The sequence below is a fragment of the Nocardiopsis potens DSM 45234 genome, assembly GCF_000341105.1.
In the GTDB taxonomy this organism is placed as follows: Bacteria; Actinomycetota; Actinomycetes; order Streptosporangiales; family Streptosporangiaceae; genus Nocardiopsis_A; species Nocardiopsis_A potens.
In genome coordinates this window covers 1-57,671 of the sequence record NZ_ANBB01000063.1, presented here as the reverse complement: position 1 = coordinate 57,671, position 57,671 = coordinate 1, and the positions used below count along the sequence as shown (strand labels likewise).

At 72.1% G+C, this 57,671-nt stretch carries 41 protein-coding genes, 1 tRNA gene and 1 riboswitch (1 of these 43 running past the window's edge); of the genes, 28 read left to right on the top strand and 14 right to left on the bottom strand.

Annotation, left to right across the window (positions count from 1 at the left end):
* A protein-coding gene (locus D459_RS32705) for a hypothetical protein (protein WP_017595746.1) crosses the window boundary here: on the bottom strand, window positions 1-691 show its 5' portion. Its footprint begins 737 nt before the window's first position; only the first 691 of its 1,428 coding nucleotides appear in the window; the start codon lies at window positions 689-691; the stop codon falls past the left edge of the window.
* 212 nt (window positions 692-903) lie between these two features.
* The gene (locus tag D459_RS0125010) at window positions 904-1,497 is read right to left on the bottom strand and encodes a hypothetical protein (RefSeq protein WP_017595745.1); all 594 of its coding nucleotides are present in this window, start codon (window positions 1,495-1,497) and stop codon (window positions 904-906) included.
* Between the two features lie 490 nt (window positions 1,498-1,987).
* Here D459_RS0125010 and D459_RS0125000 point away from each other — a divergent pair, with 490 nt between their 5' ends.
* The gene (locus D459_RS0125000) at window positions 1,988-2,938 is read left to right on the top strand and encodes an MBL fold metallo-hydrolase (protein WP_017595743.1); all 951 of its coding nucleotides are present in this window, start codon (window positions 1,988-1,990) and stop codon (window positions 2,936-2,938) included.
* 191 nt (window positions 2,939-3,129) lie between these two features.
* Here the strand turns inward: D459_RS0125000 and D459_RS0124995 are convergent, their stop codons facing one another.
* On the bottom strand, window positions 3,130-4,203 hold the full coding sequence (locus D459_RS0124995; protein WP_017595742.1) for a ribonucleotide-diphosphate reductase subunit beta: 1,074 nt from the start codon (window positions 4,201-4,203) through the stop codon (window positions 3,130-3,132).
* Between the two features lie 105 nt (window positions 4,204-4,308).
* Window positions 4,309-6,846, bottom strand: coding sequence for a ribonucleoside-diphosphate reductase subunit alpha (locus D459_RS0124990; protein WP_017595741.1), 2,538 nt, complete (start codon window positions 6,844-6,846; stop codon window positions 4,309-4,311).
* A 139-nt stretch (window positions 6,847-6,985) separates the two neighbouring features.
* A riboswitch (cobalamin riboswitch) is annotated at window positions 6,986-7,247 on the bottom strand.
* A 108-nt stretch (window positions 7,248-7,355) separates the two neighbouring features.
* On the opposite strand from D459_RS0124990, the gene D459_RS0124985 reads away from it, so the two are divergent.
* Entirely contained in the window at window positions 7,356-7,991 is a 636-nt protein-coding gene (locus tag D459_RS0124985) for an HAD family hydrolase (protein ID WP_017595740.1), read from the top strand.
* Between the two features lie 79 nt (window positions 7,992-8,070).
* On the opposite strand, the gene D459_RS0124980 is transcribed toward D459_RS0124985, so the two are convergent.
* The 3 genes from D459_RS0124980 to D459_RS37425 form a co-directional block, all read right to left on the bottom strand.
* Window positions 8,071-8,622 (bottom strand): hypothetical protein, encoded by a 552-nt coding sequence (locus D459_RS0124980; RefSeq protein WP_026120742.1) that lies wholly within the window; start codon window positions 8,620-8,622, stop codon window positions 8,071-8,073.
* A 30-nt stretch (window positions 8,623-8,652) separates the two neighbouring features.
* Entirely contained in the window at window positions 8,653-10,305 is a 1,653-nt protein-coding gene (locus D459_RS0124975) for an NYN domain-containing protein (protein WP_017595738.1), read from the bottom strand.
* A 266-nt stretch (window positions 10,306-10,571) separates the two neighbouring features.
* Window positions 10,572-12,056 carry a sigma-70 family RNA polymerase sigma factor gene (locus tag D459_RS37425; protein ID WP_051065536.1) on the bottom strand — a complete coding sequence of 495 codons (1,485 nt, stop codon included), beginning with the start codon at window positions 12,054-12,056 and terminating at the stop codon, window positions 10,572-10,574.
* A gap of 235 nt (window positions 12,057-12,291) precedes the next feature.
* On the opposite strand from D459_RS37425, the gene D459_RS0124965 reads away from it, so the two are divergent.
* On the top strand, window positions 12,292-13,032 hold the full coding sequence (locus D459_RS0124965) for a hypothetical protein (RefSeq protein ID WP_017595737.1): 741 nt from the start codon (window positions 12,292-12,294) through the stop codon (window positions 13,030-13,032).
* A gap of 369 nt (window positions 13,033-13,401) precedes the next feature.
* Here D459_RS0124965 and D459_RS0124960 read toward each other — a convergent pair whose 3' ends face one another.
* Window positions 13,402-13,764, bottom strand: a complete 363-nt coding sequence (locus D459_RS0124960; protein WP_017595736.1) for a MerR family transcriptional regulator — start codon at window positions 13,762-13,764, stop codon at window positions 13,402-13,404.
* 52 nt (window positions 13,765-13,816) lie between these two features.
* Between D459_RS0124960 and D459_RS0124955 the strand changes: the two genes are divergently transcribed.
* Window positions 13,817-14,926: an alkene reductase gene (locus tag D459_RS0124955; protein ID WP_017595735.1), complete on the top strand. Its 1,110-nt coding sequence runs from the start codon at window positions 13,817-13,819 to the stop codon at window positions 14,924-14,926.
* Window positions 14,927-15,244: 318 nt separating this feature from the next.
* On the opposite strand, the gene D459_RS0124950 is transcribed toward D459_RS0124955, so the two are convergent.
* Both D459_RS0124950 and cutA read right to left on the bottom strand, forming a co-directional pair.
* On the bottom strand, window positions 15,245-15,856 hold the full coding sequence (locus tag D459_RS0124950) for a hypothetical protein (RefSeq protein WP_017595734.1): 612 nt from the start codon (window positions 15,854-15,856) through the stop codon (window positions 15,245-15,247).
* Entirely contained in the window at window positions 15,853-16,203 is a 351-nt protein-coding gene (gene cutA / locus D459_RS0124945; RefSeq protein WP_017595733.1) for a divalent-cation tolerance protein CutA, read from the bottom strand. The genes D459_RS0124950 and cutA overlap by 4 nt, the downstream gene beginning before the upstream one ends.
* 55 nt (window positions 16,204-16,258) lie before the next feature.
* Between cutA and pyrE the strand changes: the two genes are divergently transcribed.
* A complete protein-coding gene (gene pyrE / locus D459_RS0124940) occupies window positions 16,259-16,792 on the top strand; it encodes an orotate phosphoribosyltransferase (RefSeq protein WP_026120741.1) in 534 nt (177 codons plus the stop codon).
* Window positions 16,793-17,088: 296 nt separating this feature from the next.
* Here pyrE and D459_RS0124935 read toward each other — a convergent pair whose 3' ends face one another.
* Window positions 17,089-17,484, bottom strand: coding sequence for a hypothetical protein (locus D459_RS0124935; RefSeq protein ID WP_017595731.1), 396 nt, complete (start codon window positions 17,482-17,484; stop codon window positions 17,089-17,091).
* Between the two features lie 401 nt (window positions 17,485-17,885).
* Between D459_RS0124935 and fbaA the strand changes: the two genes are divergently transcribed.
* The 8 genes from fbaA to D459_RS0124895 all read left to right on the top strand — a co-directional run bounded on the left by fbaA (window position 17,886) and on the right by D459_RS0124895 (window position 27,953).
* Window positions 17,886-18,908 (top strand): class II fructose-bisphosphate aldolase, encoded by a 1,023-nt coding sequence (gene fbaA, locus D459_RS0124930; protein WP_017595730.1) that lies wholly within the window; start codon window positions 17,886-17,888, stop codon window positions 18,906-18,908.
* Between the two features lie 193 nt (window positions 18,909-19,101).
* Window positions 19,102-19,515, top strand: a complete 414-nt coding sequence (locus D459_RS0124925) for a DUF3151 domain-containing protein (protein WP_017595729.1) — start codon at window positions 19,102-19,104, stop codon at window positions 19,513-19,515.
* Window positions 19,516-19,732: 217 nt separating this feature from the next.
* On the top strand, window positions 19,733-21,016 hold the full coding sequence (locus D459_RS0124920) for an adenylosuccinate synthase (RefSeq protein WP_017595728.1): 1,284 nt from the start codon (window positions 19,733-19,735) through the stop codon (window positions 21,014-21,016).
* A gap of 65 nt (window positions 21,017-21,081) precedes the next feature.
* Entirely contained in the window at window positions 21,082-22,338 is a 1,257-nt protein-coding gene (gene purD / locus D459_RS0124915) for a phosphoribosylamine--glycine ligase (protein WP_017595727.1), read from the top strand.
* A 185-nt stretch (window positions 22,339-22,523) separates the two neighbouring features.
* Window positions 22,524-23,831 (top strand): adenylosuccinate lyase, encoded by a 1,308-nt coding sequence (purB, locus tag D459_RS0124910; RefSeq protein ID WP_017595726.1) that lies wholly within the window; start codon window positions 22,524-22,526, stop codon window positions 23,829-23,831.
* The gene (locus D459_RS0124905; RefSeq protein ID WP_017595725.1) at window positions 23,828-24,736 is read left to right on the top strand and encodes a phosphoribosylaminoimidazolesuccinocarboxamide synthase; all 909 of its coding nucleotides are present in this window, start codon (window positions 23,828-23,830) and stop codon (window positions 24,734-24,736) included. The genes purB and D459_RS0124905 overlap by 4 nt, the downstream gene beginning before the upstream one ends.
* Window positions 24,737-25,127: 391 nt before the next feature.
* Window positions 25,128-26,426 carry a UDP-N-acetylglucosamine 1-carboxyvinyltransferase gene (murA, locus tag D459_RS0124900; protein ID WP_017595724.1) on the top strand — a complete coding sequence of 433 codons (1,299 nt, stop codon included), beginning with the start codon at window positions 25,128-25,130 and terminating at the stop codon, window positions 26,424-26,426.
* Window positions 26,427-26,702: 276 nt separating this feature from the next.
* Window positions 26,703-27,953 (top strand): hypothetical protein, encoded by a 1,251-nt coding sequence (locus D459_RS0124895; protein WP_051065537.1) that lies wholly within the window; start codon window positions 26,703-26,705, stop codon window positions 27,951-27,953.
* A gap of 67 nt (window positions 27,954-28,020) precedes the next feature.
* On the opposite strand, the gene hisC is transcribed toward D459_RS0124895, so the two are convergent.
* A complete protein-coding gene (gene hisC / locus D459_RS0124890) occupies window positions 28,021-29,106 on the bottom strand; it encodes a histidinol-phosphate transaminase (RefSeq protein ID WP_040711004.1) in 1,086 nt (361 codons plus the stop codon).
* 109 nt (window positions 29,107-29,215) lie between these two features.
* Here hisC and D459_RS0124885 point away from each other — a divergent pair, with 109 nt between their 5' ends.
* Both D459_RS0124885 and D459_RS0124880 read left to right on the top strand, forming a co-directional pair.
* Window positions 29,216-29,956 (top strand): hypothetical protein, encoded by a 741-nt coding sequence (locus tag D459_RS0124885; protein ID WP_017595721.1) that lies wholly within the window; start codon window positions 29,216-29,218, stop codon window positions 29,954-29,956.
* A 544-nt stretch (window positions 29,957-30,500) separates the two neighbouring features.
* Window positions 30,501-31,760: an ATP-binding protein gene (locus D459_RS0124880; protein ID WP_017595720.1), complete on the top strand. Its 1,260-nt coding sequence runs from the start codon at window positions 30,501-30,503 to the stop codon at window positions 31,758-31,760.
* A 389-nt stretch (window positions 31,761-32,149) separates the two neighbouring features.
* On the opposite strand, the gene D459_RS0124875 is transcribed toward D459_RS0124880, so the two are convergent.
* Both D459_RS0124875 and D459_RS0124870 read right to left on the bottom strand, forming a co-directional pair.
* The gene (locus D459_RS0124875) at window positions 32,150-33,136 is read right to left on the bottom strand and encodes a MauE/DoxX family redox-associated membrane protein (protein ID WP_017595719.1); all 987 of its coding nucleotides are present in this window, start codon (window positions 33,134-33,136) and stop codon (window positions 32,150-32,152) included.
* 4 nt (window positions 33,137-33,140) lie between these two features.
* On the bottom strand, window positions 33,141-34,094 hold the full coding sequence (locus D459_RS0124870; RefSeq protein ID WP_026120738.1) for a hypothetical protein: 954 nt from the start codon (window positions 34,092-34,094) through the stop codon (window positions 33,141-33,143).
* A 341-nt stretch (window positions 34,095-34,435) separates the two neighbouring features.
* Between D459_RS0124870 and D459_RS0124865 the strand changes: the two genes are divergently transcribed.
* The 13 genes from D459_RS0124865 to D459_RS0124805 all read left to right on the top strand — a co-directional run.
* The gene (locus D459_RS0124865; RefSeq protein WP_017595717.1) at window positions 34,436-34,954 is read left to right on the top strand and encodes a SigE family RNA polymerase sigma factor; all 519 of its coding nucleotides are present in this window, start codon (window positions 34,436-34,438) and stop codon (window positions 34,952-34,954) included.
* A gap of 59 nt (window positions 34,955-35,013) precedes the next feature.
* Window positions 35,014-35,100: transfer RNA gene (locus D459_RS0124860), tRNA-Ser, on the top strand.
* Window positions 35,101-35,436: 336 nt separating this feature from the next.
* Window positions 35,437-35,904, top strand: coding sequence for a helix-turn-helix domain-containing protein (locus D459_RS0124855; RefSeq protein WP_017595716.1), 468 nt, complete (start codon window positions 35,437-35,439; stop codon window positions 35,902-35,904).
* Window positions 35,905-35,916: 12 nt separating this feature from the next.
* Window positions 35,917-36,468 carry a PIN domain-containing protein gene (locus D459_RS0124850; RefSeq protein WP_017595715.1) on the top strand — a complete coding sequence of 184 codons (552 nt, stop codon included), beginning with the start codon at window positions 35,917-35,919 and terminating at the stop codon, window positions 36,466-36,468.
* A gap of 185 nt (window positions 36,469-36,653) precedes the next feature.
* Window positions 36,654-40,124, top strand: a complete 3,471-nt coding sequence (locus D459_RS0124845; RefSeq protein WP_017595714.1) for a helicase-related protein — start codon at window positions 36,654-36,656, stop codon at window positions 40,122-40,124.
* A 76-nt stretch (window positions 40,125-40,200) separates the two neighbouring features.
* Window positions 40,201-43,038 carry a DUF1156 domain-containing protein gene (locus D459_RS34725; protein ID WP_206540802.1) on the top strand — a complete coding sequence of 946 codons (2,838 nt, stop codon included), beginning with the start codon at window positions 40,201-40,203 and terminating at the stop codon, window positions 43,036-43,038.
* Window positions 43,038-46,448 (top strand): Swt1 family HEPN domain-containing protein, encoded by a 3,411-nt coding sequence (locus tag D459_RS0124835; RefSeq protein WP_017595710.1) that lies wholly within the window; start codon window positions 43,038-43,040, stop codon window positions 46,446-46,448. Before D459_RS34725 ends, D459_RS0124835 begins: the two co-directional genes overlap by 1 nt.
* Window positions 46,449-46,744: 296 nt before the next feature.
* The gene (locus D459_RS0124830) at window positions 46,745-48,352 is read left to right on the top strand and encodes a TIGR02677 family protein (RefSeq protein WP_017595709.1); all 1,608 of its coding nucleotides are present in this window, start codon (window positions 46,745-46,747) and stop codon (window positions 48,350-48,352) included.
* Window positions 48,349-49,623, top strand: a complete 1,275-nt coding sequence (locus D459_RS0124825) for a TIGR02678 family protein (protein WP_017595708.1) — start codon at window positions 48,349-48,351, stop codon at window positions 49,621-49,623. Before D459_RS0124830 ends, D459_RS0124825 begins: the two co-directional genes overlap by 4 nt.
* Window positions 49,620-53,816, top strand: a complete 4,197-nt coding sequence (locus D459_RS0124820; RefSeq protein ID WP_017595707.1) for a TIGR02680 family protein — start codon at window positions 49,620-49,622, stop codon at window positions 53,814-53,816. Before D459_RS0124825 ends, D459_RS0124820 begins: the two co-directional genes overlap by 4 nt.
* Complete coding sequence (locus D459_RS0124815) at window positions 53,807-55,117, top strand: TIGR02679 family protein (protein ID WP_017595706.1); 1,311 nt, start codon at window positions 53,807-53,809, stop codon at window positions 55,115-55,117. Before D459_RS0124820 ends, D459_RS0124815 begins: the two co-directional genes overlap by 10 nt.
* A gap of 276 nt (window positions 55,118-55,393) precedes the next feature.
* Window positions 55,394-56,920: a peptide MFS transporter gene (locus tag D459_RS0124810; protein WP_017595705.1), complete on the top strand. Its 1,527-nt coding sequence runs from the start codon at window positions 55,394-55,396 to the stop codon at window positions 56,918-56,920.
* A 456-nt stretch (window positions 56,921-57,376) separates the two neighbouring features.
* Window positions 57,377-57,671, top strand: a 295-nt coding sequence (locus D459_RS0124805) for an AfsR/SARP family transcriptional regulator (RefSeq protein WP_040711012.1), incomplete at its 3' end; no start/stop codon positions are given.

Below are 57,671 nucleotides of genomic sequence, written 5' to 3'. Positions count from 1 at the left end.
AGGCCCGGTCCAGCTCGATCGGGTCGAGACGCCGGAGCAGGGCGGCCGCTTCCTCCCGCTCCCGGTGCGCCTGCACCCGGTCCTGGAGGTCCGCGGCGGGGCCGTCGAGGTAGGCGTCGTGGAACTCGGTGCGCAGGGTGGCCGCCACGACCGCCCCGGCCCGGGTGAGCAGGGCGAGGGTGGTCTCGGTGAGACCGCCGCGACCGCGGCCCAGGAACCGGTCGGCGTCGTCCGGCCACACCACCGCCCCGGCCGCGGCGAACTCTTCGGAGGCCCCGATGCACTCGGCCAAGGCGCCCAGGTCGGTGCCGGGAGGCGGGGCGAGCAGCCACCGCTGCCCGGCCACCGCGGTCAGGGCGCGGTGCAGGGCGCGGGACTTGCCGGCTGTGGAGTCGCCCACCACCAGCACCGCGCCCCCGCTCCGGGCCGCGGCGCGCACCGCGTCCTCCAGCACGCCGTCGAGGTCGCGGGGGACATAGGGCGGCAGCCGGGCCCCGTCGGCACCGGGGCGGGCCGGGTGCACCCCCGGCTTCCGGGGGTCGGCCCCGGCCACCGGCACCGCGCCGGCCGGGGCGGCCTCCAGGGCCCGCTCCGGGGCCGGGCCAGGGGCGTTGTAGACGTTGTAGACGTCGCGGGCGGAGCCGACCTGGGCAACGTTGCCGACGGTGGTGTGCTCGACGCTGCTGCTCACCTTCGAGGAACCGGGGCAGGGGGTTCGGAGGCGTGGGGGGCATGGCTCCGATTGTGCCGGAACACGGAAAAGCGGCGCCCTCCTCCGCGGACGGAGGGCGCCGCTGGTTCAGGAGCGGGTGCGGGGGGAGCCCGAGGCGGAAGCGGGTCGAACAGGACCGCGTTCCCGCCCCGGACGTGCCGGTGGCGTCCGCCGTGCGGCGGTCCGCCCGTCTAGATGGTCGGGGCCTGGGCCTTCATCGCGTCCTCGTAGGAGCCGCAGGCCGCGATCGCGCGGTCGATGCGCTCCTCGGGAGTGCCCGCCCCCTCCGCGGCGCAGGCCAGGACGAGGTTGCCGCTCGCGTAGGTGACGAACGCCAGGGAGTCCTCGGGCGACCCCATGTTCTCGTCGTCGAGGGCCCGGGAGTGGTCGCCGACGGAGACCTCGTGCTCCACATAGTTGTTGCCGTCTTCCTGCTCCTCGTAGTGGACCAGGTCGGCCCGCCCCTCCATGGCGCCGTCCTGTTCGGCGTAGGACGGCGTGAGGAGCAGCACCAGGAGCTCGACCTCGCCGGTCTCGTCCTCCCCCTCGCACTCGACGAAGGTGTCGACGTTGGCGTTCACGTCCCTGTCGGCGTAGAGCGCGGGGACCGAGCGCGCCTCGCGGCCCTCCAGCCCGAGGTCGCTTTCGACGTCACTGCAGTTGACCAGCTCCGAGTAGTAGGGCGACCCGCCGCCCAGGACCAGCACGAGCGTCAGGATGAGGACGAGCGCCCCGGCGCCCGCCGAGCCCAGGATGATGAACAGCTTCTTGTTGCCCGCACCCATGCCGGGTGCCGGCGGCGGGCCCTGCGGCGGCGGACCCCCGCGGCCGCCGCCCTGGTGGGGTGCGCCGTGCGGGCCCTGCTGCCCCGGCGGGTGCGGGGGGCGGGCTCCACCAGAGGCGCCCGGGGCGCCCGGGGGCGGCCCCTGGTGCGGGGGGCGGGCTCCCGGTCCGCCGGGGGGCGGACCCTGCTGCGGTCCGAACCCGGGACCCTGTGACGGTGGGGGATAGTCCGACACTCTTGTGACTCCAGTAGTGATCAGTGATGAAACGCCGACGATTCTGTCAGACCCCGCCGGCCCCGGTTTCTCATCGCTCGCTCTGGGACCGATTTCGGCCACGGCGGTAAGCGGTCCGGGCGCGCCCCAGGGGCCCCGGGGGTCCCGATTCTCCCCGTGATCCGATCGAACATCCCGCCCCCGCCCCGCATCGCACCCGTCGGGCCCACCGACCGACACGGCCCCGTCACCCGCCCGGCACGAACAGGAGCCCTCCTTGCCCACCGGCCCCATCACCCGCCGCTCCCTGGGCCGCCTCGCGCTCGGCACCCTCACCGCCGCCGCCCTGTCCGCCGCGGCCGCGCCCGCCCGCGCCGACGCCGCCCCCGGAACCCCCTACTACGACCGCGCCCGCCGCCTCGCCGGCGACGACCCCGTCCTCACCGCCATCGCCAGGGCCCTCCACCCCGACACCGAAATCCCCGGCGAGGTCCCCGCGCCCCCGCCCACCCGCATCCTCGACGACCTCGCCGTCCTCAGCGTCGGCTTCGTCCACGCCATGGCCCTGACCACGGACGAGGGCATCGTCCTCTTCGACGCCCTGCGCAGCCCGCACGACGCCCGCACCGTCATCGAACCCGGGCTCCGCGAAGTCGGCGCCGACCCCGCCGACATCCGCTACATCGTCGTCACCCACGGCCACTACGACCACTTCGGCGGCGCCCGGTACCTCGCCGACCGCCATGGCGCCCGCGTCCTGATGTCCCCCACCGACTGGGACCTCGTCGAAGCCGACGGACACGAGCACGCCCCCCGCCGCGACATGGAGATCACCGACGGCCACCGCCTCGACCTGGGCCCGACCGCCGTCACCCTCCACCACACCCCCGGCCACACCCCCGGCACCGTCTCGGCCCTCTTCGACACCCGCCACCGCGGCCGCCCCCGCACCGCCATGCTCTGGGGCGGCACCAACCCGCCCGCCGCCCCCGCCGAACTGCGCACCTACCGCGACTCCATCGCCGCCTTCCGCCGCCGCATGCACCGCGCCGGCGCCGACGTCGAGCTGTCCAACCACCCCAACGACCACGGCCTCCAGCGCATCGACGAGCTGCGCGCCGACCCCCAGGGCCCGAACCCCTTCGTCATCGGCCCCCACCGCACCGACCGCTTCATGCGCGTCATGGACCTGATGATCCGCGGCCGCCTCGCCGACGCCCGGGCCTGACCCGCCCCGGCGGGCGCCCGGCCGCCGAAGCCGCGCCGGGGAGGCCGCCGCACATGCGAACGGCGCCCTGCCGAGGGCAGGGCGCCGGTGCGGAGGAGTCCGGGGGAACTCCGGGAGCATCTCCCGAAACGGCCTCGAAACGGCCCCCACTCCCCTCCGCCGACGGGGGGTGGGGGCCGTGTCCATGCGGGTCAGTCCCAGTCCAGGCCGCCGCCGGTCTGGTACTCGATGACCCGGGTCTCGAAGAAGTTCTTCTCCTTGTTCAGGTCCATCATCTCCGACATCCACGGGAAGGGGTTCTCCGTGTTGCCGAAGATCGGGGCCAGGCCGATCTGCTCGGCGCGGCGGTCGGTGATGAAGTGCATGTACTGCTCGCACAGCTCGGCGTTGAGGCCGAGGATGCCGCGCGGCATGGTCTCGCGGCCGTAGGCGATCTCCAGTTCGCATGCCTCGGTGAGCATGGTGCGCACCTCCTCCTGGAACTCCGGGGTCCACAGGTGGGGGTTCTCCAGCTTGATCTGGTTGATCACGTCGATGCCGAAGTTCAGGTGGATCGACTCGTCGCGCAGGATGTACTGGTACTGCTCGGCGATGCCGACCATCTTGTTCCGCCGGCCCAGTGAGAGGATCTGCGCGAAGCCGGTGTAGAACCACATGCCCTCGAAGATCACGTAGAACGCGACCAGGTCGCGGAGGAAGGCCTGGTCCGCCTCGGGGGTGCCGGTGGCGAAGTCCGGGTTCTCCAGGTTCTGCGTGTACTTCAGCGCCCAGGCGTCCTTCTCCGTGATGGAGGGGATCTCCCGGTACATGTTGAACAGCTCGCCCTCGTCCAGGCCGAGGCTCTCGCAGATGTACTGGAAGGTGTGCGTGTGCACGGCCTCCTCGAAGGCCTGGCGGAGCAGGTACTGGCGGCACTCGGGGTTGGTCAGCTGCCGGTAGACCGCGAGCACGATGTTGTTGGCGACGAGGGACTCCGCGGTGGCGAAGAAGCCCAGGTTCCGCTTGAGCATCAGCCGCTCGTCCTCGGTGAGGCCGTCGGCCGACTTCCACAGGGCGATGTCGGCCTGCATGGACACCTCGGTGGGCATCCAGTGGTTGTTGCAGCCCGCCAGGTACTTGTCCCAGGCCCAGTTGTACTTGAGCGGCAGCAGCTGGTTCACGTCCGCGCGGGCGTTGATCATCGCCTTGTCGCCGACGCTGACGCGCGCGGCGTCGCGGGCGATCTCGCCGAGTCCGGTGCTGTCCGTCTCCGGGGCCGTCGTCATGAGTGTGACCGTCGTCTTTCCAAGTCGGTGGTGGTGCGCCAGGGGCCGGGCGGGGCGGGCGGCGCTTCCCGGGGGATCGCGCCGCCCCCGCCCCGCGGGGCCGCGCTACTGGCAGGCTTCGCAGTCCGGGTCGTCGATCGAGCAGAGCGCGCCGGCGTCCGGGTCGATCTCCGGGGCGGTGGAGGCGGGCGCCTCGGCGGAGGGCCGGGCGGCCGGGGACGGCGCCGGGGAGGGAGCCGGAGCCGGGGCCGCCGCCGGGGCCGGGGACGGGGTGGCGGAGACCGCGTTGAGCCGGCCGTCGGTGCCCTTCAGGGTCGACTTCTCCACGTGCGTCGCGCTCTGCGCGCGCAGGTAGTAGGTGGTCTTGAGGCCCTTGCGCCAGGCCCGCCGGTACAGGTTGTCCAGCTTCTTGCCGCTCGGCGCCGCCATGTACAGGTTGAGCGACTGCGCCTGGTCGATCCACTTCTGCCGGCGCGCCGCGGCGTCCACCAGCCAGGTCGGGTCGAGCTCGAACGCGGTGGCGTAGAGCTCCTTCAGGTCGTCGGGCACCCGGGCGATCGGGCCGAGGCTGCCGTCGTGCACCTTGAGCTGGGTGACCATGTCCGCGTCCCACAGGCCGCGCGCCTTGAGGTCGCGGACCAGGTAGGGGTTGACCACGGTGAAGTCGCCGGACATGTTCGACTTGACGAACAGGTTCCGGTAGATCGGCTCGATCGACTGGCTCACCCCGGTGATGTTGGCGATGGTCGCGGTCGGCGCGATCGCCATCACGTTGGAGTTGCGCATCCCCTGGGTGCGCACCTTCTCCCGGAGCGAGTCCCAGTCCAGCCGGGAGGAGTAGTTGGCGTCCAGGTCGCCGTCGCGGGCCTCGGCCACGGTGCGCAGCGAGTCCAGCGGGAGCACGCCCTTGCTCCACAGCGAGCCCTCGAAGGAGGCGTAGGAGCCGCGCTCGGCGGCCAGCTCGGAGGAGGCCGCGATGGCGTGGTAGGAGATCAGCTCCATCGACTCGTCGGCGAACTCCACCGCCCGCTGCGAGCCCATCGGCAGGCGCAGCTCGAAGAGCGCGTCCTGGAAGCCCATCAGGCCCAGGCCGACCGGGCGGTGCCGCATGTTGGCCCGCTCCGCCTCGGGGATGGTGTAGAAGTTCACGTCGATGACGTTGTCCAGCATCCGGACGGCGGTGCGCACGGTGCGCTCCAGCCGCTCGGTGTCCAGCCGGCCGCCCTCGACGTGCCGGGCCAGGTTGACCGAGCCGAGGTTGCAGACCGCCACCTCGTCGCCGGCCTTGGTGTTCAGGGTGATCTCGGTGCACAGGTTGGACGAGTGCACCACGCCGGCGTGCTGCTGCGGGGAGCGCAGGTTGCACGGGTCCTTGAAGGTGATCCACGGGTGGCCGGTCTCGAACAGCATGGTCAGCATGCGCCGCCACAGCTCGACCGCGCGGACCTTGCGGAACACCTTGATCTCGCCGGCCTCGGCGGCCCGCTCGTAGGCCTCGTACCGCTCGGCGAACGCCTTGCCGTACAGGTCGTGCAGGTCCGGCACCTCGTCCGGGGAGAACAGCGTCCACTGCCCGTCGGCCTCGACCCGCCGCATGAACAGGTCCGGCACCCAGTTGGCGGTGTTCATGTCGTGCGTGCGGCGGCGCTCGTCGCCGGTGTTCTTCCGCAGGTCGAGGAATTCCTCGATGTCGATGTGCCAGGTCTCCAGGTAGGCGCAGACCGCGCCCTTGCGCTTGCCGCCCTGGTTGACCGCGACCGCGGTGTCGTTGGCGATCTTGAGGAACGGGACCACGCCCTGGCTCTGGCCGTTGGTGCCGCGGATCCGGGCGCCGATGCCGCGGATCGGGGTCCAGTCGTTGCCCAGGCCGCCGGAGTACTTGGAGAGCAGGGCGTTGTCGGAGATGCCCTTGAAGATCGACTGCAGGTCGTCGTCGACCGTGGTCAGGAAGCAGGACGACAGCTGGGAGTGGCGGGTGCCGGAGTTGAACAGGGTCGGCGTGGAGGCCATGAAGTCGAACGAGGAGAGCAGCTCGTAGAACTCCACCGCGCGGGCGTCCCGATCGTCCTCGTTGAGCGCCAGGCCCATCGCGACCCGCATGAAGAACGCCTGCGGCAGCTCGTAGCGGGTGCCCTCGCTGTGCAGGAAGTAGCGGTCGTAGAGGGTCTGCAGGCCGAGGAAGGTGAACTGCAGGTCGCGCTCGGGGCGGAGCGCGGCCCCCAGCCGGGCCAGGTCGAACTTCTCCAGCCGCGGGTCGAGCTGCTCCAGCCGCACGCCGCGGGCGACGTAGCCGGCGAAGTAGTCCGCGTAGCGGAGCGCCATCTCGCCCTCGCTCGCGGAGTCCGCCGCCTCGGAGATGAAGGTCAGCGCCTCCCGGCGGAGCGCGCCCAGCAGCAGCCGGGCGGCCAGCGGGGAGTAGTCGGGGTCCTCCTCGACGTGGCTGCGCGCCGCCATGATCAGCGCGAGCTCCAGCTCCTCGTCGGTGATGCCCGGGTAGAGGCCCTTGCGCGCCTCCGCGATGACCGCCTCGGGGCTGACCCCGGCCAGTCCGGTGCTCGCCTCGCGGACCACGTCGCCGATCCGCTCCGCCGGGTCCGGGGTGTTCGCCTCCGGAACCGCGACGGGCTCGGTGTCGAGGGTCATCTGCTCGCTCCAACCAGGTAGTCGTCGACCGGTTGGGGTGTCGAAGGCCGGAGCGCGCGAACCAGGGGAGCGCCCACGACCGTCGAGCCCCCCTATGCCCACGGCGGCCCGCCCACGAGGCCCCGTTGTCCGTGCGCGCCGTGCGCGCACGCCGGTGGCAGGTCTTCGGACTCGCGGGCGACGTCCGGCTGAGCGCCGTCCGGCCTACTCGCCGCCGCTTCCCGGGGGCCTGAACCCCCAGTGCCGTTGGCGACTTTCGGAAGCGCGCCGCCCGGTTCCCCCCGGGGGCCGGCGCGCCGCTTCCCGCTTACCGCTGCGGGGCAGTCCCGGAGTTCCACCGGGTTCCCTCTTGCCCCACCCGGAGCATCCGCCCCAGGTGAACCACCAGCGGAAGAGATACTACATCTGGTGGCACCCCGGCGCGACCACCGCAAGATAGCCGTGTTTCACACGCGACGCGCCCGCTCCGCCCGTTGTCCGCAACGCGCTGCGGAGATAAGCTCCGCGCGATGACGCGACTACACATCTTCGACCTGGACGGCACCCTGCTGCACGGCACCAGCGCCCCTCTGGAGATCGCCCGCGTCACCGGAACCGGGCCCCGGCTGGCCGAGCTGGAGCGCCGCTTCTCCGCCGGCGAGCTGGACAGCCGCGGGTTCGCCGCGGAGCTCTTCTCGCTCTGGGGGCACCTCACCGAGGAGCACGTGGACGAGGCGTTCGCCGGCAGCCCGTTCCTGGACGGGATCGCCGAGGTCTGCGCCGACATCCGGAAGCGCGGCGAGCGCTCCCTGGTCATCACGCTCTCCCCGGGGTTCTACGCGCGCCGGCTGCACGCCTTCGGCTTCGACGCGGTCGCCGCCTCGGACTTCCCCGACCCGCCCTTCCCCGGACCGCCGGACCCGGAGCGCATCCTACGCCCGCAGGACAAGGTCCGCATCGCGGAGGAGGCGCGCGCCGCCGCCGGGATCCCGCTGGAGAGGTGCACCGCCTACGGCGACTCGCTCTCCGACGCGCCGCTCTTCGGGCACGTGGGCGGGTCGGTGTCGGTCAACGGGGACCACCACGTGGCCGCCCTCGCCACCGCCGCCTACACCGGGCGCAGCCTGCTGGAGGCCTACGCCCTGGGCCGCTCCCTGGCCGCCTGACCCCCTCCCCCGAGCCGGACCCCGGCCCCGTCCCCATCCGGGCCGGTCGCGCCCGCCTCGTCGAGCTCAGGGTCGGCGGTCAGTCCAGCATCCGGTCCAGGGCGTCCTCGGGCAGGCCGAGGTCGACCCGGACCCGGTAGCGGATCCGCAGCAGCTCCATCAGCAGGTCGTGCACGTAGGGCGAGACGTCCTGGTGGCGGAAGCGCTCCACGCCGAGGGTGGCCCACTGCTGGGCGGCCTTGAGGTCGCCGTGCGCCTGCAGCGTCTCCGCGATGTGGATGTAGGTGGGCAGGTTCCGCGGCCCCTCGGCGCGCAGCCGCTCCAGCTGCGCGTAGGCGTCGTCGACCAGGTCCAGTTCGAGCAGCGCCCCGGCGAGCAGGGCGCGCGCGTCGATGATGGTGGTGCCGCCGTCGTCGATGGCCCGCCGGTAGGCGCGTGCGGCCAGCTCGAACTCCTGGGCCATCTCCCACTGCTCACCGGCCCGGACGAACAGCTCGGCCCGGGAGATCTCGCTGTCGGCGTCCACGCTGTCGGCCAGCCCGAGGAGTTCCGCCGCCACCTCGGCATGGTCGCCGGACTGGACGGCCCGGAACTCCAGGCGGTCCAGATCGGCCGTCGTCACTCGGGTCACTGCCAGCCTCCCTCGGTGCTTGCGCCGCGCTCACTCCCGGGCGCGCTCCAGCGCCTCCCAGAACCCCTGCCGCAGCGCCTCGCGCACCTCGTCGCGGAGCAGGTAGTCGATCGGCAGCGCCGAGCCCTGGAGCAGCCGCGCCTCCAGGTCGGAGGGCATCCGGGGGCGGCGCACCAGCACCGCCTCCAGCCACAGCGCCGGCGCGTCGCGGGCGATGGACTCGGCGAAGTCGTTCCCCTCTCGGCGCGCGACATTCACCGCCTCCTCGATCGTCCGCGCGGCCGACGCCCCGGCGTAGTCCGCGCTCGGGACGGGATCGGTGTAGGGCCCGTGCTGGACCCTGGGTCGGAGCCTGGGACCAGTAGCGTCCGGGGGCCGGACCCCCGGGGCGCCTCCCCGCGGGGAGTCACCCTCCGTACTGGTCCCAAAAGTAGGGTTTGGCCCGGTACCCCCTCCGAACCCCGGGTTCTCCCCGGTGGTCGGCCCGTACCGGGGGTCCGGCGGGGCCGGTGCTCTGCCGGGCGGCGCCTCGTGCTCGTACCCGGCGGGCTGCTGGTGGTGGCGCGGGCCCGCCGGGTGGCCGGGGGCGGCCATCGGCGCGTGCGCCCCGGTCTGCGCCTGCTGCGGCGGCTGGGCCGGCTGCACCGGCTGCTGCGGCACGGGCTGCGGCGGAGCGCCGTAGGCCGGCTGCGGGCCGGTCGCGGAGGCGGCCGCGAGGCCGCCGTGCGCGCCGGTGGCCGAGGCGCCCGGGGAGGCGTCGCGCAGGCTCTGGTGCGCGCCGGTGGCCGACGGGGCGTGCGAGGCCCGCGGCCCGGTGGGGAAGCCGTTCGCGTCGATCGGCCCGGACGCGGAGCGCGGCGGCTCGGCCCCGGCCTGCGGGGCGAGGTGGTCGCCGCCGCGCTGCTGGGCGATGCTGCGCCGCATGGCGCGCAGCTGGTCCATGGCGCTGCCGCTCATCGGCTGCTGGGCGCCGGTCCCGGCGAACACCGGCTCCAGCCCGGGGGCGGGGGAGGCGGGGGGCGCCGGCTCCACCCGGTCGGACTCCGGGTGCGCGGTGACCGGGCGGCGCTCGGTCTCGGGGGCCGAGCGGCCGTGCCCGTTGGCCAGCGGCGCGGTGGTCTCCGCCGCCGACTCGGCGGCGGCCGCCCCGGAGAGCAGGGTGACGTAGGGGCGCAGGTGCCCCGCGCCGATCTCGATCAGGTCGTCGCACTCCCGGCGCAGCGCCCGCGAGATGGTCCAGTTGCCCTCGACCGAGACGTGCACGACGGTGACCCGCACCCCGAGGTCCTGCACGTCGGCGACCACTTGGGCCATGTCCTCGTCCCCGCTGACCAGGACCGCCTCGCAGAGCGTCCCGGTCCGGGCGAGCGTGGTCAGGTCCCGTTGGACATAGCTCTCGACTCCCTCGCGTCTGCCCGGACGGATGCGTGCGGCTCGGAACTTGATTCCGGGGATGTCCGCAATACCGTCCTGCTCCTGGCTGCGACGGCCGTCCGCCGTCGCCTCGTACCAGTAGCACCGCAGCAGTGGGAGCCCCGTGCGGTCCCGCGCGACCTCTTCGAGAAGCCGGGCCAGGCCCGCGTAATCCCATGACACGGAATCCCGGTTGCGGGTCCCGTGCACCGCCATCGCACCGTCGGCGAGGAGGTAGCCGGCGTCGACGAACAGCGCGCAGCGATCCACCCGACACCGCTCCTTCCGTTGTTCGGCACCCCGGAGCCGGTGTTCCCGCACCGGGTCTGTCCAGCGATCGGCATCGGCCCGTGAAAAGGCCGGGCCACAGCCTAACCAAGTCTGTGCCGGTTTGCGTGCCGAGTGCCCGAGTCGGTACCGCGAACCGCGTGTTCACGGCCGACCCGGGGGCCGTTCCGCGGGCCGGATCCGCTGCCCCGCCGGGGCTGCGGCGGCCCCGGCGGGTTCCGCCGGCCCGGCGGAACCCGGTGGCCCGGTCAGCCGCCGGCCGGCGGCCCCGGCACCGCGGGCTCCCCCGGAGCGCCGGGGGCACCGGGGGCGCCGGGGGCGCCAGGGGCCTCCGGTCCCTCGGGGCCGCCCGGGGCGCCGGGCGGCCCGGGCGGGTCCGGCCACTGCGGGTCGGACGGCCGCTCGACCCAGCCCGGCGGCTGGGGCACCCCCGGCTGCCCGGGCCACTCCGGCCATCCCGGCCATTCGGGCCACTCCGGCCAGACCGGCGGATCGGGGACCTCCGGGGGCGCCGGCGGGTCCGGGACCTCCGGCGGTTCCGGGGGGTCCGGCGGTTCGGGGACCTCCGGCGGCTCCGGCTCCTCCGGGGGCGCGGGCCGCTCCGGCGGGGGCGGCTCCTCCTCCGGCGGCTCCGGCGGCGGGGGCTCCTCGGCCGGAGGGGCCGGGGGCGGCTCCTCGGCCGGCGGCGGGGGCGGCGGGTCGGCGGGGGGCGGGGCCGCGGGGGGATCCGCGGGCGGGTCGGCGGGAGGCGGCGGCGCGGGCTGCTGCGGCGCCGCGGCCTGCGGCGGCTCCGGCGGGGGCACCTGCTCCTCGTTGCTGACCAGGGCCAGCGCCGCGGCGGCGGCGACCGCCACGGTGGCGCCGCCGGCGGCCGCGGCCTGCTGCTGGCGCTTGGGCAGCCGCCCCCACCAGCCGCCGCCGAACACGGCCCCGCCCGGCAGGCTCGCCAGGTACCCGGCGGCGACCGGGCCGGCGAACAGCGGCAGGACCAGCCCGCGCAGCCCGACGTTGACGTCCATCAGCTCGGCGTAGACCTCGCGGCACTGGGAGCAGTCGTCCAGGTGCCGGTCGACCGTCCTGGTGTCGCGCTTGGCCAGCCCGCCGCGGACGTAGCCGCCGAGCAGCTCCAGCGCCGGGCGGCAGCTCTCCGCCGGCGCCCCGCCGGCCAGGTGCATCTGCAGGTAGGCGCGGCGCAGCCCCTCCCGGGCGCGGTAGGCCAGCGCGGCGACGGTGTTCGGGTCGCGGCCGAGGATCCCGGCGGCCTCGGCGGGCTTGATGCCCTCGATCTCGGTGTACCAGAGCACCGACTGCCAGTCCGGGCGGAGCGAGAGGAAGGCCCGCGCGATCAGCGACCGCTCCAGCCCCTCGACGGCCGGGTCGACGAACGGCTCGCCGCTGTCGAAGCGCTCCATGTCGTCCGTGACGACCTGCCGCTTGTCCTTGCGGGCCCGGTCGTAGACGCAGTGCCGCAGCGCGGTGAGCAGGTAGGGGCGGAACCCGTCCCGGGGGCCGCCGCCGCGGCGCACCACGTCGAGCACCCGGGTGAAGGTGTCCGCCACCGCGTCCTCGACCTCGGCCTCGCCCCGGACCAGCTGCCGGGCCAGGCCGCGGGCCGCGTCCACGTGCCGCTCCCACAGCGTGCCGAAGGCCGCGGTGTCGCCCCCGCGCACCTGCGAGAGCAGCTCATCGTCACCCGCCTGCGACTCTGCGTCCTCCTGCTGCACGTCGGTCATCCGTCGCCCCCTTCCGCCGTCCCTGCGGCCGCGTTTCCCGACACCCGCGGAAACCCGTCGGACGCCGCTCCGCCCCTCCGCTGAGAAGAGGTCGAAAAAAAATATCCCGCAATCGCGTCATAGCCGCCACCGGAGTCCGTGAACAGGGGTGAAGGCGTTCCGGCGGAGCCCGCCGAAAACGGGGGCGCGGGCCCCTGCCGGAACGGCCTGACCAGCGAGGACAGGAGCTTCAGTGATGGAGGCACCCGGACAGGGCGGATCGGCGCCGGCGGACGAGGCCGCGCAGCGCCGCAGACTGCGCACCCTCTGGTGCCGCAGGAGCAGACTCACCGGCTGGGACCCGCCGGACGACTGGTGGACGCCGGTGGTGGACCACATCTGCGAGGCCGCGGTGCGCGGCGGCGACCTCGTCCCCGGCTGCCTCCGCTTCGGCCAGGCCCGGGCCCGGTCGGGGGTGGACATCGGCGCGACCATCACCGACTTCGCCGCGCTCACCGACGTGCTCGGCTGGACCGAGCCGCCGCTGCCGCTGGTGCGCGCGCTGGCCGAGGGGTGGGTGGACGGCGGCCGCTCCACCGAGGAGTGCCAGGACCCGCTGACCGGCCTGGCGACCGAGGCCTTCCTGCGCACCCGGATCGGCGAGCTGTACCGGGGCGAGGGGCGGGCCGACGAGCACCGGCTGGTCATCGTGGCGCTGGACCCGGCCGCCGACCCGTGGCGGCGCACCGCGCAGCTCATCGTCCTCGGCCACGAGCTGAACCGGTACTTCGTCCGCGCCGAGTCGATCGCGCTGCTCAGCCGGACCCGGCTCGCGGTGCTCACCGAGACCTCCGCCGACCTCGGCGAGCGCGCCCGCCACCTGCGCGAGAACATCTGCCGCGAACACGGCGCCGAGCTGTGGACGGTCCCGCTGCCGGACCGCCTGGACGAGGCCCGGTCCCTGCTCAACGACATCGGGAGGCCCCTCTCCACCTGACCGCCGGCGGCCCGGGGCGCTCCCGGGCCGCCGCGACCGTGATCGGCGGCGCCTCCCTCGGCTCCGACCGGTCCGCAGCGCCGCCGGCGCCGCGCGGCCCCGCAGAGGGGGCGGGGCCCGGCACCGGCGGCCACCGGCCCGCGGCGCCCCGCAGAGGGGGCGGGAGCGCCCGGGCCGGCGCCCACCGGGCACGCGCCCGGTGCGGGCCGCCCGGCCGACGCCGGGGAGCGCCTTCTGGCCCCGAGAGGGGCGGCCTCCCCGCCGGCCCCGGCGGCAGGGGGCGCGTCCGCTTGGGGAGGCGGACGCGCCCCCGTTCCCTTCCCTCCGGCCCCAGCCCCACCTGCCAACGGGGAAGTGGCGCCTCCCGGGTCAGTGCACCGCGCGGGCCTCGTCGATGACCTCGTCCAGGACGTCGCGGGAGCGGAGCAGGTCGCCGATCATCCGGTCGATCCGGTCCCGCTCCACCTGGAGCACCTCGGCCAGTTCGGGGGTGGCGGTCTCCGCCGGGCCCTCCCCCGGGTCGTTCAGGCAGGGCAGCAGCCAGCCGATCTTCTCGCTGCACAGGCCGGCCGCGAACAGCTCCTGGATCCGGATCACCCGGCCCACCGTCGACTCGGGGAAGTCCCGGTGCCCGCCGGAGGTGCGCTCGGCCGCGATCAGGCCGAGCTTGTCGTAGTAGCGCAGCGACCGCTCGCTCACCGCGGTCCTGCGGGCCAGCTCTCCGATCCGCACGGCGCCTCCCGGGGTTGAATCTGACACCGGTGTCAGATCCTACGCTCCCGCCATGACGAACAACGAGACCTCCCCGCTCCTCGCCCCCTACGCCCTCGGCCCGCTGGAGCTGCCCAACCGCATCGCGATGTCGCCGATGACCCGCTTCCGCGGCGACGAGGACGGCGTCCCGCTGCCCATCGTCGCCGAGTACTACGCCCAGCGCGCCGGCGCCGGGCTCATCGTCAGCGAAGGGATCTGGCCGTCGTTCTCCGGGCAGAGCGGATGGCGCATCCCCGGCCTGGTCACCGAGGACCAGGTGCGCGGCTGGCGGCGGGTGACCGACGCGGTGCACGCCGCCGGCGGGCGGATCGCCGCCCAGCTCATGCACGGCGGCCGGATGGCGCACCCGGACACCCGGATCGACGGCGGGCACCCGCCGGCCCCGTCCCCGGTGCCGCTGCCGTTCCAGGTGCACACCCGGTACGGCAAGGCCGACCCGGTGGTCCCCGCCGAGATGACCGGGGAGGACATCCGCGAGGCGGTGGCCGACTACGCCCGCGCCGCGCGCAACGCGATCCGGGCCGGCTTCGACCTGGTGGAGCTGCACGGCGCCAACGGCTACCTGATCCACCAGTTCCTCGCGGACAACACCAACCTGCGCACCGACGCCTACGGCGGCGCCGGGCGGGCCCGGTTCGCCGCCGAGGCGGTGCGCGCGGTGGCCGAGGAGGTCGGCGCGGAGCGGACCGCGATCCGGCTCTCCCCCGGCAACCCGCAGTTCGGGATGGCCGAGGCCGACCCGGCACCGGTCTACCGCGCGCTCCTGGCCGAGCTGGACCCGCTGGGCCTGGCCTACCTGCACCTGACCGAGGCCGCCGGGTCCGGCTACGCCTCCCTGGCCGACCTGCGGCCGCGGTGGAGCGGGACGCTGATCGGCAACGTCGGCGAGAACGGGGAGCCCACCACCAGGGAGGCGGCCGAGGAGGTGCTCCGCTCCGGCCGCGCCGACCTGGTCTCCTTCGGCCGGGCCTTCATCAGCAACCCGGACCTGCCGCACCGGTTCGCCACCGGCGCGCCGGTCGCCCCGCCGGAGACCAAGGAGCACTTCTATGACCACGGCCCGGAGGGCTACACCGACTACCCGGCGGCCTCCGCCGAACTCCTCGCGGCCGCGCGGTGAGCCGGGCGAGCGCCTGGGCCGGGCCGCCGACCGGGCGGTCTGGCCCGGCCGCCTCCGGTGCTCTGCCCGCACCCGCACGGCGGGGCCGCCGAACGCAGCGGAAGAGGAGCGGTCTCGGCGGCGGGCGAGGCCCCCGGAGGGACACCGGTCCGACGGCCCTGCTCAGCGGCCTCCGGCGTCCCGCTCGCAGCCATGCGGTGAGCCTGATGGGCGCCCCGGCGAGGACGGCGTCGCCGGAGGCCGGGGACCCCGCCCCGCAGAAGCAGCGGCCCGGCCACCGGTCGACGGCCCCCTGCTCAGCACCCCCGGCGGCCCCGTTCAGAGCCGGGCGATGAGGCCGGCGAGCGCCGCGGCCGGGTCGGTGCCGGGGGCGGTGGCGTCGGCCACCGGCCAGCCGCGCATCCCGGCCAGGCGGGCGGTGGGGGCGTGCCGCGGGTCGGTGAGCAGGTAGCCGCAGGGGGCGTCGGGCCAGTCCGACACCTGGGGCAGCGGCTCGGTCCAGTACCCGGGCGGCGCCTGCGGACCGGCGAGCGGCTCCGCGTCCCCGTCCTCCGTGCCCTGTGCGTCCTGCGGGTTCTGCGCGGCGCGCAGTTCGCCGCGGGTGGTGCCGCCGGGGGCCGGCATCAGCGCGTCGACCAGGACGTAGCCGGCCGGGGGCCGGTGCGCGGCGCGCTGCGCGGCGCCGATCGCGGCGGCCAGCGGGCCGGCCTCGCCGACCGCGACCAGCAGCGGGTGCTCCGGGGCCGCGGCGGCGATGCGGAGCGAGGCGGCGGCCACCCAGCGGGCCGCGTACGGCGGACCGCCGGGCTCCGGCGCCCCGATGACCAGGGGATCCTCCAGTGCCGCGGCGAGCGCGCGCTCCCCCTCGCCGGCCTCCGGCCCGCCGAGCAGCAGCACCGGCGCGGCCGCCCGGGGCCCGCCCGGGCTCACCTGACCGGGCGGGTCTCGTCGACGACCCAGTCCAGGTACTCGGCGGAGCCGCCGGCCACCGGGACCGCGACGACCTCGGGCACGTCGTAGGGGTGCGCCTCGGTGAGGTAGGCGGTGAGGGCGTCCAGCCGGTCGGCGGCGGTCTTCAGCACGACCAGCCACTCCTCGTCGGCCTGGATCCGCTCCTCCCACCGGTAGAAGCCGGTGATCGGCCCGCCGACCTGGGCGCACGCGGCCAGGCGGTGCTCGACGGCGGCGCGGGCCAGCGCCTCGGCGTCGGCCCTGCTTCCCGCGGTGGTCTCCACCCGGACGTGCTGGTGCCCGTCCACGGGCTCCGGCTCTGCCATGTCCACCCACTTCGGCTGCTCGGAACGGTGATCGACAGGTTCTAGGCTCACAGGCATGAGCGACCGCGAAGAACTCCTCCGACACATCAACGATAAGGCCGTGGTGCACGGCCGCGTCACCCTGTCCTCCGGCCAGGAGGCCGACTACTACGTCGATCTGCGCCGGGTGACCCTGGACGGGGAGGCCGCCCCGCTGGTCGGCCGGGTGATGCTGGAGGCCACCGCCGACCTGGAGTACGACGCCGTGGGCGGGCTGACCCTGGGCGCCGACCCGGTGGCGGCCTCGATGCTGCACGCCGCCGCGGCGTCCGGGCGGCGGCTGGACGCGTTCGTGGTGCGCAAGGCGGGCAAGGCGCACGGCCTGCAGCGCCGGATCGAGGGCCCGGACGTCGCCGGGCGCCGGGTGCTGGCCGTGGAGGACACCTCCACCACCGGCGGCTCGGTGCTCACCGCGGTGGAGGCGCTGCGCGAGGCCGGCGCCGAGGTGGTCGGGGTCGCGGTGATCGTGGACCGGGGCGCCCGGGACAAGGTGGCCGGCGAGGGCCTGCCCTACCGGGCCGCGTTCGACCTGTCCGACCTGGACGTCTGAGCCCTTCCGGGCTTTCGGCCCCGACCCCGCACCCACCCTGCCGAGCCCAGGGCCGCCGCTCTCCCCAGGGCCCCGGCCCTGGACGCACGTCCTGTGCGGGGCCGCCGGGGCGGTGGGCCGGGCAAAAGCAACAGGCCGGGGCTCAACATCGTCGTGGTACCACCGCGATGACGTCTCGACGAGGTGAGCGCGGGGCCGGGGGCCGGGAAAGACGGTGCCCCTGAGCTCGACGAGGCGGGCGCGGCCGGCGCGGGTCGGCGTGGGGCCGGGGCGGGAAGAAGGCCCCCGCCGACGATCTAACCGGCGGCGCCGCTCTCGACCAGGAAGGACTTCCCGGCCTCTTCGGCGGCGAGGTCCTTGAGTTCGCCGTTCACGTAGACCTCGACGGCGTCGGGGTCGGAGACCGAGACGTCCATCGCGTCGTGGTCGTAGCTGAGGTACTGGCCCTGGGTCATGGTGGTGTCGGTGAGCACCTCGCCGCCGGGGATGCGCACCAGGACATCGCTGGAGTCGCCGACCACCTTGATGTAGAGCACGCTGTCGTCGGCGTCGCCCACCTCCTCGGCGCCGTCCGCGGCGGGCTCGGAGGGCTGCGCCGGCGCGGCGTTGCCCGGGAGTGAGTTGTAGAGGAAGAACCCGCCGAGCGCGACCAGCGCGACGAACAGCGCGATCGCCGCGGCGATCGCCGCCACCTGGCCTGCGCCTCTCGGGTCATTGCGATGTCGTCCCACGCGCCTGAATGTAGCGTGAATCACGCATGGCATTCGAGGGAGGGTGTCCTGATACGCCCTTGATGAGAATTTTTCCTTCCGGTACCCGCCTCTCCACCCGCACCGCAGCCCCGATCAGGGCGCGTTGGCCGCATCCGGCCCATCGGTGCACGCAGGGCTCCGGACTCCCCCGTTCTTCACATCGGAGGACACGGCACGCATACCGCCATTGGACTGGACATTTGGTCTAGACCTTTCCGAGGGCCAGGTCCGTTCGCGATACTGGGTCCGGACCCCCGCCCCCTCCCGCCGCCCCGCCGGGCCCTCCGGGAGGATGGGGGAGACACCGCAAAGGACATCCAGGCCGACCAGGGAGTCACACCATGCCCATCGCGACCCCAGAGGTCTACACCGAGATGCTGGCCCGCGCGAAGTCCCAGGGCTTCGCCTACCCGGCGATCAACGTGACCTCCAGCCAGACCCTGCACGCCGCCCTGCGCGGGTTCGCCGAGGCCGAGAGCGACGGCATCGTGCAGATCTCCACCGGCGGCGCCGAGTTCCTCTCCGGCGCGACGGTGAAGGACATGGTCACCGGCTCGGTCGCGTTCGCCGAGTACGCGCGGATCGTCGCCGACAAGTACCCGGTCAACATCGCGCTCCACACCGACCACTGCCCCAAGGAGAAGCTGGACGGCTTCGTCCGCCCGCTGCTGCAGATCTCCAAGGAGCGGGCGGCCGCCGGGCAGCAGCCGCTGTTCCAGTCGCACATGTGGGACGGCTCCGCGGTGCCGCTGGAGGAGAACCTGGAGATCGCCACCGAGCTGCTGGCCCTCTCCAAGGCCGCGAACACGATCCTGGAGATCGAGGTCGGCGTGGTCGGCGGCGAGGAGGACGGCATCGTCGGCGAGATCAACGAGAAGCTGTACACCACCCCCGAGGACGCGCTGCGCACCGCCGAGGCGCTCGGCCTGGGTGAGAACGGCTACTACATGACCGCGCTGACCTTCGGCAACGTGCACGGCGTGTACAAGCCCGGGCACGTCAAGCTCCGCCCGGAGGTGCTCAAGGAGGCGCAGCAGGCCGTCGGCGCGAAGTACGACCGCACCCGCCCGTTCGACTTCGTCTTCCACGGCGGCTCCGGCTCCACCCTGGAGGAGATCCACGCCGCCATCGAGTACGGCGTGGTGAAGATGAACATCGACACCGACACGCAGTACGCCTTCACCCGCCCGATCGCGGACCACATGCTGAAGAACTACGATGGCGTGCTTAAGGTCGACGGCGAGGTCGGGAACAAGAAGCAGTACGACCCGCGCTCCTACGGCAAGGCCGCCGAGGCGGGCATGGCCGAGCGCGTCGCCGAGGCCAGCCGGCAGCTCAAGTCCGCGGGCAAGAAGATGTCCTGACCCGCGCTCCGAGACCGGCCCCCGGTTCCCAGCGGGCTCGGGGGCCGAGGTGCGCCCGGCCGCCTGCTATCCATGGGCGGACGCAACGGCCGGGCGCGCCACCCGCTCCCCCCGGGGAGGGGGTGGCGCACGCCGCCGGAGAAGGCGTGCCGCCCGCCGCCCGCGCCCGGCCCCGCGCTGGCAGGATGGGGCCATGGATCCGCATCAGAACCTGCTCGGGGAGCCGCCGGCCACCCGCCTCCCCGACCTGACCGAAGCCCGGGAGGCGCTCGCCTCCGGCACCGACGCCACCGAGGTCGCCGCGCGCTTCCCGGCCTACTCCGCCGCCTGGGCCGCACTGGCCGAGCAGGCGCTGGCCGAGTCCCGGCCGGTCGCCGCCTACGCCTACGCCCGCACCGGCTACCACCGGGGCCTGGACCAGCTGCGCCGGGCCGGCTGGAAGGGCCACGGCCCCGTCCCCTGGGAGCACGGCCCCAACCAGGGCTTCCTGCGCGCGCTGGCCGCGCTGGGCAAGGCCGCCGCCGCCATCGGCGAGGACGAGGAGGCCGAGCGCTGCTCCTCCTTCCTGGCCGACAGCAGCCCCGAGGCCGCCCGCGAGCTGGCCTAGCCGGCACCGGAGGAGGGCAGGCGGGCGGGCCGGCGCGCACCGGCCCCCCGCCGGCCCGCGGAGCCGCACGCAGAGCCGTACTGACCGGGCAATTCACCGCTTAACGAGCGGGCGGCGGTCGTGTACGCTCTAGACGCAAGGGCCCCTGTCGCTTTCTTGCGCCAGGGGCTTACCCGTGTCCGGGCCGCGGACCGAACGATTGAAGAGGTAGACCCGCATGCCGGCGATCACGCTCGTTGGGGCGCAGTGGGGAGACGAGGGCAAGGGCAAGGCGACCGACCTTGTGGGCGACCGCGTGGACTACGTGGTGCGCTACCAGGGCGGCAACAACGCCGGCCACACCGTCGTCATCGGAGACCAGAAGTACGCGCTGCACCTGCTGCCGTCCGGGATCCTCTCGCCGGACGTGGTGCCCGTCATCGCCAACGGGGTCGTCATCGACCCGGCCGTGCTCTTCGAGGAGCTCGGCGGGCTGCAGGCGCGCGGCGTCGACACCTCCAAGCTGCTGATCTCCGCCAACGCGCACCTGATCATGCCCTACCACCGGGAGCTCGACAAGGTCAGCGAGCGGTTCCTGGGCAAGGGGAGGATCGGCACCACCGGGCGCGGCATCGGCCCGACCTACGCCGACAAGATCTCCCGGGCCGGCGTGCGCGTGCAGGACATGTTCGACGAGAAGATCCTGCGCAAGAAGGTCGAGCTGGCGCTCAACGACAAGAACCAGGTCCTCACCAAGGTCTACAACCGGCGCGGCCTGGAGGCAGAGCGGATCATCGAGGACTACCTGGGCTACGCCGACCGGATCCGGCCGCACGTCACCGACACCTCCCTGGTGCTGAACAAGGCGCTCGACGAGGGCAAGAACGTCTACCTGGAGGGCTCCCAGGGCACCCTCCTCGACATCGACCACGGCACCTACCCGTTCGTCACCTCCTCCTCCCCCACCTCCGGCGGCGCCTGCGCCGGCGCGGGCATCGGCCCCACCCGGATCACCAAGGTCGTCGGCATCCTGAAGGCCTACACCACCCGGGTCGGCTCCGGGCCGTTCCCGACCGAGCTGCACGACGAGTGGGGCGAGTGGCTGCGCACCCAGGGCCACGAGTTCGGCGTCACCACCGGGCGCAACCGCCGCTGCGGCTGGTTCGACGCGCCGATCGCCCGGTACGCCACCCGGGTCAACGGCATCACCGACTTCTTCCTCACCAAGCTGGACGTGCTCACCGGCCTGGAGAAGATCCCGGTCTGCGTCGGCTACGACATCGACGGGTCCCGGCACGACGAGATCCCGATGACCCAGACCGAGTTCCACCACGCCGTGCCGGTCTACGAGGAGCTGGACGGCTGGAGCGAGGACATCACCGGAGTCCGCTCCTTCGCCGAACTTCCCAAGACCGCCCAGGCCTACGTGCGTACCCTGGAGGAGATGTCCGGCGCCCCGATCTCGGCCATCGGCGTCGGCCCCGGCCGCGACCAGACCCTGGAGCTGCGCTCCCTGGTCTGACGCGCCGGCGCGCACCCGTACCACTGCCCCTCCCCACGACGAACGACGAACAAAGGGTCCGATACGTGAAAGCCCTGGTACTCGGCGGCGGTGGCCGCGAGCACGCCCTCGTCCGCGCCCTCTCCCTCGACCCGGGTGTCACCGGGCTGCACTGCGCGCCCGGCAACCCCGGGATCTCGGCCCTGGCCGAGAACCACGTGATCAACGTGACCGACGGACTGGCCGTCACCGAGCTGGCCGCCCGGATCCGGGCCGAGCTGGTGGTGATCGGCCCGGAGGCCCCCCTGGTCGCGGGGGTCGCCGACGCACTGCGCGACCGCGGCATCCCGGTGTTCGGACCGGACCGGGAGGCCGCCCGGATCGAGGGGTCCAAGGGCTTCGCCAAGGAGGTCATGGAGGCCGCGGGGGTGCCCACCGCCCGCGCCCGGCTGTGCACCAAGCCGGCCCAGGTCGCCGAGGCGCTGGACGCCTTCGGCCCGCCCTACGTGGTCAAGGCCGACGGGCTGGCCGCGGGCAAGGGCGTGGTGGTCACCGAGGACCGCGCCGCCGCCGAGCGGCACGCCCGGGACTGCGGCCGGGTGGTGATCGAGGAGTTCCTGGACGGCCCCGAGGTCTCGCTGTTCGTGCTGAGCGACGGCGTGCACGCGGTCCCGCTGCCGCCCGCCCAGGACTTCAAGCGCGCGCACGAGGGCGGCACCGGCCCCAACACCGGCGGCATGGGCGCCTACGTCCCGCTGGGCTGGGCGCCCCCCGGCCTCACCGAGGAGGTCATGTCCTCGGTGGTCGGCCCGACCATCCGGGAGATGGCCCGGCGCGGCCACCGCTACCAGGGGCTGCTCTACGTCGGCCTGGCGCTGACCTCGCAGGGCCCGCGGGTGGTGGAGTTCAACGCCCGGTTCGGCGACCCCGAGGCGCAGGTGGTGCTGGACCGGCTGGCCACCCCGGTGGGCGCGCTGCTGCAGGCCGCCGACACCGGCGGGCTGGGCCGGATCACCTCGCTGGAGTGGCGGAACGGCGCCGCGGTGACGGTGGTCGTCGCCGCGGAGAACTACCCGTCCTCCCCGGTCACCGGGGACCCGATCGGCGGCCTGGAGGCGGCCGGGTCGGTGGACGGCGCCTACGTGCTGCACGCCGGGACCGCCTGGCGCGGCGAGCGGGAGATCGTGTCCAGCGGCGGCCGGGTGCTCGACGTGGTCGGCACCGGGGAGACGCTGGCCGCCGCCCGGGAGCGCGCCTACGAGGCGGTGGGCAAGATCGAGCTGCGCGGCTCCTTCCACCGCACCGACATCGCGGAGCAGGCCGCCGCCGAAGAGCAGGCGTAGGAACATCCCGGCGGAGGGGCGGGCGGCGGTTCCGCCGCCCGCCCCTCCGCCGCCTCTCCGATGGTCTTGACGTTGCGGCCCTGTCGATGCGTGTCGATAGGGCCGCAACGTCAAGATCACCGTCCGGGGCCCGAGCCCGGGCCCCACCGCTCCGTGCCCTTCTGAGCTGCTGGAAAGATGGAACCGTGATCGAGCGCTACACCCTTCCGGAAATCGGGCGCGTCTTCAGCGACGCCCACAAGTACGAGCTCTGGTGCCGGGTCGAGACCCTGGTGATGGAGGCGCACGCGGCCGCGGGCACCATCCCGGCCGACTCCGTGGACCCGGTCCGACAGGCGCCCCCGCCCACCCCGGAGCGGGTGGCCGAGATCGAGGCGGTGACCCAGCACGACGTCATCGCCTTCCTGACCGCCTGGGCCGACAACACCGAGCCGCGCGACGCGGCCAAGTGGGTCCACTTCGGCATGACCTCCTCCGACCTGCTGGACACCGCGCTGGCCGCGCAGCTGGTCGAGGCCACCGACATCCTGCTGGCCAAGGCCGACGCGCTGGTCGCCGCGCTGCGCGACCACGCCCTGGCGCACCGGGCCACGCTGCGGGTCGGCCGCACGCACGGCATCCACGGCGAGCCCGACGTGTGGGGCCACCGGGTCGCCGACTTCGCGTTCGGCATGGCGCGCTCCCGGGACCGGCTGCGCCGCGCCCGCGAGGCGGTCGGCGTGATGGCCATCTCCGGCCCGGTCGGCACCTACTCCAACATCGACCCGGAGGTCGAGGCCTACGTCGCGGAGAAGCTGGGGCTGCGCCCGGCCGACGTCTCCACCCAGGTGGTGCTCCGGGACGGGATCTCCGAGTGGGTCTCCGCGCTGGCGATCATCGCCACCGTGTGCGAGGCGGTCGCCCTGGAGGTGCGGCACGGCCAGCGCACCGAGGTGCGCGAGCTGTGGGAGCCGTTCGGCAAGGGCCAGAAGGGCTCCAGCGCCATGCCGCACAAGAAGAACCCGATCATGTCCGAGCGGATCTGCGGCATGGCGCGCAACGTGCGCGCGCAGATCGTCCCGGTGATGGAGGGCATCCCGCTCTGGCACGAGCGGGACATCTCGCACTCCTCCACCGAGCGGATCTCGCTGCCGGACGCCGCGATCGCCACCGACTACCTGCTCAACCTGACCACGAAGCTGGTCACCGGGCTGGTGGTGGACGCCGACCGGATGCGCGCCAACCTGGACTCCACGCACGGCCTGATCTACTCCTCCACCGTGGTCTCCGAGCTGATCGAGACCGGGATGTCCCGGGAGGACGTCTACGCGCTGGTGCAGACCGCCGCGATGCGCACCTGGGACACCGGCGCCCCGTTCCGGGAGACGCTGCGCGAGGAGGCCGCCGCCCGCGGCGCCGAGCTGGACGAGGCCCGGCTGGACGAGGTCTGCCGGCCGGAGCGGTTCGTGCGCCGCCTCTCCGGCGTGTTCGAGCGGCTGGAGAAGCTGGCGTGAGCGGATTCACCGTCAAGCCGGAGCCGGTGCAGGTGCCGGGCCTGACCCACCTGCACACCGGCAAGGTCCGCGAGCTGTACGCCACCGCCTCCGGCGAGCTGGTGATGGTCGCCACCGACCGGGTCTCCGCCTACGACTGGGTGCTGCCCACCGAGATCCCGGACAAGGGGCGGCTGCTCACCGCGCTCTCGCTGTGGTGGTTCGAGCGGCTGGCCGGCCTGGCCCCCTCGCACGTGCTCTCCGACACCCCGCCGGCCGGCGCCCCCGCCGACTGGAACGGGCGCACCCTGGTCTGCCGGCGGCTGGACATGGTGCCGGTGGAGTGCGTGGCCCGCGGCTACCTGACCGGGTCCGGCCTGGCCGAGTACCGGGACGGCGGCGCGGTGTGCGGGGTCGCCCTGCCCGCCGGGCTGGAGGACGGCTCCCGGCTGGACGAGCCGATCTTCACCCCGGCCACCAAGGCCGAGGTGGGCGAGCACGACGAGAACGTCTCCTTCGAGGAGGTCTCCGCCCGGGTCGGCGCGGAGCTCGCCGGCGAGCTGCGCGAGCTCACCCTGGCGCTGTACGGCCGGGGCCGGGAGATCGCCGAGGAGCGCGGCGTGCTGCTGGCCGACACCAAGTTCGAGTTCGGCCGGAACGCCGAGGGCCGGCTGGTGCTGGCCGACGAGGTGCTCACCCCGGACTCCTCCCGGTTCTGGCCGGCCGACGGGTGGGCGCCCGGGCGGGCGCAGCCCTCCTACGACAAGCAGATCATCCGCGACTGGCTGACCTCCGCGGAGTCCGGCTGGGACCGGGCCTCCGACGCGCCGCCCCCGCCGCTCCCCGACGAGGTGGTGGAGCGCACCCGGGCCAAGTACGTCGAGGTGTACGAGCGGCTCACCGGCTCGCCGGTGCCGTTCGGCTGATCCGCCCCGGGCCCCGGTGCTCCGCGCCGGGGCCCGCGACACGCCGGGCCCGGTGATCCCGGCCACGATGGCACCGGCAGCCACGCAGAGCACTTACAGTGGTAGCGGTCCTTTGCCCGGTCCCGCCGATCGGCGCGCCACGCACGGGACGTCCGCACAACCGTCTGCACCGCGCACCGGGCGGCCGAACCCGAGTCATTCCGCAACCGCCCCGCGTCCGAGGAGCCGCCCGCATCCGGGCGGGGTCGGACGCGTCGGCCCGGCCGGTGCGCAGGCGGGCGGTGCCGATCGGAGCGCCGGCCGGAACGAGCCGGGCGTTCGGCGCGTCTCACACCACGGGCGCGCCGCTGAGCACGACCCCTACATCCGCCTCACGAAGGAGCACAAGAGCATGGGCCAGGAGGTTCGCTACCGCGTCCGCGGCGGCCGTCCCCTGAACGGGACGGCTTTCATCCAGGGCGCGAAGAACGCCGTGCTGCCGATGATCGGCGCCGCCCTGCTCGCGGCGAAGGGACGCACCGTACTGCGCAACGTCCCCACCATCGAGGACGTCCGCCGCGCCCTGGAGCTCGCCGAGCACATCGGCGCCAAGGTCGAGTTCCACGAGGCGGAGCGGACCGTGGTGATCGACGCCTCCCGGCTCGGCGACGACCCGGAGCGGGCCGTGCTGCCCGCCGAGATCGCGGCCCGGTTCCGCGGCTCGGTCCTCTTCGTCCCGGCGCTCATGCACCGCATGGGCCGCGCCCGGATCGAGGGCGTCGGCGGGTGCAACCTGGGCAGCCGCAAACTCGACTTCCACTACCGCGGCTTCGCCCGGCTCGGCGCCGAGGTCACCGAGGACGAGGACCGCAACCACATCAACGTGAAGGCCGACAACCTGCGCGGCGGCCACCTCTACCTGGACACCCCCTCGCACACCGGCACCGAGAACCTGATCATGGCCGCGGTGCTGGCCCCGGGCACCACGGTGATCGAGCACGCCGCGCTGGAGCCCGAGGTCCTCGACGTGATCGAGTTCCTCTCCGCGATGGGCGCCAAGATCAGCGGCGGCGGCACCGGCTTCATCACCGTGGAGGGCGTCGAGGAGCTCACCGCGGTCGAGCACACCATCATGAGCGACCGGATCGACGCCGGCGTGTTCGCGATGGCGACCGCCGCGGCCGGCGGCGACGTCAGCCTGGTCGGCGCCAACCTGGAGCACCTGGGCGTGGCGCGGTGGAAGCTCGACCAGATGGGCGTCGAGTTCTCCCAGCAGGGCGCGGTGCTGCACGTCCGCCGCGACCCGTCGGTGCAGCTGCGCCCGATCAACGCGGTCACCTCGCCCTACCCGGGCTTCGCCACCGACCTGCAGTCGCCGCTGATGGCGCTCGCCACCCTGGCCGAGGGCGAGAGCTACCTGCACGAGAACATCTACGACGGCCGGTTCGCGCTGGCCGACGAGCTGAACAAGATGGGCGCCAAGATCGAGGTCGCCGGCACCCGCGCCATCGTGCACGGCCCGACCGACCTGCGCGGCACCGAGGTGGTCGCGCACGACCTGCGCACCGGTGCGGCGCTGGTGCTCGCCGGCCTGGTGGCCGAGGGCGAGACCATCGTCTCCCCGGGCTACCTGGTCGACCGGGGGCACGCCCAGTTCGCCGACCGCCTCGCCGCCCTGGGCGCCGACGTGGTCCGCGAGGTCTCCGAGTAGGGCGGCCGAGCTCCGGCTCACGCCGGGGTGGAAGGTCCGCCTGCGCGGCGCTTCCACTCCGGCTTTCGATCATCTGCGTGAAATGATCATCATCGGCCCCGCACAATGGGTACGATCGCGGCAATCATGCCGTGACAGAAAACAGGTTCGGGAACCAGTGGGCGCACATAGTGAAGAGCGTGGAATGGTAGCGGGGAGCAGCCCGAGGTGAGTGCGCAGCGAACCGGCGATTTGACCATCGGCGTCATCGGCCCGCATGAAGTCGTCGAGCGCGTCATGCTCATGGGTCCGGGGTCCACGGGGCCGCTCAACGCCAGACTCATCGCCGCCGCCTATCGAGACGAGCAAGAGGCGACCGACAAGGTACTGCGGCTGGGCTCCGCCATCGACGCGTACCTGTTCGCCAGCCCCGTGCCCTACGAGTTCGCACGGAAGGCCGGGGTCCTCACGATGCCCGCCACCTACGTGCCGCTCGGCGGGGCCAGCCTGCACGAGGCGCTGCTCCGCGCCACCCTGGACGAGAGATACGACCCGACCAAGGCCAGCCTGGACGTGCTCGGCCGGAGCGACGTGGTGGAGGCCTACTCCGAGGTCGACCTGCCCGTCGACGGCATCCACGTGCACGAGGAGCTCACCAGCACCGCCCAGCTGACCTCCTTCCACGAGGGCCTGTGGCGGCGCAAGGCCACCCGGATGGCGATCACCTGCGTGCGCGGCGTCGCGGAGCGGCTGGAGGCCATCGGGGTCCCGGTGATGCGGCTCCGCCCGACCAACGCCGGCGTGCGCAGCGCCCTGCAGACCGCCGGCCTGCTCGGCGCCCACCACCGGCTGGAGGAGGCCCAGCTCGGCGTCGTCATCGTGGACGTCCCGACGCTGCGCGACTCCACCCGCCGGTCCACGCCCCGCTACTGGCGCGACGAGCTGCGCCTGGCCCTGCACCGGCTGCTGCTCCAGGAGGCGCACCGGATCAACGCCACCGCGCACCCGGTGGACGACCACACCTTCATGGTCACCGCCACCCGGGGCTCGCTGGTCACCGCGACCGAGGGCTTCCGCCAGCCGCCGTTCGTCGACCGGATCAAGGCGGAGCTGGGCATCGCCATCGAGGTCGGCATCGGCATGGGCCGGACCACCCAGGACGCCGAGACGCACGCCCGCGCGGCACTGAGCCGGGCGCAGGCGACCCGGCAGAGCTTCGCGGTGGACCGGGAGGGGCGCTCCCTGGTCCCGGCGCAGCGCGCGCCGGCGCGGCAGGGGTCGGAGTCGCTGCGCAGCAAGGGCCGGGAGACGCTGACCCGGCTCTCGGAGCGGATCGCCGAGGAGGACGGCCCGCTGGTGGTGGACGCGGAGAACGCCGGCCGGATGCTCGGGGTCACCCCGCGCACCGCCCGCCGGCTGCTGCGCACCCTGGTCGAGGAGGGCCTGGCCTGGCCGCTCCCGCCCAACCGCACGCTGCAGCCGGGCCGCCCGCGCCAGCTCTACCGGCTGATCGTGGAGAAGCTCGACAAGGACAAGGCCGGGAAGTAGCCCGGCGCGGATGAGGGCCCGGCGCCGCGCGGCGCCGGGCCCTCATTTCGCAACGCAGGGGCGGCCGTCAGCCGTTGCGCCGCGGGAAGGCGCGCGCGGCGGCCAGGAAGGCGTCGTTCTCCTCCGGGGAGCCGATGCTCACCCGGGCGCCCTCGCCGGCGAACGGCCGCACCGACACCCCGGCGGCCGCGCAGGCCTCGGCGAACTCCGCGGTGTCCTCGCCCAGCCGCAGCCAGACGAAGTTGGCCTCGGTCGGCGGGACGGTCCAGCCGTCGGCGAGCAGCGCCTCGCGGACCCGGACCCGCTCCTTGACGGTGCGCTCGACCCGGTCCAGCAGCTCGTCCTCGGCCCGCAGCGAGGCGACCGCGGCCGCCTGGGCCAGGTGGTTCACCGCGAACGGGACCATGGTCTTGCGCACCGCCGCGGCGACGTCCGGGTGGCCGACGAGGAAGCCGACCCGCAGCCCGGCCAGCCCGTAGGCCTTGGAGAAGGTGCGCAGCACGGCGACGTTGGGCCGGTCGGCGCGGAGCCGGATCCCGTCCGGGACCCCGGTGTCGCGCACGTACTCGCGGTAGGCCTCGTCCAGCACGACCAGCACGTGCTCCGGGACGCGGTCCAGGAAGGCGGTCAGCTCGGCCTCGCGCACCACGGTGCCGGTGGGGTTGTTCGGGTTGCACACGAAGACCATGCGGGTCCGCTCGGTGATCGCGGCGGCCAGCGCGTCCAGGTCGTGCACCTCGTCCGCCAGCGGGACCGTCACCGGCGCGGCGCCGGAGAGCTCGGCCAGCAGCGGGTAGGCCTCGAAGGAGCGCCAGGCGTAGAGCACCTCGGCGCCCGGCTCCGCGACGGCCTCCAGCAGCTGCTGCAGGATGCCGACCGAGCCGGCGCCGACCGCGACCTGGTCGGTCTCGACCCCGAACCGGGAGGCGATCTCGGCGGTGAGCGCCTCGGCCCCGGTGTCCGGGTAGCGGTTGAGCTCGGCCGCGGCCGCGGCGACCGCCGCGGTCACCGAGGGCAGCGGGTCATAGGGGTTCTCGTTGGAGGAGAGCTTGACGGACCGCCCGTCCGGCCCCACCACCCTGCGCCCCGGCCGATAGGCGGGGATGTTCCCGAGGACAGCCCGGAAATATGGCGAATTCCGCTCCGACACCATTGTCCTTCCTCGATACTCAGTGCAAGGGACAGGCTACCCAGCGCGAGAATCGACCGGATGGACGCCTGACTCCTCAGCGGAAATATCGCACAGAACAGGAAAAGGCACCATGGACCACTCCCGATCGGCACGGACGGCGGCGCTCACCTGGTCCGTCTGCGCGGTACTGCTCGCCGCGTCGGCCTGCGGCGGCGGGCAGGGCGCCGAGGAGGCCGGCGGCGGCGAGGGCGGGAAGCAGGACGGCCCGGCCGCCGCGTCGGCGGAGAAGCTGAACGAGGCCCAGCTCGTCCAGTACGAGGACGCCAAGGTCGTCCCGGAGGCCGGCCAGAGCGGCGCCTACGGGGAGCTGTCCGGCGTCGCCCGCACCAAGAAGCTCCGCGAGGAGACCGAGCTGGACAAGCCGGAGTGCGCCGACGCCACCGAGCGCTGGGCCGCGGTGCCCGAGGTGCGCGACGCCCCGGCCTCGGTCGCGGTCTACGCGCGCGGCGACGACACCACCCTCTCGCACACGCTGCTGGCGCTGCCCGCCGACGCCGCGGACAAGGCGCTGGAGGCCGCGGTGCCGCCCGAGGAGTGCTCCTCCTACGAGGCCACGATGAAGGACGGCGGCACCTCCTCCTACGAGATCTCCGAGCTGGACGCGGACGAGGTCGCGGACGGCTCGCGCGCGTTCACCGTGAAGACCGAGGCCCAGGGCGAGGAGGTCTGGCTGTACGCCCTGGTCTACCGGAACGGCGACCACCTCGCCTCGACCTCGATCATCGGCCCCGACGCCGACGGGGACTACGCCGATCTCCTCACCGGCTTCACCGAGTCCGCGGTGGAGCGGGAGGACAAGATCCTCACCTGAGCCCGCCCCGGCCACCGGAACCGCGAGAACGCGGGCGGCTCCGGCCGCCCGCACCCCGCGCCGGCCCGCACCGCCCGCGCGCAGCCCCTGCCCGCCCCGGCGGGCCCAGCGCCCGCCGGGGCCGGTGCGGCGGCCCCTCCCCGCTCGGAGCGCGCCCCGCCCCCGTCCCGCGCGGGAATCCGGCGCGCCTCGCGGCCTTCACCGCGCGGCGGGCGGTACCCGCCTCGGGGATCCGCCCCGGAAGGTCCGCCGCGAGAAGAGCACGGCACCGGCCCTCCACCGGGGGGAATCCCGCCCTGCCTGCGGTTCCGGCCGCGGGCCGCTCCTCCCGCCGGCTCTCCGCGCTCCGGGCGACACGCCCGGTCCGCCCGGATCGGTGGCGCCGCGTCCGGGGATCCACTAGAGTCTTCTCCGTTCGAACAGAAGTTCGATCGAAGGGGGTTTGGGGGGCATGACCACGGCAGCGCAGGTCTCAGGTCATCGGTCGTCTCGGTTCGGCGGAGCCGGGCGCGCCCCCCACTCTCCCGCCGAGGACCGGCATCTCATGCGCCGCCTGGACTGGGGCGCCCGCTCCTCGGCCGCCTTCTACCGGTCCCTGGAGAGCGCCTTGGAGGAGCCCTCCGGCCCGGTCCGGATGGACCCGGTGCGCAACCCCTACACCCCGGGCGCCGGCCTGCGCCCGCCCGAGCTCGCCGGGCGCGAGGACGAGCTCCGCCGCTTCTCCGTGGTGCTGGAGCGGGCCGCGCGCGGCCGGCCGGAGCGCGGCACGGTGCTCACCGGGCCGCGCGGCGCCGGCAAGACGGCGCTGCTCAACGCCTTCCGCTCGCTGGCCGTGCAGCGGATGTGGGGCACCGGCGGGTTCGAGGCCCGGCCCGGGCGGTCGCTGCGCGCGCCGCTGGCGGCCGCGCTGCACGGCGCGCTGCGCGAGCTGGCGCCCCGGCACCGCGCCCCGGACCGGGTCGAGTACGTCCTGGGCGTGCTCAAGTCGTTCGCCCGCACCGGAACCGCCCCGGGCGAGCGGCGGCACCCGGGCATCGACGCGGTCGCGGTCCGCGGCCGGGCCGACTCCGGCGACATCGGCACCGACCTGGCCGAGCTCTTCGCCGACGCCGCCTCCATCGCCACCGACCTGGGCACCGGCATCGCCCTGTTCATCGACGAGATGCAGGAGCTGGGCGCCGAGGACCTCTCCGCGCTCTGCACCGCCTGCCACGACCTGGCGCAGAGCGGCGGGCCGCTGCTGATCGTCGGGGCCGGCCTGCCGCAGCTGCCCGCCGCGCTCTCCGCCGGCCGGGGCTACTCCGAGCGGCTGTTCCGCTACACCGGGGTGGACGGCCTGGGCCGGGCCGAGGCGTACCGCGCGCTGACCGCCCCGGCCGAGCCCGAGGGGGTCGGCTTCCGGGACGAGGCGCTGGAGGCGCTCTACCGGCTCTCCGGCGGCCACCCCTACCTGCTCCAGGCCTACGCCAAGGCCGCCTGGGACGCGGCCGAGCAGAGCCCGATCACCGCGGAGGACGTCACCGCGGGCGCCGCCGAGGCCGAGGAGGAGCTGGACGCCGGCTTCTTCGGCGGCCGCTACCGGTCCGCGGCCCCCGCCGAGCGCACCGTGCTGCACGCCATGGCCGGCCTCGGCGACGGCCCGGTCCGCACCGAGGAGCTCGCCGCCGCGGCCGCGCTCCGCCCCGCGGCCCTGGCCGGGGCCCGCGCGGCCCTCACCGAGAAGGGCCTGATCCACGAGTCCGGGCCGGACTCCCTCGCCTTCTCGGTACCGGCCTTCGCCCGCTTCCTCCGCCGCACCGCCTGACCACGCCCCTCCCCCCGCCGGGCCCCGGCCCCTCCTCCGGGGCCCGGCCCCGCGCCCACCCTGTCGAGCCCAGGGGCCGCTGCCCTCCCCAGGGTCCCCGGCCCCGCGCCCACCCTGTTGAGCCCAGGGCTGTTGCTTTTTCCCGGCCCTGAACACGCGTCCCGCGCGGGATCGCCGGGGCGGTGGGCCGGGCAAAAGCAACAGGCCTGGGCTCAACATCGTCGTACCACCGCGACGACGTCGAGCTCCGCGTCGTCATCTTTGCCCGGCCCACCGGAGGCGGTCTCGTTTCCCCGAGTAGGAAGGGGCCGGGAAAAGACGACGACCCTGAGCTCGACGAGGTGGGTGCGCCCGGGACGGGCGGCAGGTGCCGGGCTCCCCTCGGGTGCTCAGTTCAGGCTTCCGGGGCCGGCGTCGGGGATGCCGGTGTCGGCGGTGCGGTCGCGGGTGCGGCGGGCCGCGGGGATGTTCCGGCCCGGGAAGCGGCGGGCCGTCCGGGGCAGCACGGTGTTGGTCGGCTGCGGGGCGCCGTTCCGGGTGCGCGGGAGCGGGGTGCTGCCGTCGTCGGCGATCTCGCCCAGCACCGCCAGGGTGGCGCCGTTGCCGATGTCGATCACCGCGGCGCGCACCTGCGGGTCGCGGCCGTCCAGCTCCACCGCGAAGACCACGTGCACCGGCCGCCCGTACCGGCGGCCGTCGAACCGGAACAGCCGCCAGCACCCGTTCCGCCACACGTCCACCGGCTCCGGCTTCTCCGCGTCCAGCGTCGCCGGGACCGACCGCCACACGTCGCTCGCGCGCAGCCGGGCCAGGGTGCGGCGGACCGGGACCGGGCGGATCTCGCACGGCTCCCGGCCCGCGGCGCGCGCCACCGCCTCGTTCAGCTCCGGCGAGAGCGCCAGGACCGCCCCCAGTTCCACCGCGGCAAGGCCGGCCGCCGCCCAGGTCGGCCCGGCCAGGACCGCGGCCCCGGTGCCCGCCGCGCCGATGGACGCGGCCGAGGCGGCCGCCAGCAGTCCGGCGCGGCCGATGCTCCGCCATCCCACCGGGGTGGTGCTCAGCCCGCCGAAGCAGCCGCACCCCATCCCCGGGTCGCGCCGGCGGACCAGCACCAGGGCTGCGGCCGAGGCGGCGAACAGCACCGCGGCGGCGCCGCGGGCCAGGTCGCCCAGCGGGCCGCCGAGCACCAGCAGCGCGACGGCGAGCAGCGCCTCCACCGCCACCGCGAACAGCCGGAACGGTCGGTGCAGCGGCCGGGGCAGCAGGGACGCGGGGCCCTGCCCCGCCGCGGAGCGATCCGCGGCCTTGGCGGCGGCGCCGAGCAGCAGCATCAGCGCCACGATCGGCGGCTGGATCTGGAGCAGTGTCGCGAGCACGGGCTCACCCCACCCTCAGGGTCGCGGGAACGCAGCCGGCCTCGGGGCGCCCGCCCAGCGCCACGAAGCTCGGCAGGGTCAGTTCGGCCAGCCGGCCGCGCGCCTCGGAACCGGAGTCCCTGCACCGGTCGCAGAACCGGCTCAGCGCCGAGGCGCAGTCGATCACCGGGACGGCGACGCGCTCCCCGGTCTCGTCGTTGCTCAGCCCCAGGGTGACCCCGATGGACAGCCGGGGCAGCGGCAGGCAGGGGTCGGTGCGGTCGCACCCGGGGCCGCAGTCGTCGCCGGAGTCCAGCGCCGGGTAGGCGGCGCCCTGCAGGCGGGCGCGCGGGTCGTCGTGCGCGGACCGGCCGGCCGCGGGGTCGTACCAGGTGGCGACGGCGGAGACGGTCCGCGGCATGGTGCGCGCCGGCGGCCGGCGCGGGCTCTGGTCCACCGGGTAGGGCGGCTGGGTGGTGGCCGGGACGGACGCCTCCACCTCGCCGTCCCGGCGCAGGCCGATCGCGTCGAACAGGCGGCCCGGCTCCAGGTGCGGGTGGCGGACGGCCATCCGGCCGGAGGCCCGGTAGGGCACGACGGCGACCACCGCCGGGCGCCCGTGCCCGGGGTCCACCCGGACGGCCTCCCCGTCCACCTCGGTGATGGTTCCGGTGACCCGCCCGAGCTGCGCCCAGACGCGGTCGACCACCCAGCGCCCGCCGGGGGCGCAGCGGGCCAGCACGTCGTCGCCGAGGCGCAGTTCGCGGGGGGCGGCCTCGCGGCCGCGCCAGAACCGGGTGGCCCCCTCGAACAGGAACCGCTCCTCCCCCTCCGGGGTGGCCAGCACGATCATGTGCTGGCTGACGTCCAGCAGCACCCCGCGCACCACCCTGGGCGACGGGCCGTCCGGCGGCGGCGCGGCCTCCTCGCCGAGCAGAGCGGAGGTGAACCTCCATCGGTCACCTATATCAACCGACATCATCCCTCCTCGCCCCAACTGTCCCGACTGCCCGTTTTCTCATTCTCGTCAAGCGCCCCCGCCGGGACACTCCCCACGCCGACGAAGACGTCATTCCGCCTGATTCCCCCACTTGTCCGGCGACACGCCTGGCGTCCACCACCCCTCCCGGCCCCTCCGAACCGGGAACGCCTGCCCCGCAGGACGTCCGCATCATCCGGAGCCGCCCGGTTTGTCAGAACATGGTGTCCGGCTTGTCTGCCTGTTGCCCCCACCGTGGAAAAGTGGTGATCAAGGACGATATGTGACTGAAAGAACTCGCCGGACGACGGTCGGCGAGCGACCCCGGGGCCGGTGATCCCATGCCCGAGACGGTACGGCGCACGAGGTACGAAGAGTTCACCGAGTACGTGAACGACCGCGGCCCGACCCTGCTGCGCATCGCGCGCTCCCTGGCCGGCAACCACTCCGACTCCGAGGACCTGCTCCAGGCGGCGCTGCTCAAGACCTTCTTCGCCTGGGACCGCATCACCAACCCCAAGGCCCGGGACGGCTACGTCCGCCGCGCCATGGTCAACACCCAGATCTCCGAGTGGCGCCGCAACCGCCTGGAGATCTATCCCACCGACGACATCCCCGAGCAGCGCGTGGACGACCCCACCGCCCGCTCCGACCTGGCCGACGTGGTCAACCGCGCCATCTCCCGCCTCCCCGACCGGCAGCGCCAGATCCTCCGCCTCCGCTACTACAACGACCTCACCGAGGCGCAGATCGCCGACCGCCTGGGCGTCAGCATCGGCACCGTGAAGAGCACCGTCTCCCGCGCCGTCGGCAAGCTCCGCGACGACGCCGACCTGGTGATCGAACGCACCACCGCCTGACCCCGGATCCGCTCGTTTTGCGCCCGCGGCCCAGTACTCTGTAGTCTTGAGCGAGCCGAGGAGGATTCGCCTAGAGGCCTAGGGCGCCGCACTGCTAATGCGGTTGGGGAGCAATCCCCTCATGGGTTCAAATCCCATATCCTCCGCTGGTCAGAAGGGGCACTGTCGATCCGGCAGTGCCCCTTCTCCGTGCCCCGGTAGCGGTTCCAGCAGTGGTCCCATCGAAGCTCATGGCACCCCGCCCCGTCTCTGCAGCCGGACCAGGCGGCCCCGTCTGCCCTCCCGGGCGCACACCCCACAGGGAAGCCTCCGCTGGCCCCGGTACCAGGCCGCGGCGATCTCCGCGACGATGTCGTCGGTCGAGGCTGAGAACGACCGTGCCGAACAGGCACGACGACAGTGTGTGGCGGAGCGCCGTCCCGCCCAGGCCACAGAAACCTCCAAAGTATTTTCGTTTTTTTCGATCAGGGTACGATAGGGTCATGACGATGACACTGCGGGAGCGAACAGTCCTTCCCCCTGACGACCGTTCCGAGCTGGCCAGGCTCGCCCGTGACCTGACCGGCGACCACGAGCCGCGCGCACGGCTGGTCGGCCCGGACGGCTCGGAGATCGAGGTCCCCGAGGAGCTCTACACGGCCCTGCGCGATGTCGTGGCGGCGCTCTCACAAGGGCTGGCGGTCTCCATCGCTCCGCACAACACCATGCTGACCACCCAGGAGGCGGCCGACCTACTCGGCATCTCCCGCCCCACCCTGGTGAGGCTCCTGAGCGAGGGGCAGATCCCCTTCAGCATGCGCGGTCGACATCGCCGAGTGCTACTCCGCGATGTTCTCGACTACCAGGAACGCACTCGACACGAGCGAGAGCAGGCACTGGACCAGATGGCGGCCGACGCCGAAGAAGCAGGCCTGTACGGTGCGACCGCGTCTCCCGAGAAAACCAGGTGAGAACGGAAGATCGTGGCTTTTCCCGCCTTTCTCGATACCTGCGTCCTCTATCCCGCATACCTGTGCGACACGCTCCTGCGGCTCGCGGCCGCCAACGCATACCGCCCCTTGTGGTCCGCCGATGTCCTTGACGAACTCAGCCGCAACGTCGTCGAACGAGGAATCGCCCCGGAAAAGGCGGGGCACAGGATCGCACAGATGAACCGGGCCTTCCCCGACGCGATGGTCCACGGGTACGAAACACTGGTCGCCGGCATGAGGAACGATCCCAAGGACCGGCACGTCCTCGCAGGCGCCGTCCGGGCCAACGCCGAGGTAATCGTCACCTTCAACATCAAGGATTTCCCGGACGCGGCGCTTAAGCCTTACGACGTCCTGGCCGTGCACCCCGACGACTTCCTTCTCGACCAGCTCGACCTCTACCCGGGGTTGACGCTCGGCGTCCTGGAGAAGCAGGCCGCCTCCTACCGCCGCGAACCGGCCACCGTCCCCGGCGTACTCGCCCTTCTGGAACGAACCGGCGTCCCCCGATTCGCCGCCGAAGTCCGCCGGCATCTGCGCTGAACACCCCGGACTACAGAAGTGCGGGCCCGCCGGGGGAGGAGAACGGTACTCGCTCAGCACCCATGCAAGCGAAGGTCTCGAACCGAGCGGCTGAGCGAAGAGGTCGTACCCGACATCTACAGTGAGTTCTGATCGTCTTATCTACTGTCCCTTTTCCCGGGGCGGCGGCCCTCCAGGAGGAGTCCATGTACGCCGACGAGATCCGACCTGGAGTTCGCCTGACAGGACCGGCTCTGGGGACGGCCACAATCGTGGCCGTCACCTCGATCGGCGAGGCTCTACAGGTCACGGTACGTGACGACTCCGGCCATCTGTCGGATCGAATGCTATTCCCCGATGACATCACTGCGCTGAGTCCCGAGGCGCCGAAGTCACGGTGGTCGTTCGATGCCGATCCTGCCCAGTTCCGCCTCGCCTCGGAGGCTCTGCGCATGAGGCATGCGGGACTGTCGGATCCGATGCTCGCCGTGGAGACGAGCAACATCGACCCGCTGCCCCACCAGATCCGAGCCGTCTACGGGACGCTGCTGCCTCAGCCCGGTTCCCTGCGCTTCCTGCTCGCGGACGATCCGGGCGCCGGGAAGACGATCATGGCGGGCCTGTACCTCAAGGAGCTGTTGCTGCGGGGAGATGTACAGCGCTGCCTCATCGTCGCCCCTGGCGGGCTGGTCGAACAGTGGCAGACCGAACTCGCGGAGAAGTTCGGGATCGAGATGACCGTTCTGACGCGAGATCTGGCCAATGCAGCCCCTGACGGAGACCCGTTCCGGGCCAATCCGATGCTGATCGCGCGGATGGACCAGCTCTCTCGCAACGATGAATGGCAGTCGCTGCTCTCCGAAACCGATTGGGACCTCATCGTCGTCGACGAGGCCCACCGGATGAGTGCCTCGTGGTACGGCAACAAGCTCAGGCGTACCCAACGCTACGAACTCGGCCAGCTGCTGGGCCGGACCACTCGTCACTACCTGCTGATGACTGCAACCCCGCATTCAGGGTCAGAGGCCAACTACCAGGCTTTTCTTGCTCTGTTGGACCCGGACCGGTTCGAGGGCCAGTATCGCCGAGGTGTTCACTCGGTCGACACGACAGGACTCATGCGCCGCATGGTCAAGGAGGATCTGCTCACCTTCGACGGTAAACCCCTCTTCCCCGAACGGGTGGCCGAGACCGTCGAGTACACGCTGTCTCCTGCGGAGATGCGTCTTTACGACGAAGTGACGGAATACGTCCGCACGGAGATGAACCGAGCCGAGCAGGCCGACGGCAAACAGCGCACCGTCGGCTTCGCTCTCACCGTCCTGCAGCGGCGGCTGGCTTCCAGCCCCGAGGCGATCTATCAGTCGATCCGCCGCCGGGCCTCAAGACTGCGCGCTCTCCGGGAACAGATCCTGTCCGGCACCTTTATCCACGAGGCGGAAACGCTCTCCTTCGACCCGGATGAGTTCGACTCCGACGAGCTGACCGCGGCCGAGCGCGAACGCGCCGAAAACGAGGTCCTCGGCGCCGCTACAGCGGCACGCACCACTGTCGAGCTGGACGCCGAACTCGCCGCCCTCTCCGCCCTGCAGAGGACCGCCGAGGACGTCCGCACATCAGGCGTGGACCGCAAGTGGCAGGAGCTGCGGTCCTTGATCGTGAAGGCACACGACGACGGACTCGCCGGCGCCAACGGCGCTCCACACAAGCTCATCATCTTCACCGAGCACCGTGACACTCTCGCTTACCTCACCGATCGGGTCACCACTCTGCTCGGCGGCGATGAAGATGCCGTCGTCACGATCCATGGCGGTACCGCGAGGCAGGCGCGCCGTGAGGCCGCCACCAAGTTCACCACTGATCCCCGCTGCCATGTGCTCATCGCCACCGACGCTGCGGGAGAAGGGCTGAACCTGCAGGCCGCTCACCTGATGGTCAACTACGACCTGCCATGGAACCCCAATCGGATCGAGCAGCGATTCGGTCGCATCCACCGCATCGGCCAGCGGGAGGTCTGCCGCCTGTGGAACCTCGTAGCCTCCCAGACTCGGGAAGGGCAGGTCTTCCGTCGTCTTCTCACCAAGATCGAGGAGCAACGGCGGGCCTATGACGGCAAGGTCTTCGACGTCCTAGGCGAGAACGCCTTCACGAACGAACCCCTGCGCGACCTGCTCATGCAGGCCATCCGCTACGGTGAACGCCCCGATGTCCGGGCCCATCTGGAACAGGTCATCGACAACTCCGTGGCAGAGGGGCTGGAGGAGCTCCTCCAGGAGCGTGCCCTGGCCACGCCCGAGATCAGCTTGGACGAGCTCGACGAACTGCGCCATCGGATGGATGAGGCACGGGCCCGACGCATGCAGCCGTACTTCGTGCAGGCCTTCGTCATGGAGGCCCTGCGCGATCTCGGCGGCCGTGTGGCCAAACGGGAGAAAGAGCGGTTCGAGCTGACCCATGTTCCCTCCGTTCTGCGGGAGAAGCATCGGTCCGTCAGCCGTCGTTACTCGCGCATCACCTTCGAGCCGTCCGCTGTCGTACTGCCCGGACGCCCGGACGCCGAGTTGATCGCCCCCGGCCATCCGCTGATGCAGGCCATCATCACCGAGGTCCTCGACAGGTACGGCGATGCACTCACCCAGGGCGCCGTTCTCCTTCAGGGAACGGCGGTCTCCCCCAAGCTCATCGTCGCGATCCTGGAAGAACTGACCGACGGACGAGGGGTTTCCATCAGCAGGAGATTCCAGTACGTGTCCGTCCTGCCGAACGACACCGCAGAATCTGCGGGACCGGCACCCTATCTCGATCTCACCCTGCCCATCGGCCTCGACTCCGGGCAGTGCAAGGCCCTGTCGGACGCCGTATCCTCCGCGCTGTCCTCGCCTTGGCTCGTTGACGGGGTGGAGAAGACCGCCCGGTCGTGGGCGGTCCGATACGGTCTGCCCGAACACCGCGCAGAGGTTGCGGCAAAGCTGTCACCGGCTATCGATCGCACGCGCAAACTCGTTCAACAGCGCCTGATGGCCCAGATCAACTACTGGGACAGTGAAGCGATCAAGCTGTCGGAGGACCAGGCGGCCGGCAAGAAGATCCGCACTTCCCCGACCACCGCCCAGAACCACGCCCGTTCTCTGGAAGCGCGGCTCGAGCGCCGACAGGCCGATCTCAACGTCCAGGGCCAGGTCCACGTCCGCCCTCCCCGGATCGTCGGTGCCGCGCTCGTCCTTCCGGCCACGACCGTACGAGGTGCTGCAGAGGAGAACGCTTCCCCGAGCAGCTTCGCACTGGACACCGCGGTCACTGAGCGCCGCGCCGTCGACGCGGTGCTGGCCGCTGAGCGCAGGCTCGGCAGGGTCCCAGAGGAGATGCCCCACTCCAACAAGGGCTTTGACATCCGTTCCGTCAAACCCGACGGGCACCTGATGTTCATCGAGGTCAAGGGACGCGTCATCGGGGCCGACGACTTCACCGTCACCACCAGCGAGGTCGGTTACGCCAAGAACGCCGAGCCCGACTACCGGCTCGCTCTGGTCTCGGTCGACCCGGACACCCCTGACGGCTCCAACGACCGGGTCCGCTACGTGCTCAACCCGTTCGCCGACCTCGTCCTGGACAAGTACGTCGACGACCTGCGCCGCAAATGGCAGGCTGAATGGAACCGGGGCGTCGATCCCGTCTGACGTGCCGGTCACCCCGCCCCCCCAGCTCACATGACTCATGGCTTGGACTCAACGTCCCGGCATCTAGATTGATCAGGTGAACAGCGCAGTGCAGCCCGGAACAGCAGAGGGTTCGGTCCCCCGCCGCAAACTCATCGAAGTCTCCCTCCCGTTGGAGGACATCAACGCCCAGTCCGCCCGCGAGAAGTCCATCCGCCATGGACATCCCTCCACGCTGCACCTGTGGTGGGCCCGACGCCCTCTCGCAGCGGCTCGCGCCGTGCTCTTCGCCCAACTCGTCGACGATCCGTCTTCACGGCCTGATCTGTTCCCGACCGAGGAAGAGCAGAAGGCCGAGCGGGAGCGCCTGCACGGGATCATCCGCAAGCTGGTGGTCTGGGAAAACATCTCTGACGAGCGCCTCTACCGGGAAGCACACGACGAGATCCTCAAGAGCACCGGAGGCAACCCCCCAGCGATCCTGGACCCGTTCGCCGGCGGCGGAACGATCCCGCTGGAGGCGCAGCGCCTGGGCCTGGAGGCCCATGCCAGCGACCTCAATCCGGTTCCTGTACTGATCAACAAGGCGCTCATCGAGATCCCGCCCAAGTTCGCGGGACGGCCTCCCGTGTTCCCTGGGGCGGCGGAGAGCAGACTCGGGGATTGGCCGCGTGCCACCGGTCTGGCAGAGGATGTTCGCCGCTACGGTGCCTGGATGCGCGAGCGCGCACTCGAAAAGATCGGACACCTGTACCCGAAGGCTCAGGTGCCTGTGCTGGGAGCTGACGGCGAGCCGACCGGGGAGACGACCGAGGCGACCGTCATCGCGTGGATCTGGGCACGGACGGTGATCTGCCCGAACCCGGCGTGCGGGATTCGCATGCCGCTGGTGCGGTCGTGGTGGCTCGGGAAGAAGAAGGGCAAGGAGGCGTACGTCGTCCCCTCGGTGGTCGAAGATTCAACCGCGCCTGGTGAACGCCGTGTGGAGTTCAGTATCGGACACGCTCCTGATAAGGCTCCGACTAAATCAGTCGATGGAACTATGACGACTGGTAAGGGGGCGACCTGTCTTGCCTGTGGTGGCTTCGTCACCCTGGCCACCATCCGCACCGAAGGAGCCGCTGGCCGAATTGGCTCACAGCTAATTTCTGTCGTGGCGGGAGCACATCGCGGCCGTATCTATCTACCTCCAAACGAGAAGCACGCACAGGCAGCGAATGTTCCACTTCCGGAGACCACGCCATCCGGCACCGTCGCCACGAACCCACGTTGGTTCTCTCCCCCGCAATATGGTTTGAGCAATTTTTCAGACCTATTCACCAACCGACAACTAACCACACTAACGACTTACAGCGACCTCATCAACAAGGTGCGCGACCAAATATTTTCCGACGCCTCCATCACAGAACCCTCTCGCAACAAAAAAGAGGCAGAGGAATATGCAGACGCCGTTGCGACCTACCTAGGAATGGCGCTAAGTCGGACAACAGATCTGAACAACTCCCTTGTCACTTGGTCAAATGGTCGAAATCAGGCGAGAAATCTATTTTCGCGCCAAGCAATTCCAATGGCTTGGGATTTTGTTGAAGTTTCGCCTATCGCTCAAGCTGCGGGCGATATTTCGATTGCAGCAGAAAGTCAAGCGGAGGCGATCGAAAATCTTCCATCAATCCAAAAGGGGAAAACCTCTCAAGAAGACGCTTCAAGGCGCGAATACTCTGGCCTCTTGATTGCAACAGACCCTCCATATTATGACAATATCGGATACTCCGACTTGTCGGATTTCTTTTATGTCTGGCTTCGACGCACACTCCAAGAAATCCACCCCAGCCTCTTCGGCACTATGCTCGTACCGAAAATAGAAGAGCTCGTCGCCAACCCCTACCGCCACGGCGATAGAACCAAGGCCGAGAGGTTCTTTGAGGATGGATTCGAGCGCGTCTTCGCTCGCGCACGACAGACCGCATCACCCGAATACCCGATTACCGTCTTCTACGCCTTCAAACAGGCCGAGCTGGAGAAGGAAGGTGTTGCCTCCACCGGTTGGTCCACCTTCCTCGAAGGAATGATTCGCAACGGGTGGACCATCACTGCCACCTGGCCAGTCCGCTCAGAGCGTGGTGGCCGCATGATTTCCGTCGGCACCAACGCACTCGCCTCGTCCATCGTTCTGGCTCTCCGGCCACGTGAGGACACCGCTCCGGCAACGGATCGAACCGGCTTCCTGAGCGCCCTTCACACCGAGTTGGAAGAGGCACTTCCCCGCATTCGCGAGGGCGCGATCGCTCCGGCCGACCTCAGGCAGACCATTCTCGGCCCTGGAATGGCCGTTTTCTCCCGCTTTTCCCGGGTGCTTGAGGACGACGGTTCCACGATGTCGGTCAAGACCGCCCTGGCTCTCATCAACCAGACGTTCGACGCCCTACAGAACGAGCACGACGCGGATCTGGACGCCGGCACCCGGTTCTGTCTCGACTGGTTCCGTTCCTACGGGTGGAGCATCCGCCCCTTCGGAGATGCCGAGTCACTGGCCGTCCCTCTGGGATTGTCGGTCGACGGGATCTCCCGCAGCGGAGTGCTCACCTCCGGCGGCGGCAAAGTCGCACTGATCAAGCCCCAGGATCTCGACCCTCATTGGGACCCCGCTCGCGACGACCGCCTCTCCCTGTGGGAGGTCACCTGCCAGTTGGCCCGCGCGTATGCGACCGAAGGTCGGGAGAAGGCCGCCCAGCTCATGGCAGGAGTGAAGGGAAAGGTGGACCTGGACGAGGTCAACCGCCTGGCGATCCGCCTGTACGAGCTCATGGAATCACAGGACGCCGCGACCGCCGGCCTGTTCAACGGACTCGGTGGCGCATGGGCGGAGGTCTCCGCGACATCGACCACGATCCGCCCCCCTGCTGTGGCCGAGATGCTCTTTGGAGAGGAACTCTGATGGCGCTGACGAACAACGAGAAGATACTGCGCGGATTCGAACAGCTCCTCGAGGGCATCCGGCCATGGGTCGACATGCGGATGTCGACCTGGGCCCCCGCGGGGAAAAACTGGGTGGACGCGGTCGCCGCCGAAGACGTCGCCAAATTCGGTACCACCAGAACCTATTCCCGTGATGACGTGCGTTTCCTTTTGCGCATGATCACTGAGAAGTGGAAGGTCTTCGAAAAGGACCTCTCCCGCCCGCAGTCGGCACTCGCCTCCGAGCTCCGGGAAACGGCGAACGCGGCCCACCACGGACACAAGTTCTCTTCGGACGACACCTATCGCGCCCTGGACACGATCGAGCGGCTGCTCACGGTGATCGGAGCGGGAGACGAGGCCGACGCCGTCGCGAAGATGCGCATGGAGCACCAGCGTGAGGTCTTCGAGAAGCAGACCCATGACCGGTTGAGGCGTGATGCCAAGTCGGCCAGGGTGAGCGGTGTGCAGGCGGGAACCACGATCAAGCCGTGGCGCACCGTCATCAAGCCGCACGACGATGTCCTGCGCGGGCAGTTCTCAGCAGCGGAGTTCGCCGCGGACCTGCACGCCGTGGCCAACGGCCACGCCACGGCCGAGGAATACCTGGACCCGCACAAGTTCTTCGACCGCACCTACCTCACCAGCGGTCTGTCCGACCTGCTCACGCGTGCCCTCAAGCGCCTCGCAGGCGACGCCGGGGCAAGCCCTGTGGTGAACCTGCAGACCCAGTTCGGTGGCGGAAAGACCCATTCGATGCTGGCTCTGTACCACCTGTTCTCCAAGTCTCTGGAGACGGGCCGGTTGCCGCAGCCCGCTCAGGACGTCTTGCACGGCGCCCGGCCCGATTCAGAGGGCGACCCGCTGGAATCGCTGGACGTCAAGCGCATCACTCTGGTGGGTACGAAGCTCTCTCCGAGCCAGCCTCTGCTCAAGGAGGACGGCACCGAGGTACGGACCATATGGGGGGAACTGGCCTGGCAGCTCGGCGGACGTGCGGCCTTTGACCGCATCGCCAGAGCCGACGCGTCCGGCACCGCTCCGGGCGACGCGCTCGACGCGATCGTGCGTGAGACCGTCGCCGACGGCCAGAGCGTACTGGTCCTCATAGACGAGTGGGTGGCTTACGCCCGTCAGCTCGTGGGGCGCAACGACCTTCCGGCGGGGGCCTTCGAGACCCAGTGCACCTTCGCCCAGAACCTGACCGAGCTGGCCAAGGCCGTCCCGGGCGTCATGCTCGTCGTCTCCATCCCCGCCTCCGACTCTCTGGACAACGGTGGCGCCGGATCGGCTCTGGAGGTCGGCGGCCCCAACGGACACACTGCCCTCCTGGCCCTCCAGCAGATCATCGGCCGCAACGCCGACGACTGGCGTCCGGCCAACAATGTCGAATCTTTCGAGATCGTACGGCGGCGCCTGTTCGAAGAGCCCGATGCCGCCGCCTTGGCCGATATCGCCGCAGTGGCCAAGCAGTACGCGAAGTACTACCAGGAGAACACGGGGTTCTTCCCCCGCGATACCACCACGGTCGAGTACGAGCAGCGCATCCGCAAGGCATATCCGATCCACCCGGAGCTGTTCGACCGCCTCTACGAGGACTGGTCGACGCTACCGAAATTCCAGCGGACCCGCGGCGTCCTGCGGCTGATGAGCGTCGTCATCAACGCGCTGTGGATCTCCCAGGACGATGCACCTGTCATCACCCCCGGGGCGATGCCCATCGGCGACACCCAGGTCTTCAGTGAGATCACCAAGTATCTCGATGACAACTGGAAGCCCGTGGTCGACAAGGATGTCGACGGAGACGGGTCCACGCCTGTCCAGATCGACCGCGATCGGCCATCTTTCGGGCAAAGGGTGCTCACACGGCGGATCGCGCGGTCGGTGTTCGTCGCAACCGTTCCAACGCTGCGCTCAGCGCACAAGGGCGTGGAAATTCAGCGACTCCGCCTGGGCACTGCGGTTCCCGGGGACGTCATCAACCATATCGGTGACGCCCGTGCCCTGCTGGGGCAGCGCGCGACCTACTTCTACGAGGACGGCGACCGCTCCTGGTACGACTTGGCGGCCTCGGTCTCCCGAGTGGCAGCGGACAGGGCCGCCGGCTACGCCGAGGCAGACGTCCACGCCGAGATCGCCGAACGACTCAAGAAGGCGAACAAAACGGGCAAGGCGGCCTTCACTGCCGTGTACGCCGCCGCTCACGACAGCGGCGACGTGCCCGACACCGATGTATTGAAGCTCATCGTCCTGCATCCGAAGTTCACCTGGGGCAAGGAGACATCGACGGCCGCGGACTTCACCGAGCGCCTTCTGCGGGAGTCCGGAAAAGGGCAGCGACAGCGCCGCAACATGCTGGTCATGGTGGCGGCCGACCGCGATGTCTACCCCGAGCTCGAAGGGGTGGTGCGGGAGTACAAGGCATGGAGGTCCATCTCCGACGAGGCCGAGGAGCTCGAACTCAGCTCCCAGCAGCGCAATCAGGCCATAGGCCGGTCCCGGCAGCTCGACGCGGCCGTCAACGACCGCATCGATGCCGCCTTCACCGCCGTTCTGGTTCCGACCGAACAGCCCGGGCAGAAGTCGACTCTCGCCTTCACCCGAATCCCCAAGGACGGGGGAGCCCTCACCGAACGTGTCACCACCGCTCTGAAGAGCAAGGGGTGGATCACTCCCGTCCTCGGAGCCGTACTCGTACGCATGGCCCTCGATACGGCTCTCAAAAACGCCTGGGAGAAGGGGCATGTGCGCTTCGGCGACCTGTGGTCCTGGTACACGCAGTACCCGTACCTCAAGCGCCTTCCCAACCGCCAGGTTCTTGAACAAGCCGTGCTGAACGCCGACGACGTCCTCCTCTGGCAGCAGGAGGCCTTCGGCCTCGCCGACGGGTACGACGAGGCCGCCGGCAGGTACGTGAACCTCTGGATCCCCGGGGAGAAGACCGACCCCGTCCTCATCACCGACGACACGCTCCTCGTCCAACCGGCGCAAGCCGTCATGCAGCGCGCGCAGGACGCTGCAACGTCGTCCGAACCGGCGCCCCGGGAGACTGGCGGAGAGAGTGGTGAAAACGCTGCCTCCCCAGCAACGGCCGGCAACGAGGCGAACGCCGTAGCCGGCTCCCCCCACACTCCGGACCCGCCGCTCAAGAAGATCAAGCGCAGATTCTGGGGAGCCAAGGCCCTCAACCCCGAACGCCCTGCCAAGGACTTCGGCATCATCCAGCAGGAAGTCCTCGAACACCTCAAAACCAGCGGCGACGTCGAGATAGAAGTCCGAATCGAGATCGAAGCGACGGCCCACAGCGGGTTCAGCGAACAGCAGATCCGCACCGTCCGGGAGAACGCCGACCAGTTGAAATTCGAGGACAGCGGGTTCGAAGAAGAGTGACCACCTCCCTCATGATGTGACGTGAGGCCTGCGAGAACAGGCGGCGCACCCATCCTCCTGTGTCGGCCGCCTGTTCTCACCCCGGACCCGCCCGGACGCTGTCATCCGGTCCGCAGTCCCGGCCGCTTCCCGTATGGGTACCGGAGCGGGTGGAAGCGGCATCGCCGGGCTCAACGCAGGCGGGCTCTCCCCCGTCAGCGATCCGTCGCGATGCGGGGAGCAGGCGAGACGACCGTCTTCTGGAAACTTTGAGACTTTGAGACAGAGACAGGGCTTTCGGGCGACAATGGGCAGCGATGTCCGTACCTTCCGTCCCTCCGGCCGACTCCGCCGAAGAGGGCACCGGGCCGTCCGAACGCTACCGGCCGTTCAGCCACATCACCGCCCCCAACGCCGAGTTGTACCGGGCGGTGATGGGCGTGTTCATGCGCGAGAAGGAGCGCTATACCGTCCACCTGCGCCCCGAAGACGTGCACCGGCTGCTCCCCGGCGAGGTGCGCCCCGCCGATGCGGAAGGGGTGGTGCAGGCCCTCGACCGGCTCACCGAGTGGGGCAACCTGCGGCCCGACCCCGACACCGGGCGGGTCACCGCGGTCGAGGACTTCTACCGGCGCCGGTACATCTACCAGCTCACCCGGGAGGGCGAAGCCGTCGAGGAGGCGCTGGCCGCCTACGACGAGGGCCTGGGGCGGCGCGGTGCGCTGCAGGCGGTGGCGCTCGCCGACATCGCGACACGGCTGCGCGAGCTGCTCGCGCTGAGCGGTGAGGACGACCCCGACCCCGCCGTGGTCCACCTCGCCCTGCGCGACCTGTCCGGCCGGTTCGGCGACCTGGCCGACAACGCCCGCGCGTTCATGGGGTCGCTGCAGCGCACCATCGACCTGCACGGCGTCGAGGTCGAGGTGTTCCTGGCCTACAAGGACCGGCTGATCGCCTACCTGGAGCGGTTCATCGCCGATCTGATCACCACCGGAGCGGAGATCGCCCGGTTGCTGTCGGAGCTGGAGCGCCCCCTCCCCGGGGGCGGGACGGCGGTCGGGCGCCTGCTGGTGGCGGCGGCCGAGCGGGACGCGTCCGATGCCGCGCCCGGCGGGGACGGCGCCGGAGCCGAGGGCGGAGGGGCGGCCGCGGCCGCCCTGGAGCCGTGGCGGGAGCGCTGGGAGGGGCTGCGCGGCTGGTTCCTCAGCTCGTCCGGCCACGTCCCGCAGGCCAAGCTGCTCCGTTCGGCCGCACGCAGCGCCATCCCGCAGCTGCTGGCCGTCGTGTCCGCGCTGAACGAGCGGCGCTCGGGCCGCTCGGACCGGTCCGCCGACTTCCGGGTCCTGGCGCGCTGGTTCGCCGAAGCGCCCGACGACGCCTCCCGGCACCGGCTGTGGCGGGCGGCCTTCGGCCTGTACCCGGCACGGCACCTCACGGTGGACGCCGACACCCTGGACGCGCGCGACGCCGAACCGGTGCCGCCGGGCACGTCCTGGGCGGAGGCGGAGCCGCTGAGGATCAGCCCCCGGCTCCGCGCGACCGGAAGCTACGAGCGCCGGGGGAAGCCGAACCGGATCACCGACCGCAGCGCCGAGCGGCGCCACCTCGCCGAGATGGCGCGCAAGCAGGCGGAGGAGACCGCCGCCGCCCGCGCCCGGCTGGACACCGGCGGACCGGTGCGCCTCTCCGACATCGGCGAGCTCGATCCCGACGCGTTCGGGCTCTTCCTCGGACTGCTCGGAGATGCTCTGGCCACCTGGCCCCACGGTGCCGCGGAGACCTCCGCCACCAGTGGCGACGGCGGGTTGGAGATCCGCATGCGCGCCGTCGGTGACGGTGCGGCCGCCGAGATCCGCACCCCGCACGGGGTGTTCCGCGGCCCCGACCACATCGTCGAGATCACCGACGCGGAAGGAGGCCGATGAGCCCCGCCGACACCGCACTGGGGGTGCGCAACCGGGAGCAGCGCGATAGCGAGGTCCGCCGCGCCGCCCGCGCGCTGCTGCGCGAACCGCTGCTCCTCGCCGACGGCCCCACCGCCGACGAGTTCCGGCTCGTCCGCCAGCACGCCCGCGACCTGCGGGAGTGGTTCGACCGCAATACGGGGTGGGCGCTGCACGTCGACGCCGAGGTCGCCCGGCTGCGCAAGTCCCCCGGGAGCACCGCCGATCCGACCCATCCCGCGCGGGAGGCCGGCGGGGCCCGGTCGGCCTTCACCCGCCGCCGCTACGTGCTGTTCTGCCTGGCGCTGGCGGTGCTGGAGCGGTCCGAGGCGCAGATCGCCCTGGGGCGGCTGGCATCGCAGATCGTCCTGGAGGCCGCCGAGCCGTCGCTGGCCCGCACGGGCATCGCCTTCACCCTGGAAGAGCGGGGCGAGCGGACCGACCTCGTCGCCGTGGTGCGGCTGCTGGTCCGCACCGGGCTGCTCGTCAGGGTCGCCGGGGACGAGGAGGACTACGTCCGGGCCACCGGGGACGTCCTCTACGACGTGCGGCGCCGGGTGCTGGCCGGCCTGCTCTCCGGCAGGGTGGGCCCGTCCATGGCCACCGCCGGGGATCTCGACGGCCGGCTCTCGGAGCTGACCTCCGACCCCGCGCTGGCCGCGATGGACAGCGATGATCTGCGCAACCGGGCACTTCGCCACCTGCTCACCCGTCGGCTGCTCGACGACCCGGTGCTCTACCACGACACGCTGACCGAGGCCGAGACCGCCTACCTGACCAGCCAGCGCGCCGCGATCACCAGGCGGATCACCGAGCTCACCGGGCTGGTCCCGGAGGTGCGCCGGGAGGGCATCGCAATGGTCGATCCCGAGGACGACCTCACCGACGTCCGGATGCCGGAGAAGGGCACCCACGGACACGTCACCCTGCTGCTCGCCGAGCATCTGGCCGGGCAGGCCGGGCCGGTGGCGGTGGCCGCGCTGGAGGCCCGCGTCCGCGAGCTCGCCGGGGAGTACGGGAAGTACTGGGCGAAGACCGCCCGCGACCCGGGTGCCGAAGGGGAGCTGGTGGCGCGGGCCGTGGAGAAGCTGGAGGCGCTGGCCCTCGCGGCGACCGGGACGGATCCGGCCACCGGGGAGCGGACGGTCGCCCCGCTGCCCGCGCTGGCCCGGTACGCGGTGGGCACGCCCGTCATGGCGGCGGACGAAGGGCCGCGGCAGAGGAATCGCCGACGCAGGAGGCAGGCAGGATGACGCAGATCCCGATCGAACCTGCACTGCCCGGGCCCGCGGACGGCCTCCCGGTCCCGGTGCGGGAGCGGTGGCAGCCGCTGCGGCTCGGCCTGGTCGACATGTTCTACTACGAGAACGAGGAGTTCCGGTTCCGCGACGGGCGGCTGCTGCTGCGCGGCAACAACGGCACCGGCAAGTCGAAGGTGCTCGCGCTGTCCCTGCCGTTCCTGCTGGACGGTGACCTCTCGGCACGCCGGGTGGAGCCCGACGGCGACCCCAAGAAGCGCATGGAGTGGAACCTGCTGCTCGGCGGGGAGCACGAGCACCCGGAGCGGCTCGGTTACACCTGGATCGAGTTCGGCCGCCGCGCCGAAGACGGTACCCCGGAGTTCCGCACCCTCGGCTGCGGACTCAAGGCGGTGGCCGGCCGCGGCATCGCCCGCCACTGGTTCTTCGTCACCCGGCAGCGGATCGGCCTCCCCGGGGAGCACGGACTGCGCCTGGTCGACGCGGCGCGCACCGCCCTCACCCACGACCGCTTGGACGAGGCCCTCGGCGGTCTCGGCAGGACCTACCGCACCGCCCGCGACTACCGCAGAGCGGTGGACGAGGAGCTCTTCGGGCTCGGTGAGGAGCGCTATCGGGCACTGGTCGAGCTGCTGATCCGGCTCCGCCAGCCGCAGCTGTCCAAGCGGCCCGACGAGGCGGCCCTGTCCCGGGCCCTCACCGAGGCGCTCCCCCCGATGGACCAGGCGGTCGTGGCCGACGCCGCCGACGCGTTCCGCAGCCTCGACGAGGAGCGGGACGAACTCGGTGCCATGGTCGACGCGGAGCGGGCCGCCGCACGCTTCCTTGAGCACTACCGCGGCTATGCATGTGTGGCCGCGCGGCGTCGAGCGCGTCCGCCCCGCGAGAAGAACTCCGCCTACGAGAAGTTGAACGAGGCGCTCCGCGCCGCCAACGTGCAGCACGAGCAGGCCCGGCACAAGGTGGAGGCCGCCGATACCGAGTTGAAGAAGCAGCACGAGCGGGCGGTGCGGCTCGACGCGGAAGAGAAGGCGCTGCGCGCGGCACCGGAGATGCGCAGTGCGGACGCCCTGGAGCAGGCCGCCCGCGAGGCGCGGAGCACCGAGGCGCGGCGGGCGGCGGCGGTCCAGGATTCCGATCGCGCCTCCGGAGAGCTCACCCACGTCGAACGGCGCCTCGCCGACGCCGAGGCACGCGGCACCGGCGCCGCGCAGGTCCTGGAGACCGCGCTGAGCACCGCGCGCAATCGGGCGCAGGACGCCGACATCGCCGAAGAGCACCGTGCCTCGGTGGAGCCGCATGCCGGTACCGCCCCGCCGAACGGCGGACTCGATGCCGCGCGGCGGGCCGCGGAGGCGCTCACCGGGCGACGTGAGCGCGCGATCACCCATGTCGAGGGGGTACTGGCCGCTGCCGAGGAGGCCGCCGCGCTCCACCGGTCCGCCGAGGAGCGGCTGGTCGAGGCCGACGAGCAGCTCGTCGAGCGGGAAGAGCGGGTGTCCGCCGCCCGGGCCGGTGTCGACCGCGCTTCGGCGGAGCTGGTCTCGGCCGTACGCGAGCACGTCTCGGCATGCTCCGAGCTCCGCCCGGCCGCCCCTGAGGGCCTGCTCGACCGATTGCAGGACTGGACCGGGCGGCTGGACGGCCCGAACCCGGCACGCGTCGAGGTGGAGGAGGAGGCGCGCCGGGCCGGAGGCCTTCTGGCCGAGTCCACCGCGCGCCTCCGGCTCGACCGCAATGCACTCGCCCGTGACCGGGACGGGTTGCAGGCCGAGCTCGACCGGCTCCGCGGCGGCGGCCAGTCCGCCCCGCCCGCCCCGCACACCCGGGAGCCGGGGGCGCGCGAGGACCGCCTCGGCGCTCCGCTGTGGAGGCTCGTCGACTTCCGGGACGGTGTTCCGGAGGCGGAGCGCGCCGGGGTGGAGGCCGCACTGGAGGCGTCCGGACTGCTCGACGCGTGGGTCGCGCCGGACGGAAGCGTCGAGGACGGCGCCACCGGCGACACCGTGCTGGTGCCGGGCGCCGCCGTGCCGGGCAGATCGCTGCGGGCGCTGCTGCGTCCCGCGATCGACGCGGGCGACCCCCGCGCCTCGGCCGTCACCTCGGAGACGGTGGACCGGGTGCTGGGCTCCATCGGAGCGGCGGAGCACGGCCTCGGCGGTCCCCGGGACGACCGCGCGACCTGGGTGGACGCCCGCGGCTCCTTCCGCGTCGGCGCGCTGCGCGGCCGGTGGGCCAAAGAGGAGGCGGAGTACCTGGGCGAGGGCGCCCGCGAGGCGGCCCGCAGGGCGCGGATCGCCCGGGTCGAGGCCGAGCTGTCCGAAGCCGGCGCGGAGCTCGCCCGCCTCGACGCGGAGCTGGAGCTGCTGGCCGGCCGGAAGCGCACCCTGGACCGCGAACTCGCCGGGTTCCCCGGTGACGAGGGCCTGCGCAGCGCACATGCCGGGTTCGGTGAAGCCTCCCGGCTGCTCGCCCGGGCACGGGAGCAGCGGGAGGAAGTGGCCGGCAAGGCCGCACAGCACGCCCGGGAGGCCCGCCGGGCGCAGGAGGAGCTGGAGCGCGAAGCCGACGACCTGCGGCTCCCCGCGGAGGCCGCCGCACTGCGCCGGATGCGCGGTGCGCTGGTGGACTACCGGATCTCGCTGGAGGCGCTGTGGCCGGCGGTGCGCGAGCGCCGCGACGCCGAGGCCGACGCGCACGGGCGCCGTGAGGACGCCGAGCGGTACCGGGGGCATCTGCGGGAGCTCGCCGACCGCGCCGAGACCGCGGCTGAGGAGGCGGCCACCGCCCAGGAGCGGCACACGACACTGCAGGAGACCGTCGGCGCCGCGGTGGCCGATCTGCAGGCTCGGCTCGCGGCGAACGAGGACGCCCGACGGGAGTGCCGGGGCCTCCAGGAGGCGGCTCGTAGCGCCCACAGCACCGCTGTCGAGGATCGCGGCCGCGCCGAGGGCCGGATCGAGCAGCTGACCGCCGACATCGGGACCGCCGCGGCCGACCGCGCCGAGGCGGTGGCCGCGCTGCGGCGCTTCACCGCCACCGGACTGCTCTCCGTCGCCCTGCCCGAGCTGGAGGCGCCGTCCGCGGGCGAAGAATGGGCACCGCGCCCGGCCGTGGAGCTCGCCCGGTCCGTCGACACGGTCCTCGCCGACGTGGACGACTCGGACAACGCCTGGGAGCGGGTGCAGAAACGGCTCTCCGCGGAGCTGAACACGCTGCGGGACGCCCTGTCCGCACGGGGCCACCGGGCCGACGCGCAGTCCCTTGAGGACGGCATGGTCGTGCACGTGGTCTTCCAGGGGCGGGAACACGGTGTCCCCGAACTGGCGGACGTCCTCGCCCGGGAGGTCGAGGAGCGCAAGCGGATCCTCTCCGCCCGGGAGCGGGAGATCCTGGAGAACCACCTCATCACCGAGGTCGCGGGAACGCTGCAGGAGTTGATCGTGGCGGCCGAGCGGCAGGTCGCGGAGATGAACACCGAACTGGAGCGGCGTCCCACCAGCACCGGCATGCAGCTCCAGCTGGTCTGGCGCCCGTCCCGGAAGAACGCACCGCCGGGGCTGAACGCGGCCCGCGACCGGCTGCGCCAGGACAGCGACGCCTGGTCGCCGGAGGACCGGGAGGCGGTGGGCGGGTTCCTACAGGCGCAGATCGACCGCGTCCGCTCGGCCGACCAGGGCGGAGGGACCTGGCTGGAGCACCTCACCGAGGCCTTGGACTACCGCTCCTGGTACGAGTTCGGCGTCGAGCGGTACCAGCACGGCAGGTGGCAGAGCGCCACCGGTCCGGCCTCGGGCGGCGAGCGGGTGCTCTCGATGTCGATCCCGCTGTTCGCCGCCGCCTCCTCGCACTACGCGAGCGCGGGCGACCCGAACGCGCCGAGGCTGATCACCCTGGACGAGGCCTTCGCCGGGGTGGACGACGACTCCCGGGCCAAGTGCCTGGGGCTGCTGGCCTCCTTCGACCTGGACGTGGTGATGACCAGCGAGCGCGAGTGGGGGTGCTACCCGGAGGTCCCCGGACTGGCCATCGCCCAGTTGTCCCGGATGGACGGGGTACCGGCGGTCCTGGTCACCCGCTGGGAGTGGGACGGCGACCGCCGGGCACGAGGGCCGGAGCCCGGAACGAGACCACCGGATGAACCTCCCGGTGGAACCGCGGGGGGCCAGGAGCCACTGTGGCCGTGACCGGAGACGGCGGCTTCAGCGGGGTCGACCACCCTCGGTTGGAGCGCCTCCTCGGCGGTCCCGACCTGCGCTGGCTGGTCGAGCGTGTCCGGGAGCGCCTGGCGCGCGGGGAGCCCGCGACCGGGAACGCCGTTCTGACCGCCGCCACCGCTGCGCAGCGCGCCGCCGCACAGCGGCTGCTCGGCCGGCCGCCTCGGCGGGGGCGGTCGCTCACCGTCTCCCTCGATGCGGTGGACGCGGTGCTGCGCCGTTCCGGGATCAGTCCGGCCGGCCTCGCGGCCGCGGTGGAGGCCCTCACCGGCCCCGTGCAGGTGCGGCCCGATGCCGAAGCCGCAGAGGCCCGTGCCTGGGACCGGGCCTTCGCACCGCTCGCGGCGGTGTGCGGAGAAGATCCCCGCCTTGACTGCTGGTATCGCGGATTGCGCGCCTCCGGTCTGGCACGCCGGATCCTGGGTGAGCCGTCGGCGGCCGGCCCCGCGCTGCACACGCTGGCGGACGTCGTCGCCGCACTTCCCGGAGACGGGATCGGCCTGGGGACGTTCGCGGCACGGGTATGCGGAGACGCACACGCCCTCGACGACGGCCGCCCGTTGGGGACGCTCGCACTGGGGGCGGCCCGCGCACTGACGGGAACCCCGGCGGGCAGCGGGGCCGAGTGGCGCCGAGAAGCGTGGGCCGCGGCGGGGCTGCTCCGGGACGACCTGTCGACCACCGTCCTGGCCACCGGTCTCCCCGGTGACGGAAGGACCGCGACCGGTCGCGCGCTGGCCGCCCTGCGCGCGGCCGGGCAGCCCGCCGTCCTCACCCTGCGCCAGCTGGTCGGCGACCCGCCGTTGCCGCTGCCCGCAGGATCGCCGGTGCACGTCTGCGAGAACCCGGCCGTGGTCGCCGCGGCGGCCGACCGCTTCGGCCCTGAGTGCCCTCCCCTGGTGTGCACTCAGGGCCAGCCCGGTGCCGCGGCCGTCACGCTGCTCCGCCTCCTGTCCGACGCAGGGACGGGTCTGTACTACCACGGCGACTTCGATTGGGGCGGTGTCCGCATCGCCAACGCGCTCCTACGCAGAGTGCCCTGGCGGGCATGGCGGTTCACCGCGTCCGACTACCGGGCCGCCGTCTCCGAGCACGATGCCGCTGGCATGGCCGGACCCCCTCTGTCCGGAGCCCCGGTCTCCGCCGACTGGGATCCGGATCTGGAGTCCGTCCTGCTCGATCGCGGGCTCCGGATCGAAGAAGAGGCGGTCCTGGAGCTTCTCCTGGACGACTTGAGCACGGCCCGGGACCGACCGCCCTTTCCGCGTTGATCTTGGAACCGTTGCGGTCTCGATCGACATCGAGACCGCAACGGTTCCAAGATCAACGCCATGTGTCACCGCGACGTCACCGCCGGTCCTTCCCCTTCTCCGAGACGGCTTCGATCCTCCTTCGAGGGGGCTCTGGAACGCTCTGGGGCAGAAAGGGGCAGATATGGTCAAAACGAACGAGTCGGTCGGACACCGGGCGTTCCCCGGCGGTGGTCGGCCCCTTCCGGTGCGGAGGGGGCGGCGGGCGCTCCGCGCGGTGCAGGGGGGCGGGCCGGCATGGCGGTGAGATCCTCCGGGCGGGCGGGCGCGGAGCGGACCTTCTTCGGCTACCCCCGCTGGTTCGGGACGCTGTTCGTGGTGGACATGTGGGAGCGGTTCAGCTTCTACGGCCTGCTCGCCATCCTCTACCTGTACCTGGTGGCCGAGCCCGCCGACGGCGGGATGGGCATGGGCGCGGGGAGCGCCGCCGCCCTGGTCGGCATGTACATGTCCCTGGTCTTCATGGCGTCGCTGCCCGGCGGCTGGATCTCCGACCGGATCCTCGGGCCGCGCCGGGCCACGCTGTGGGGCGGGGTGCTCATCGCCTGCGGGCACGCGGTGCTGGCGGTCCCGCTGCCGCTCTCCCTCTACCCGGGGCTGGGCCTGGTCATCCTCGGCACCGGCCTGGTGAAGCCGAGCATGGCGGCGCTGATCGGGCAGATGTTCGAGGACCGGCCGGAGCGGCGCGAGGCCGCCTTCTCCGTCTTCTACGTGAGCATCCAGGTCAGCGCCCTGTTCGCGCCGCTGATCACCGGGTACGTGGCGGAGCGCGTCGACTGGCACCTGGGGTTCGGCATCGCCGCGATCGGCATGCTCCTCGGGCTGGTGCACTACGTGATCGGCCTGCGCGGCTTCGGCGATGTGGGGGCGCGCCCCGGGAACCCCGCCCCGGAGCCGGTGCGCCGCCTGGTGCTGCACCGGACGCTGCTGTGGGGCGGGCTGTTCGCGGTGCTGGTCGCCGCCGGCCTGGCCTCCTCGGTGCTGAACGCGGAGCGGCTGCTCATGATCATCGGCGCCGGCGTCCTGGCCGTCCCGGTGGTGTACGGCACCCGGCTGGTCCGCGGCCAGCCCGCGGGCGGTCCGGAGCGGACGCGGCTGCGCGCCTTCATGTGGATGCTCGGGGCCGCCGCGGTGTTCTGGACGCTCTACGCTCAGGGGCCCGCGCTGCTGAACCAGTTCGCCCTGGACTCGGTGGAGCGGACGGTCTCCGGCTTCCTGGTCCCGGCCAGCTGGTTCCAGTCCGCGCAGCCGCTCTTCCTGCTGATGCTGGCGCCGCTCTTCGCCGCGCTCTGGGTCAGGCTGGGCGGGCGGGTCGGCGCGGTGGCGAAGTTCTCCGTCGGCATGCTGTTCGGCGGGCTCGCGTTCGCGGTGATGGGCGGGGCCGCGCTCGGCGCCGAGGCCGGTCCGGTCTCCCCGCTGTGGCTGCTCGGCGCCTACCTGCTCCTCGTGGTCGGGGAGCTGGCGGTGGCGCCGGTCGGCCTGAGCCTGGCCGCCGAGGTCGCGCCGCGCGGCTACGACGCCCAGGTGCTGGCCATGTTCTGGCTCTCCGGGGCGGTGGGGGCCGCGCTGGGCGGCCAGGTCGCCCACCTCTCCGCGGTTCTGGGAGAACCCGCCTACTACGCCCTTCTGGGCGGGCTCGGCCTCTTCGTCGCACTGGCCCTGACGGCGGCCCGGCGCACCCTGAACAACCGTTTGAAGACCCATCCGCAAAACCTTGGAGAATTCAAAACAAGAGGCGGAGAAAAAATGGAGCCGATGACCTGATTTCTTATCACGGAGCCATCTCCGCCGATAGGGGAGAGGGATCGAACTAGGGGTTTCCCCACCCCCTTATAGCATCGCCTCAATACCGGCGACAGCGCCGCCCGATTCTCCGGCACCGTCCTCTCTATAGAGGTCACAGCCCTGTCGGGCGGCGCCGGCACGCTCCGATCCCGCGCGAAACGGTCCGACCGTAACCAGTACCCCTAGATCTTTGCGCGATCATCCGGACACGATAAGTGATCGGTTCACCCACCCCGCCCTCCTTTCCGGAACGGAGGAGTTGATCCACTTTTCAATCTTCTGACATTGTCCGCACACGGACACCGAATTAACTTGACCGCCGAGCGGAAAATCGAATATCAAATAATCTGAACATATGTGTGCCCTGCGATTACCTCGGGATGCGGTGGCCGGGCCCCTTGCCGGGGCCCGCGCCCACGATATGGGGAGTTCGTCATGCGATTCACACTTCTGGGATCGGTGGAGGCGATCGGCGGCGGGGGGATCTGCACGCCCCCCGCGCCGAAGGTGCGCCAGGTGCTGGCGCTGCTGCTGGCGCGGGTCAACCGGCTGGTGCGGGTGGACTCGCTGATCGAGGAGCTGTGGCGGCAGGCGCCGCCCAAGAGCGCGATGACCACCGCGCAGACCTACATCTACCACCTGCGCAAGATGATCGAGCGGGAGGGTTTGGCCGAGCGGGGCGAGCAGGTGCTGCAGACCCAGTCCTTCGGCTATGCGCTGCGGGTGGCGC

What these genes read in the sequence shown, in the direction of transcription:
- D459_RS0125010 (WP_017595745.1), bottom strand. Translation starts at nt 1,497, where the DNA reads ATGGGTGCGGGCAACAAGAAGCTGTTCATCATCCTGGGCTCGGCGGGC.
- D459_RS0124995 (WP_017595742.1), bottom strand. Translation starts at nt 4,203, where the DNA reads ATGACGACGGCCCCGGAGACGGACAGCACCGGACTCGGCGAGATCGCC.
- D459_RS0124990 (WP_017595741.1), bottom strand. Translation starts at nt 6,846, where the DNA reads ATGACCCTCGACACCGAGCCCGTCGCGGTTCCGGAGGCGAACACCCCG.
- D459_RS0124985 (WP_017595740.1), top strand. Translation starts at nt 7,356, where the DNA reads ATGACGCGACTACACATCTTCGACCTGGACGGCACCCTGCTGCACGGC.
- D459_RS37425 (WP_051065536.1), bottom strand. Translation starts at nt 12,056, where the DNA reads ATGACCGACGTGCAGCAGGAGGACGCAGAGTCGCAGGCGGGTGACGAT.
- D459_RS0124965 (WP_017595737.1), top strand. Translation starts at nt 12,292, where the DNA reads ATGGAGGCACCCGGACAGGGCGGATCGGCGCCGGCGGACGAGGCCGCG.
- D459_RS0124955 (WP_017595735.1), top strand. Translation starts at nt 13,817, where the DNA reads ATGACGAACAACGAGACCTCCCCGCTCCTCGCCCCCTACGCCCTCGGC.
- cutA (WP_017595733.1), bottom strand. Translation starts at nt 16,203, where the DNA reads ATGGCAGAGCCGGAGCCCGTGGACGGGCACCAGCACGTCCGGGTGGAG.
- pyrE (WP_026120741.1), top strand. Translation starts at nt 16,259, where the DNA reads ATGAGCGACCGCGAAGAACTCCTCCGACACATCAACGATAAGGCCGTG.
- fbaA (WP_017595730.1), top strand. Translation starts at nt 17,886, where the DNA reads ATGCCCATCGCGACCCCAGAGGTCTACACCGAGATGCTGGCCCGCGCG.
- D459_RS0124925 (WP_017595729.1), top strand. Translation starts at nt 19,102, where the DNA reads ATGGATCCGCATCAGAACCTGCTCGGGGAGCCGCCGGCCACCCGCCTC.
- D459_RS0124920 (WP_017595728.1), top strand. Translation starts at nt 19,733, where the DNA reads ATGCCGGCGATCACGCTCGTTGGGGCGCAGTGGGGAGACGAGGGCAAG.
- murA (WP_017595724.1), top strand. Translation starts at nt 25,128, where the DNA reads ATGGGCCAGGAGGTTCGCTACCGCGTCCGCGGCGGCCGTCCCCTGAAC.
- D459_RS0124895 (WP_051065537.1), top strand. Translation starts at nt 26,703, where the DNA reads ATGCTCATGGGTCCGGGGTCCACGGGGCCGCTCAACGCCAGACTCATC.
- hisC (WP_040711004.1), bottom strand. Translation starts at nt 29,106, where the DNA reads ATGGTGTCGGAGCGGAATTCGCCATATTTCCGGGCTGTCCTCGGGAAC.
- D459_RS0124885 (WP_017595721.1), top strand. Translation starts at nt 29,216, where the DNA reads ATGGACCACTCCCGATCGGCACGGACGGCGGCGCTCACCTGGTCCGTC.
- D459_RS0124880 (WP_017595720.1), top strand. Translation starts at nt 30,501, where the DNA reads ATGCGCCGCCTGGACTGGGGCGCCCGCTCCTCGGCCGCCTTCTACCGG.
- D459_RS0124870 (WP_026120738.1), bottom strand. Translation starts at nt 34,094, where the DNA reads ATGTCGGTTGATATAGGTGACCGATGGAGGTTCACCTCCGCTCTGCTC.
- D459_RS0124865 (WP_017595717.1), top strand. Translation starts at nt 34,436, where the DNA reads ATGCCCGAGACGGTACGGCGCACGAGGTACGAAGAGTTCACCGAGTAC.
- D459_RS0124855 (WP_017595716.1), top strand. Translation starts at nt 35,437, where the DNA reads ATGACGATGACACTGCGGGAGCGAACAGTCCTTCCCCCTGACGACCGT.
- D459_RS0124845 (WP_017595714.1), top strand. Translation starts at nt 36,654, where the DNA reads ATGTACGCCGACGAGATCCGACCTGGAGTTCGCCTGACAGGACCGGCT.
- D459_RS0124835 (WP_017595710.1), top strand. Translation starts at nt 43,038, where the DNA reads ATGGCGCTGACGAACAACGAGAAGATACTGCGCGGATTCGAACAGCTC.
- D459_RS0124830 (WP_017595709.1), top strand. Translation starts at nt 46,745, where the DNA reads ATGTCCGTACCTTCCGTCCCTCCGGCCGACTCCGCCGAAGAGGGCACC.
- D459_RS0124825 (WP_017595708.1), top strand. Translation starts at nt 48,349, where the DNA reads ATGAGCCCCGCCGACACCGCACTGGGGGTGCGCAACCGGGAGCAGCGC.
- D459_RS0124820 (WP_017595707.1), top strand. Translation starts at nt 49,620, where the DNA reads ATGACGCAGATCCCGATCGAACCTGCACTGCCCGGGCCCGCGGACGGC.
- D459_RS0124810 (WP_017595705.1), top strand. Translation starts at nt 55,394, where the DNA reads ATGGCGGTGAGATCCTCCGGGCGGGCGGGCGCGGAGCGGACCTTCTTC.